This is a genomic window from Faecousia sp., assembly GCF_048519415.1.
GTDB lineage: Bacteria > Bacillota > Clostridia > Oscillospirales > Oscillospiraceae > JAZOXB01.
Genome location: NZ_DBFZUT010000079.1, coordinates 1 through 57,671 on the forward strand (window position 1 = coordinate 1; position 57,671 = coordinate 57,671).

Sequence of the window (57,671 nt, forward strand, 5' to 3'; positions counted from 1 at the left end):
CCGGGTGGGGGCCTTTTTTCCCCATCACGAAGGCTTGCGCATTGCGCCGAAAACAGGTATAATTGGAGGAAAAGACAAGAGAACAGACTGTCAAAAAACTGCCAAGCCAAAAGTATCGGAGGGAAGAAAAGAGTGAAAGGAAACCGTCAGGGTTTCCTTTCGCGTCCAATAACCCGCCGCAGCGGCAGAATTGCAAAATAGGATATATACAAAAATTTATTTTGCAATTCTGAAAGCAGCTTGGCGAAAAAGCCCGATGGGACTTTTTTGACAAGCTGAGAGAGGAAGAGCATCACATCATGGCAGTCCCGTTTTTGAAGATGTTTTTGGAATATGAACCGGATGAGCCGCAGCGCGCCGCACTGGAGCAGGCTAGCATCGTCCATGCCGAGATCGACCGCGAGGCGCGGGCCGTTCTGCTCCGGCTGGAGCTGCCGCGCTATGTCCCGGGATCCGTGCTGAACACGGCGGCTTCGGAGCTGAGTAAGCTCTACGGCATGCGCCGCGTCCGCTTTGAGCCGCATTATCCGCCGGAGGCGCTGGCCGAGTTCGACGGGCAGGAGCTGACGCGCGCGCTCATCGACGCCTATTCTCCCGCGGCGGCCATTCTGGCCGGTTGCAAATGGTCGTTTGCGGGGGAGCGGGCCGAGCTTCGCCTGCGCGCCAACGGCCGCGACCAGCTCACGCCGCATCTTCCGGCTGCAGAGCGGCTCCTGACTGAGCGCTTCGGCGTCCGCATGGGCATCGACGTGATCTCGAACCACGAGCCGGTGGGGGAGGAGCTGTTTGCCGAGACGGAGAAAATGCGCCTTGCCGCGCTGCGCGATGTGCCGGTCCCCTCTGTTCCGGCGGGAAAGCCGCAGGGCGGAAAGGACGCGAAGCCTGCCGCACCGTCGCAGACGATCTATGGCAAGCCGTTCCACGGGAACGTCACGCCCATGCGCGAGCTGTCGCAGGACAGCGACGTCGGCCGCGTCATTGTCGAGGGCCGCGTGTTCGCCGTGAACCACAAGGAACTCAAGAAGCGCAATGCATGGGTCGTGAATTTCGATATGACGGACTACACCGGCTCCATCCGCGTGAACCGCTTTATGGAGGCCGATCAGGCCAAGCCACTCATCGACGCCATCCAGAAGCCCGGCAAGTGGCTGCGCGTGCAGGGCTTCATCAGCTTCAGCCGGTTTGAAAATGACATCGTGCTCGAGCCGCTGGCCGTGCAGGCCGCGGAGGCGCCCGTCCGTGTGGATACCGCGCCGGAGAAGCGCGTGGAGCTGCACCTTCACACGACAATGTCCATGATGGACGCCCTGACAAAGACGGGCGAGGCCGTCGCCACGGCTGCCCGCTGGGGCCACCGCGCCATTGCCATCACGGACCACGGCGTTGCCTCGTCGTTCCCGGCTGCCCTGAATGCCTCGAAGAACAAGGTGGCGGGGACGGATCAGAACATCAAGATCCTCTATGGCTGCGAGGGCTATTATGTCAATGACGTGGACGACCGCATCGCCGTCCACGGGACGGCAAGCCTGCCGCTGGACGGCGAGTTCGTCGCCTTCGACCTTGAGACCACGGGCCTTTCGGCTCAGCACGACGAGATCACGGAGATCGGCGCCGTTATCCTGCGCGACGGGCAGGTCGTCGATACGTTCCAGGCCTTCGTGAACCCCGGCCGCTCCATCCCGCAGAAGATCGTCGACCTTACCGGCATCACGGACGCCATGGTGGCGGACGCACCGCCCATTTCTCAGGTGCTGCCGGAATTTCTGGCCTTCTGCGGCGGGCGCGTGCTGTGTGCGCATAATGCCGATTTCGATGTCGGCTTCCTGACGGCGGCGGCCGAGCGGCTCGGTCTGCCGTTCGATCCGACGTATCTCGATACGCTCATCTTTGCACAGAATCTGATGCCGCAGCTGACGAATCACAAGCTCGATACCGTGGCCAATGCGCTCAGCCTGCCGGATTTCAACCATCACCGTGCCTCGGACGATGCGCTGACGTGCGGCTACCTCTACCTGCGCTTTGCCAAAATGCTGCAGGAGCGCGGCCTGCACGACATTCAGGATATCAATGCGGACATGCTCTCCCTGCGTGCCGGAAGCCGCATCACGAACCGCCACGCCCGCCACATCCTGCTGTTTGCCAAGAATCAGATGGGCCTGCGTAATCTGTATCGCCTGATCTCGGATTCCAACCTGAAATATTTCAAGCGCACGCCGCGCATCCCAAAGTCAGAGCTTATCCGATTCCGTGAGGGTCTCATTATCGGCTCGGCCTGCGAGGCAGGCGAGCTGTTCCAGGCCATCGTGGCCCACAAGAGCCACGCGGAGCTCAAACGCATCGCTTCGTTCTACGATTTCCTTGAGATCCAGCCCCTGAGCAACAACCGCTTCATGCTGGCCAAGGGCATCGCGGAGAGCGACGAGGAGCTGCGCGAGTTCAACCGCACCGTTGTCCGGCTGGGCGAGGAGCTGGGAAAGCCCGTCTGCGCGACGGGAGACGTCCACTTCCTGAACCCGGAGGACGAGATCTATCGCCGCATCCTGCTGGCCACGAAGGGCTTTGAGGACTGCGACCGCGAAAATCCGCTCTATTTCCGCACGACGGACGAGATGCTCGAGGAATTCTCCTACCTGGGCCCGGAAAAGGCCTATGAGGTCGTTGTGAAGAACCCGAACCACATCGCCGACATGTGCGAAACCGTCCGCCCCGTACCGCATAACCTGTTTGCGCCGAAGATCAAGAACTCCGTCGAGGACCTGAAATCGCTGGTCTACGGCAAGCTGCACCGCCTGTACGGCGATAATCCGCCCGAGATCGTTACGAAACGTGTTGAGACCGAGCTGGGAGACATTATCAACTGCCATTACGACGTCATTTACATGTCTGCGCAGAAGCTCGTGCAGAATTCCCTGGAGCACGGCTACCTCGTCGGATCCCGCGGCTCCGTCGGCTCGTCGCTCGTGGCCTTCATGTCCGGCATCACCGAGGTCAACTCGCTGCCGCCGCATTATCGCTGCCCCGAATGCAAATACTGCACCTTCGACGTTCCGGATGGCATCAATTGCGGGGCCGACTTGCCGGATGCCGTCTGCCCGCAGTGCGGCGCGAAGCTCGATAAGGACGGCTTCAACATCCCGTTTGAGACGTTCCTTGGCTTCGGCGGTGATAAGGTCCCGGATATCGACCTGAACTTTTCGGGCGAATACCAGTCACGCGCCCATCAGTACTGCATCGAAATGTTCGGCGCGAGCCATGTGTTCCGTGCGGGCACGATCGGTGCGGTCGCAGAGAAAACGGCCTACGGTTATGTGAAAAAATATCTGGCCGAGCGAAACCTGACCGTCAGCCGCGCGGAGGAGAACCGCCTTGCAGCGGGCTGCGTCGATGTGCGCCGCACGACGGGACAGCATCCAGGCGGCCTTGTCGTCATCCCGCAGGAGAATGAGATCTGGGATTTCTGCCCGGTGCAGCACCCTGCGGACGACATCCACACCGATATCATCACGACGCATTTTGAATATCACTCCATGGAGGAAAACCTTCTGAAGCTCGATATGCTCGGCCACGATGACCCGACGATGATCCGCATGATGGAGGATATGACGGGAGTCGACGCCCAGAAGATCCCGCTCGACGACAAGGACACGATGTCCATCTTCGTTTCAAGCAAGGTGCTCGGCTATGAGCATGACAAGATTCTGACGGAGGTCGGCACAGTCGGCATTCCGGAATTCGGCACGATCTTCACCCGCGGGATGCTCATGGACACCAAGCCGACGCAGTTCGACACGCTCATCCGCCTTTCCGGCTTCTCCCACGGCACGGATGTTTGGCTCGGCAACGCGAAGGATCTGATCCTGAGCGGCACGGCCTCTGTCAATCAGGCCATTGGCTGCCGCGACGATATCATGCTCTATCTCATCAAGTGCGGTCTGCCGGAGAAGCGCGCCTTCAAATTCATGGAGTCCGTTCGTAAGGGCGCGATCCACAAGGGCAAGGCGTGGCCGGAGGGCATTGTGGAGGAGATGCGCGAGCATCAGGTGCCGGAATGGTACATCGAATCCTGCAAAAAGATCAAATACCTCTTTCCGAAGGCGCACGCGGCGGCCTACGTCATGATGGCCTTCCGCATCGCGTGGTTCAAGGTACATCACCCGCTGGCGTTTTATGCGGCCTATTTCTACCGCCGCAGTCAGAAGGACGGCTTCGACGCCGTGATGATGACGCATGGCATCGAGACTGTGAAGGAGCACATCAAGCGCATCAACGCCGATCCGGACCATTCTGACAAGGAAGAAGATTTGCTGACGACGCTCGAGGTCTGCTACGAATTCTATCTGCGCGGCTTCACGTTCGACAATATTGACCTTTACGCCTCGCATGCCACAAAATTCCTCATCCGGGACGGCAGGCTCCTCCCGCCGTTCGTCTCTGTTTCCGGCCTCGGCGAGTCCGCCGCCTGGGATATTATGGAGGGCCGCGAGGGCAAGCACTTCGTCTCCATTGAGGAATTCTCTGCCGCCTGCCCGAAGGTGTCCAAGACCCATATCGAGAACCTGAAGCAGGCGGGCGCGTTCGGCGACCTGCCGGATACGAGCCAGATCACCCTTTTTTAAGGAAACTCTGAATCAATCATCTGCGGCGGATGCCAGATCTTTTTCGTCAATCCATCGGTATGAAAAACTTGAAAGATTGCGCAGCCGTTGGCGGCTTTGCCGCCTTACGGATGCGGCATGCCCCTTGCGGGTACACAAAGTATTCCTGCGTTTTCCATACCTCGACTTGCCAAAAAATCTCGCGCCATCCGCTCTTGCTGATTGAATCAGAGCTTCCCTGAGCATGCGTTCGCGATCGGTGAATTGCGTTCGGCAAGCCGCGGAAAGAGGTTGCCATTTTCTCCAAAGCCTGTTATAATAACTCAACACGAAACTACTAAACTGCAGCACCGCTGTGTAGTGCTGCAAAATAAAGAAGGGAGCTTTTTTTCATGCAGAAGCTTGATAAGCAGTTTCATATCCATTGTGTCGAAGGCGATGTTGGCCGCTATTGCCTGCTACCCGGCGATCCGGGCCGCTGCGAGTCCATCGCAAAGCTGTTCGACAATCCTGTGCATGTTGCCCAGAACCGTGAGTATAATATCTACACCGGCACGCTCCTCGGCGAAAAGGTCAGCGTCTGCTCCACCGGCATCGGCGGCCCGTCCGCGTCCATCGCCATGGAGGAGCTGCACAACATCGGTGCGGACACGTTCATCCGCGTCGGTACCTGCGGCGGCATCAACCTGAAGGTTCAGTCCGGCGATATCGTCGTTGCGACGGGAGCCATCCGCTTTGAGCACACGTCTCAGGAATATGCGCCGCTCGAGTATCCGGCCGTTGCCAACCTTGATGTGACCAATGCCCTGCGTCAGGCTTCGCTCGCCATGGGTAAGCAGACGCATGTCGGTGTCGTGCAGTGTAAGGACGCATTCTACGGCCAGCACAGCCCGGCGAAGATGCCCGTCTCCTATGAGCTGCTGCAGAAATGGGAAGCCTGGAAGCGCCTCGGTGTTCTGGCAAGTGAGATGGAGTCCGCCGCGCTGTTCGTCGTGGCAGATGCGCTGGGCTGCCGCTGCGGTTCCTGCTTCCATGTTATCTGGAATCAGGAGCGCGAGACTGCCGGTCTCGACCAGAACATGAGTGAGGACACGAGCGCCGCCGTCCGCGTCGGCGTCGAGGCCATGAAGCTCCTCATCGCGCAGGATCTGGCAAAATAATCGTTCCCGCTGCGGAACAAATGCAGAGAAGACCCGTCTAATGAGCATCAGGGGGTGAAGACCATGGGAAAATACTGGTGGGTGACATGGATCAAGGTCCTTGCACTCACGGCGGTTTTCGCCGTTGTCATCGTGCTGGGCTATCAGCAGGTGAAGAAGAGCGTTGCGGATTATCTGGTCGACGCACCGGCGGATGCCAAGCTGACGGACAAGCTGAATCTGGAGGACATGGTGTTTGACTACGCCGGAGAATTTGTGGACCGCATGATGGAGGAATCCGAGCAGATCCGCAATGCCATCACCGAGCCGCTGGCCTGACATCCTTATAAAAGCTACCTGCTCCGGGGGCGCGACAGCGCTCCCGGAGCTTTTGGACTGTCGAAAAAAAGCCTCGCAGAGTTTGCGCTCGCAAGCGCAAAGAAAATGGAAATCATTTTCTCCGGCGGCGTGTACGTCGGAGAAAATACCGCTCGGCTCGCAAACGTGCGAAGGGTGCGCCGCAGGCGTGCCCTTCGTGCGATGCAGCGAGCCGCAGCCTTTTCAAACGAGAGCCCAGTGAAACGGGTCTCGTTTGAGAGCTTGTCAAAAACACTTTTTTGACAAGCTACGCTCCGGGGGCGCGACAGCGCTCCCGGTGCTTTGTATTCTGCGGCAAAATTTCGTGCGGTTCTGCGCCGGATCGCCCGGACCGGCATATGCTGGGGCAGGGAGGGAAGCAGAATGAGCCAGATCTGTGTGACATTTCGTTCAATCACGGCTGCGCAGAATGCGGCGCGGGCGCTGGAGCAGGCGGGGCTCCCCGCGCAGGTGCTCCGCACGCCGCGGGCGCTGCAGGAGCAGGGCTGCGGCTACTGCGTGCGTGCGCCTGCCGAGCCGGAGACCATCCGGCGGCTGCTGACGGCCGAGCGCATCGCGTTCCGGCGGCTGTATCGCCGCGGCGCGGACGGGGCATGGCAGGAGGCGGAGCCATGATCTATTTTGACAGCGCCGCAACGACGCTGCAGAAGCCGGAGTCCGTCTATGCGGCCGTGCAGCGCTCGATGCGCGCCTGCGCCAGCGTCGGGCGCGGCGGCCATGCGGCGGCAGACGCGGCGGCGCGGGTCGTCTATGCCTGCCGCACCGAGGCGGCGGAGCTGTTCGACGCCGCGCCGGAGCAGGTTGTTTTCACCATGAACGCGACGCACGGCCTGAATATTGCTCTGCGCAGCCTTGTCCGGCCGGGCGGGCGCGTTGTGCTGTCCGGCATGGAGCACAATGCCGTCACGCGGCCGCTTGCTGCGCTCGGGGCGCAGATTGAAACGGCCGATGCACCGCCGTTTGCGCCGGAGCGGCTGCTCGAGGGCTTTGCGCGCGCCCTGCGGCAGGGAGCGGATGCGGCGGTGTGCACGCATGTTTCAAATGTCTACGGCAATGTGCTGCCCGTGTCAGCCGTTGCCGCGCTGTGCCGGGAACGCGGCGTCCCGCTCGTCATCGACGCTTCGCAGTCCGCGGGAACGCTGCCGGTCAGCCTGCGCGGGACGGGTGCGGCCTTCATTGCCATGCCGGGGCACAAGGGGCTGTATGGCCCGCAGGGGACGGGCCTGCTGCTGTGCGGTGCGGCGGGGGAGCCGCTGCTGCTGGGCGGCACGGGGAGCAATTCGCTCGATCAGAGCATGCCGGATTTCCTGCCGGACCGCCACGAGGCGGGCACGCACAACGTCTGCGGCATCGGCGGCCTGCTGGCTGGCCTGCGCTTCGTGCGGGAGCGGCGGCCGGAAGAGCTGCTGGCGGGAGAGCGCGCACTCACGGCCCTTGCGGCGCGCGGCCTTCGGCAGCTGCCGGGCGTGGAGGTGTTCACGGGGCCGGGGCAGAGCGGCGTTCTGTCGTTCCGCTGCCGGGACCTCGACTGCGAGGAGGCCGCCGCCTGTCTGGCGGAGGCCGGGATCGCCGTGCGGGCCGGGCTGCACTGTGCGCCGATGGCCCACTGCAGCGGCGGAACGCTCGAGACCGGAACGGTCCGGGTGAGCTTCTCTGCTTTTAACACGTCTGCGGAGGTCCGGCAGTTCCTGCAGGTGTGCAGAACGGCATTTTTGCCGGGATGAAGGAAAAACGCGCGTTTTCCACTTGCTATTGCGGCGAAAATCGGATATAATGAATAGAATCTAAAAATAGGGCCCATATCGGGTCCTGTAAGGTAATTGCAGTAACTTGGAATTTGCGGAGTTTTGCTCATGGATGCAGTGATCAATTTCTTTAAGGAGTTCAGCTCGATGCTCCCGACCATCAAGGTCATGGACATCGTGGATATCCTCGTCGTAGCCTTCCTCATCTATAAGGTCATCATGATGGTCCGGTCGACCAGTGCGGCGCGGATCGCCAAGAGCGTGCTCATCATCCTGATCCTTGCCGGTGTGACGCAGCTGCTCAACATGTATCTGCTGAACTATATCCTCGACAAGATCCTGGAGATCGGCCTTGTGGCCCTGATCGTTGTGTTCCAGCCGGAGCTGCGGCGTATGCTCGAAAAGCTCGGCAGCAAAAATGTCCGCGAGATCCTTTCCGTCAAGGAAGAGCAGCGCGAGATCGACCGCGTCATCGAGCAGACCGTGCAGGCCTGCGAGATCATGGCCAAGGAGCGCACGGGCGTGCTCATCGTCTTCGAGCGCTCCATCCCGCTGCTGGAATACCAGAAGAGCGGCACCGTCGTGGATGCCTGCGTCTCCTCGGAGCTGCTGCGCAACCTGTTTTTCACCAAGGCGTCGCTCCATGACGGCGCGGTCATCATCCGCAATGACCGCATTGCGGCGGCGGGCTGCGTCTTGCCGCTGACGGAGAACCACAATATCAGCAGCGACCTCGGCACGCGCCATCGCGCGGGCATCGGCATCAGCGAGGTCTCCGATGCCGTCGTCGTCATCGTCTCCGAGGAGACGGGCACGATCTCTGTGGCGATCTCCGGCATGCTCAAGCGCCATCTCGCCCCACAGACGCTCGAAAAGCTCCTGCTCAACGAGCTGGCCCCCCAGCGCGAGGAGAAGACACGCAACCCGCTCAAGCTCCTCCGCCGGAAGCAAAAGGAGAACAAAGATGCAAAAAAGTAAGATCCTTGCCTTTCTTCTGGCGCTCGTCGTCTCCATCGTGCTCTGGTTCTATGCCGTCACGGTCGTGAATCCCGACGACACCATTACCATCAGCGGCATCAGCGTCCAGTTCGAGGGCACGGAGGCCCTGACGTCCCAGGGCCTGATGCTCACGGGCGGCGATTCCACGAAGGTCAGCATCAAGGTCTCCGGCCGCCGCTCCGACCTCAAGGAGCTGAACAACGAGACGGTCACCGCCATTGCGGACGTCACGCGCATTGCCGCCAGCGGCAGCTATCAGCTCAGCTGGAGCGTCGTCTGGCCCAGCACCGTGGCAACGGGCGATATCAGCGAAACGAGCCGCGCACCGTCACGCATCTCCGTCACGGTCAGCGACATTAAGGAGAACCCCGAGGTCCCCATCGAGCTCGAATACACCGGCGAGCCGATGACGGGCTATATGATCGATAAATCCAACCTGACCCTCGGCACACAGTCCATCTCCGTCCGCGGCCCTGCGGAGGAGGTCAACAAGATCGCCCGCGCCGTCGTGCGCGTCGATGTGACGGATGCCGATGCACTCATCGACACGGATTGCCCCGTTGTCCTGCTGGACAAGGACGGCAACGAGCTGTCGCTGAGCCAGTATGTGACAAGCTCTGCGGATTCCGTTCGTGTAACGATCCCTATCCTGCAGTATAAAGATATTAAGCTCAATGCAACACTTGTTTCCGGCGGCGGCGCGACGTCCGAGGATGCGGATGTAACGATCGAGCCGTCCACCCTGCGCGTCACGGGCAATACGGCCGTTCTGGATGCCATGGCGGACGAGCTGCCCATCCGCACGATCGATCTGGCGCAGATCACCGGGACCGAGACGTTCGAGGTCACGCCGGAGCTGCCGAGCGGCGTTACGAGCCGCGCCGACAGCCAGACCGTGAAGATCACGGTCACGCTCAAGGGCCTCGTGACGAAGGAATTCACCGTTCCCACGGCGAACATCCTCCGCAAGGAGGCACCGGCCGGCATGACGTTTGCCGACCAGAATGTCAAGATCACCGTCCGCGGCCGCGCGAGCGTCATGAGTGCGCTCCGCATGGAGGACCTGACCGTTACGGCCGACTTCAGCCGCCACTATGACGCGGCGGCCAAGCAGGTCGAGCTGGAGGTCGCGCTGCCTGCGAATGTCTCCGCCGGTGTCATCGGCGGGCCATACACCGTGCAGGTCTCGCTGAGCGAGACGGACGGCGGCAATACGGAGTCCTGACGATGCGGCAGCGTGCAACGGTCGGGTCCCTGCTCCCGGACGGGAGCGTCAGCCTGCTGGTGCAGCGTGTGAGCGCCTGCACGGGCGACTGCGGCCACTGCGGCGGCTGCGGAGCCGTCGGCCAGAGCGTACAGGTGACGGCGCGCGCGCCGTTTCCGGTCGAGCCGGGCGAGCGCGTGTGGGTCGAATCCCGCAGCGGCGCGGTCCTCGGCGCGGCGGCGCTGGTGTATCTGCTGCCGCTCGGGCTGCTGCTTGCGGTCTGCCTTGCGGCGCAGTCCCTCGGCGGTGTTTGGATGGCTGTGCTCGGTGCGGCGGCCTTTGCCGCCGGTCTGATCCCGGCCCTGCTCTGGAACCGCCATCTGCGCCGCAGACCGATGGAGTACCGCATCACGGGCAGGGTGGACTAGCGTGTTCGGCTATGTGCTGCCGCGGCGCGACCGCCTCTCCGAAGAGGCGCAGGTGCGCTACCATGCGGCCTACTGCGGCCTGTGCCGCGCGCTGAAGCTGGAATACGGCTTTGCGGCGCGGTTTCTGGTCAACTATGATATGACATTTCTCTACTTCCTCCTGCGGGAGGGAGATCCGGCATGCCCGGAGCGCTGCTTCTGCCCGGCCCGGCCGTGGTGCCGCAAGGCCTGCCTGCCGGAGGACGGCGCCATGCGCTATGCAGCCGACCTGAGCGTGCTGCTTTCGTGGTGGAAGCTGCTCGACGCCCGGCGCGACAGCCGCGGCCCGCGCCGTCTGGCTGCCAAAGCGGCCCTGCTGCTCTATCGCCGGAGCTATCGCCGCGCCTCGGCCCGGCATCCGGCGCTCGATGCCGCATTCGGCACGGAGCTTGCCCGGCTGCAGGCGCTCGAGGACGAAAAAAGCCCCAGCATCGACCGCACGGCGGACGCCTTTGCCTCGCTGCTGCGCGACTGCGCCGCCCACTATGACGGCCGGGAGCGTCGGCCGGAGCAGCTGCTATTGTACCACGTCGGCCGGTATCTGTATCTGGCCGATGCGCTCGAGGACCTGCCGCGCGATGTGCGGGCAGGTGCGTATAACCCGCTTCGCTACCGCTACGGCGCGGACGGCGGGACGCTCGATCCGGCGGACCGGGCGCAGCTGCTCGAAACGATCGACGCCTCCATCAGCATGGCCTGCTCGGCCATGGAGCTGCTGGACGGGCGGCGCGACCGGGAGCTGCTTTCCAACATCTTATATTTCGGACTGCCCGCCGTGCTCCATGCAGTCGCGGAGGGAACGTTCCGCAAGGCGGGAAACAGGAGGAAAACATGAAGGACCCCTATGAAGTGCTCGGTGTGCCGCACGGCGCCTCGGAGGATGAGATCAAAAAGGCCTACCGGGAGCTTGCGCGGAAATACCATCCCGATAATTACGCCAACAATCCGCTTGCGGATCTGGCACAGGAAAAAATGAAGGAGATCAACGAGGCCTATGCCACGCTCATGAAGGGCGGGCGGCAGCAGGCCGACGCCGGGAGCACCGGTGGCCAGCGCAGCAGTGCGGGAAGCACGTCGTCGCCGCTCTATGAGATCCGCCGACGCATCCAGCTCGGTGACCTCGACGGCGCGGAGGCCGGGCTCAATGCGGTATCCGCGCGCACGGCCGAGTGGTATTATCTGCGCGGTGTCATTGCGCAGCGCCGCGGCTGGATGGACGAGGCTGCGCAGAACTTCCGCATCGCAGTCAATATGGAGCCGCAGAATCTGGAATACCGAAATGCACTCAGCAGCGTTGGCAGCGGCGCATACACCTACCGGCAGACGCAGTACAGCGACGGCTCGGACGAGCTCTGCGGCCTTTGCAGCTCACTCATGTGCCTGAACTGCCTTTGCGGCGGCTGCCGCTGATCTGATCGAAAGGGGACGAATCATTTGATCCGCAGTATGACTGGCTATGGCCGTGCCTGCAAGACCCTGCATGGGCGGGAGATCACGGTGGAGCTACGCTCCGTCAACAATCGCTTCCTCGATTGCTCCGTGCGCCTGCCCCGCGCGTTCTCCTACGCGGAGGATGCGATCAAACAGCTTGTAAAGGACGCCGTCCAGCGCGGCAAGGTGGACGTGTTTGTCAGTGTGAACGCGGCGGGCGCGGAGGAGGCCACCGTTTCGTTGAACCGCCCCGTGCTCGAGGGGTATCTGCGCGCCATGCGCACCATGGTCGCAGATTACGGCGTGCAGGACGATATCAGCGCTTCCGCGCTCTCCGCGCTGCCCGACATCTTCGTGGTGGAGAAGCCGGAGGAGGACGAAAAGCAGAATCTTGCCGACCTGACCGCCGTTGCGGCGGAGGCCATCGCCGTCTATCAGACCATGCGCGAGACGGAGGGCGCGGCCATGGCTGCCGACCTCAGCTCCCGCGCGGAGACCATCCGCGGCCTTGTCGGCCGCGTCGAGGAGCGCAGCCCCGTCACGCTGGCGGAATACCGCACCCGGCTCGAGAACAAGCTGCGCGAGGTGCTCGCCGGCACGACGATCGACGAGAGCCGCATCCTGACGGAGGCCGCCATCTTTGCCGACCGCATCGCCGTCGATGAGGAGACCGTCCGTCTGCGCAGCCATCTGGCCCAGCTCGACAGCCTGCTTGCAGGCGGCGGGGCCATCGGCCGCAAGCTCGACTTCCTGCTGCAGGAGATGAACCGCGAGGCCAACACCATCGGCTCGAAGGGCAACGATCTTGAGCAGGCCCGCACCGTCGTGGAGATCAAGGCGGAGCTGGAAAAGATCCGCGAGCAGATCCAGAACATCGAGTGAGCGCGATGCGGCTGATCAACATCGGATTTGGGAACCTGGTCTCTTCGGAGCGGCTGCTGACCATTGTCGGCCCGGATTCCGCCCCGATCAAGCGAATGATCCAGGAGGCGCGCGACCGCGCCATGCTCATTGACGCCAGCTATGGCAGAAAGACCCGCGCCGTGCTCCTGATGGATACGGACCATGTGATCCTTTCGGCGATCCCGCCGGAGGCCATTGCCCGCCGTCTGGCCGATCCGTCGGCAGAGCCGGAGCGCGAGGAGGAGGAACAGGCATGAGCCAGGGCAGAATCATCATCGTTTCCGGCCCGTCCGGGGTCGGCAAGGGCACCATCCTTCGGACGGTCATGCAGCAGCACGAGTCGCTGCACTATTCCGTTTCGGCTACTTCCCGCCCCATGCGGCCCGAGGACCGCGAGGGCGTGAGCTATTATTTCGTCTCGCGCGAGCGCTTTGAAGAGATGATCGCGGCAGGGGAGCTTCTGGAGCACGCCTGCTATGCGGGCAACTATTACGGAACGCCCCTGCGCCCCGTAGAGGAAGCGCTGGCGCGCGGCGAAAGCGTCGTTCTCGAGATCGACGTGCAGGGCGCGCTGCAGGTCATGCAGCGCCGGCCGGACGCCATTTCCGTTTTCATCGCTCCGCCGTCCTATGCCGAGCTGAAGCGCCGGCTGGCCGGGCGCGGCGACACGCCGCCGGACATTGCCGCCAGACGCCTGCATATCGCGCTGGAGGAATGCCGTCAGGCAAAGCACTATCAATATACCATCATCAACGATTCCGTCGGGCACGCCGTGCAGGAGCTGGAAGCAGTCCTGACCGCGGAGGCCTGCCGCACATCCTATCGCCCACTCAATCTCAAGGAGGAAGACTAATTATGCTGTATCCCGCTATGGCCGATCTGCTCAAGCACATCGACAGCCGCTATCTTCTCGTCAACGTGATCGCGCGCCGCGCGCGCCAGATCTCCATCGAGGCAGAGACGGAGCACATCCCGCTGGAGGATAAGCCCGTGACCATCGCCATCCACGAGGTCGCGGACGGCAAGCTCGCGGCAGTCGTGAAGGAATGAGCCGGAACAAGGCGCGGGCAGAGGTGACCCTGCCGGCGTCTTTTGCCTTTTTCCGCCGGACTGTCCCGGCGACGGCAGCATGATCGCCCGCATTGCGGTCGCTTCGGCCGTGTTCTCCATGGACAAGCCGTTCGATTACCGCATTCCGGACTCCCTGACGCTGCAGCCGGGCCAGCGTGTGCGCGTACCGTTCGGCGCATCGAACCGCCGCACGGAGGGCATCGTTCTCGCCGTGATGCCGGATGGCGCGGAGCGGCCGGACGGCCCGGCGCTCAAGCCCGTCGAGGCGGCGCTCGACCCGGAGCCGCTGCTCTCGCGTGCTGCGCTGCATCTGGCGGCCTTTGTGCGCGAGCGCTATTTCTGCACATTCTATGACGCCGTGCGGGCCATTTTACCGGCAGGCGTCTGGTTTCAGCCGCGTGACCGCTATACCCTTGCGGAGAACGCCGCATGGGACGACCGCTGGCGCAATCCGGCGGCGCAGGCCGTATTCCAAACGCTGCAGACGCTCGGCGGTGCCGCGGAGGAATCCGCGCTGCGCGCCCAGTTTGAGCCGGAGGCCCTGCAGCGGGCGCTGCAGTACCTGCGGCAGAAAAAGCTCGTCACCTGCGAGACGTCCCATCGCCGCCGCGTGAACGATAAAACGGAGCGCATTGCCGTTCTGGCCGTCCCGGCCGAGGAGGCGCGGCGTTTTGCCCAGTCGCATCAGGCGTCCGCTCCTGTGCAGGCGGCGGCCATGGAGCTGCTTGCCACGCTCGGTGAGTGCGCCTGTAAGGAGTTGGGCTATTACGCAGGCGCGACGTCTGCCACGCTCCGCAGGCTGGAAAAGCTGGAGCTGCTGACGCTCCGGGAGCAGGAGGTCCTGCTTCCGCCTCCCCCGGCCGCAGCGGCCGATCCGAAGCCGCTCCTGCTCACGCCGCAGCAGCAGGCAGCCTATGACAGTTTGTCTGCCCGCCTGCAGGATGCCTCTCCCGGCACGGCGCTTCTCTACGGCGTGACGGGCAGCGGCAAAACGGTCGCGTATCTCCGCCTGATCGATGATTGCCTTGCCGCCGGGCGCGGTGCGATCGTCCTTGTGCCGGAGATCGCCCTGACGCCGCAGCTCCTGCGGCAGTTTTCCGTACGCTACGGCGCGCGCGTCGCCGTGCTCCACAGCGCCCTGCGCATCAGCGAGCGCTATGAGACGTGGAAGCGCATCCGCTCCGGCGATGCCGACGTGGTGCTCGGTACCCGCTCAGCTGTGTTCGCGCCGGTGCGGGACCTCGGTCTGCTCATTGTGGACGAGGAGCAGGAGCACACCTACCAATCCGAAAATGCACCGCGCTACCATGCCCGCGAGGTCGCGATCTACCGTGGCGCGCAGGAGCATGCGCTGACGGTGCTCGGCTCCGCCACGCCGACGGTCGAGAGCATGTACCGTGCCGTTACGGGTGCTTTTGGCCTGTGCCGCATGACGGAGCGCTATAACGGCAGACCGCTGCCGCCCGTCGAGATCGTCGACATGAAGCGCGAGCTGCGCGAGGGCAATGCCTCGATCATCAGCGAGCCGCTGCTGCTGGCCCTGCGCGAAAATCTCCGCCTCGGGCAGCAGTCCATCCTGTATCTCAACCGCCGCGGCACGAGCCGGATGCTGGCCTGCGTCGAATGCGGCAGCGTCCCGATGTGTCCGGGCTGCAGCCTGCCGCTGACGTACCACCATGCGAACGGGCGGCTCATGTGCCACATCTGCGGCCACAGCGAGCCTATGCCTGCACGCTGCCCCGTCTGCGGCGGGCATCTGCGCCAGATCGGCTGCGGCACGCAGCGGGTCGAGGAGCAGCTGCAGAATTTGCTGCCCGGCGTCGGCGTGCTGCGCATGGATGCAGACACCGTCTCGGCAGTCAATACCCATGAAAAGCTGTTCCGGCGCTTCCGCGAGGAGCGCATCCCCATCCTGCTTGGCACGCAGATGGTGGCAAAGGGACTGGATTTTGAGAATGTCACGCTCTCGGCCGTGCTGGACGCCGACCTCTCGCTCTATGCGTCCGACTATCGCGCCGCGGAGACGACGTTCAGCCTGATCGCGCAGGTCGCGGGCCGGGCCGGACGCGGAAAATTGGGCGGCAGGGCGATCCTGCAGACCATGACGCCGCAGAACCAGACCATCCGCTTTGCTGCGGAGCAGAACTATGACGCCTTTTTCGAGGCAGAGCTGCCGCTGCGCCAGCTGCGCGGCTGCCCGCCCTATCGCGACCTGCTCACCGTGACGTTCCACGGCTGGGAGGAGGAGCGCGTCTGGCAGGCGGCGCTGGCATTCCGTGCGCGGCTGGACGGCCTGCTGCATTCCGAATTCTACCGCGGGGAAACCGCTGCCGTGCTTGGCCCGGCCCCGGCCTCCGTTGCGCGGATCAATTATCATTATCGCTGCCGCCTGACGCTTAGCTGCGTCAATACGCGACGGCTGCGGGAGCTTCTGGCGTTCCTTGTGCGCGAATTCGCAAAGGATCGCAGCTTCCGGGGCGTCGGCGCGTTTGTGGATGTCAACGGCAGAGAATAAAGGGGAATCACGATGGCACTGAGGAATATTTTGACCGTAGAGGAGCCTGTGCTGCACAAGACGGCACGGCCCGTGACGCGCTTTGACGCCCACCTCGGCGAGCTGCTTGACGATATGAGGCAGACGCTGACCAATGCGGGAGGCGTCGGCCTTGCCGCGCCGCAGATCGGCATCCTGCGCCGCGTCGTCGTAGTCGATGACGACGGCGAGCTGATCGAGCTCGTCAATCCGGAGATTTTGGAGACCTCCGGCGAGCAGGACGGCATGGAGGGCTGCCTGAGCGTCCCCGGCCGCTACGGTATGGTCAAGCGTCCGGAATTTGTGCGTCTGCGCGCGCAGGACCGCGACGGCAACTGGTTCGAGGCGGAGGGCGAGGGCCTGACGGCGCGCTGCTTCGCCCATGAATGCGACCACCTCGACGGGCATATCTATACGGAAAGAGCCTATCACATGCTCACGGATGAGGAAATGGCCGAGCTGGAGGAGGAAGCATGAGAGTCGTCTTCATGGGCACGCCGCAGATCGCGGCGGACTGCCTGTCCCGCCTGATCGCGGACGGCTTTGACCTCGTCGGCGTCTACACGAAGCCGGATATGCCGAAGAACCGCGGCATGAAGCTCGCCATGTCCGAGGTCAAGGAGGTCGCGCTGGCCGCCAGCCTGCCGGTCTATCAGCCCGCGACGTTCCGCGATGATGCCGCCGTGGAGGAGCTTCGCGCCCTGCGCCCGGACGTCATTGCCGTCGTGGCCTATGGCAAAATTCTGCCGCAGCGCGTGCTGGACATCCCGACGCTCGGCTGCATCAACATCCACACGAGCATCCTGCCTGCGCTGCGCGGCTCGGCCCCGGCGCAGTGGGCCATTCTGAACGGTCTGGACGAGACCGGCGTGACGGCGATGTACCTCTCGGCCGGAATGGACGAGGGCGACATTATCGAAATCCGCAAAACGCCCATCGAGCCGCTGGAAAATTCCACGGCCCTGCTGGCGCGGCTGGCCGCCGTCGGTGCGCCGCTGCTGTCCGATACACTGCATGCCATCGAGGCGGGTACGGCAACCCGCACGCCGCAGGATCCGTCCAAAGCAACGTTGGCTCCGATGCTCTCGAAGGAGCTTTCGCCCATCGACTGGACGAAGCCTGTCCGGCACATCGTCGATCAGGTGCGCGGCCTTGATCCGTGGCCCGTCGCCACGGCGGACCTGAACGGCACGCATTTCAAGATTTACGGGGCGCAGCCCGCGCCCGGTCATACGGACAAGGCCCCCGGCACACCGGTCTCCCTCACAAAGCAGGGCCTGACCGTCGCCTGCGGGAACGGCGAGCTCGTGCTGCTGACACAGCTGCAGGCCCCCGGCGGGAAGCGCATGGCTGCGCCAGATTATTTCCGCGGCCACCCCATCGAACTCTGAGATGGCGGGCGCAAGAGACGCGGCGCTGCGGGCGCTCATCGCCTTCCGCCGCGACGGTGCATGGCCGGAGAGCGCCCTGAAGGACGCGCTGCGCGGGATGGACCGCCGCGAGGCGGCGCTGGCTACCCGGCTGTGCAACGGCGTGCTGCAGAACCGCATGCTGCTCGACCACTGGCTGAGCGGCTTCGTGCGCGGCAAGCTGCAGCCCGTCGTGCGCGATATCCTGCGGCTGGCCGCCTATCAGCTCTGTTTCATGGACCGCATCCCGCCCTCGGCGGCGGTGAACGAGGCCGTGGAGCAGACGCGCCGTCTGGCCAACCAGCAGGCGGCCCGTCTGGTCAACGGCGTGCTGCGCAATCTGCTGCGGGCCATGCCGCTGGCGCTGCCGGACGACCTGAGCCTGCGCTACAGCCACCCGGAGCCTATCGTGCGCCTGTTTCTGGCGCAGTTCGGCCGGGAGGAGACGGAGCGCATTCTGAAGACCGACAACGAAGCACCGCAGACCGTGCTGCAGGTCAATCCACTGCGCGGCAATGCCGCTGCGCTGCTGGAGGAGCTGCCCGGTGCGCAGCCGCATCCGTGGCTGCCGGGCTGCCTGACGGTCTCCGGCCCTGTGGAGCAGACGGCTGCCTTCCATGAGGGGCGCGTGTATGTGCAGGACGCGGCGGCCCATCTTGCCGTGGCTGTTTCCGGCATCGAGCCGGGCATGCGCGTGCTTGACTGCTGCGCGGCGCCGGGCGGCAAGAGCTTTGCCGCCGCGCTGCAGATGCAGGACCGCGGTACGCTGTATTCCTGCGATATCCACCCGCACCGTCTCGAACTCATCGAGCGCGGCGCGGAGCGGCTCGGCATTTCTATTCTGGAGACGCATCTGCAGGATGCCTCGCAGCCCGTGCCCGCGTGGCGCGGCGCGATGGACGTCGTGCTGGCCGATGTGCCGTGCTCCGGACTCGGCGTCATCCGGAAAAAACCGGATATTCGCTATCACGAGCCCTCGGCGGAGCTGCCCGCCCTGCAGCGCGCCATTCTTGCGCAGCAGGCGGAATATGTCCGCCCCGGCGGTGTGCTGCTCTACAGCACCTGCACGATCCTGCGCCGGGAAAACGAGGCTGTGGCGGAGGACTTCCTGCGCACGCATCCGGACTTCGTCCCGGAAAACGCGCCGTGGCCAGAGGGCTCCGGCATCGCGCCGGGAGCGATGGTCACGCTGCTTCCGGGGCAGCATGAGACAGACGGCTTCTTTATCTGCAAATTCAGGAGGAAACCTTGAAAGACATCAAATCCATGACGCTGGCGGAGCTGGGGACCGAGCTGAAAGTGCTCGGCGAGCCTGCCTTCCGCGCCAAACAGATCTATCGCTGGATGCACCGCGGCGTGCACGATTTTTCGGAGATGACGGATATCTCCCGCAGCCTGCGCGAGCGGCTCGCGGCGGAATATACGCTCGTCTCGCCGACGGTCGCGCGGCGGCTGCAGTCGCAGAAGGACGGAACCATCAAATACCTCTGGCGCCTAATGGACGGAAACTGCGTGGAAAGCGTGCTCATGCGCTACCATTACGGCAATACGATCTGCATTTCCTCCGAGGTCGGCTGCCGCATGGGCTGCGCCTTCTGCGCCTCGACGCGCGGCGGACTGGTCCGCCGCCTCGAGCCGTCGGAAATGCTGGATCAGGTGCTGTTTTCGCAGCTGGATTCCGGCCTGCCCATCTCGCACATCGTGCTCATGGGCATCGGCGAGCCGCTGGATAATTATGACAATGTGCGCCGCTTCCTCGAGCTCGTCAATTCGCCCGAGGGGCTGAACATCGGCATGCGGCACATCAGCCTTTCCACCTGCGGACTGGTCGATCAGATCGACCGGCTGGCCGAGGAGGACCTGCAGCTGACGCTCTCCGTGTCGCTGCACGCGCCGGTGGACGAGGTCCGCAGCAGCATCATGCCCGTGAACCGGCGCTGGCCGGTGCAGGAGCTCCTCGATGCCTGCCGCCGTTACTTCGAAAAGACCGGGAGAAGGATCTCCTTTGAATATGCCATGATCCGTGATGTCAACGACACGCCGGAGATGGCAAAGCAGCTCATCCGCCGTCTGCGCGGGATCGCGGCGCATGTGAACCTCATCCCGCTGAATGACGTGGCGGAAAGCCCGCTGAAGCCGAGCCTGCCGGAGACGGTGCTGCGCTTCCAGAAAACGCTGGAGGCCAGCGGCATCCCCGCCACGGTGCGGCGGACGCTCGGCAGCGACATCAACGCCTCCTGCGGCCAGCTCCGCAGAAATTACGAGGCGGAAAAACCAAAAGAAGGGAGCGGAATGGATGGAAGCATGGGGACTGACGGACACGGGAAACGTGCGTGAGGAAAATCAGGACTTTTACCGCATGGAGCGCCTTGGCCCGGAGACGCTGCTCGCCGTCGTGTGCGACGGCATGGGCGGCGCGCGTGCCGGGAATGTGGCCAGCCGCCTTGCCTGCGAGGTCTTCTGCGGCGAGGTCTGCCGCTCCCTGCGCGACGGGATGACCGAGGCAGAGGAGCAGGACGTGCTGTGCACGGCGGCGAAGCTGGCCAATATTTCTGTCTATGAGCATGCGCAGCTCAGTGAGGAGTTCCGCGGCATGGGCACGACGCTCGTGGCTGCCCTCGTCCGCGGCCTGCGCGTGGAGATCGTGAACATCGGCGACAGCCGGGCCTATCATCTCGGGGCAGACGGCATCCGCTGCGTCACCGTGGATCACTCCCTTGTGGAGCTGATGGTGCAGCGCGGCGAGCTGACGCACGAACAGGCCAAGAACCACCCGAGCAAGAATCTCATCACCCGCGCGGTCGGCACGGAAAAGCAGGTCGCCGCCGATGTGTTCTCCCTCACGGCGGAGCCGGGCGACTGCCTGCTGCTGTGCTCGGACGGCCTTTCGAACCAGATGGCCGATCAGGAGATCTTATTTGAAGTCGTGCACGGCGCACAGAAGGCAGACTGCTGCCAGCGCCTGCTGGATATCGCAAAAAGCCGGGGCGCGCCTGATAACGTGACCTCTGTGCTCATTGCACTGTAACAAAAAAGGCCGCTCTGCGGTATCTGAGATTGAATCCGGCTTCCGTTCGCCGCTGAGAACGGGCCGCGCACGCGGAAGGAGTTGCCATGGAAAATTACTTAGGAAGGCTGCTGGATAACCGCTATGAGATCCTCGAGGTCATCGGGACAGGCGGGATGGCAGTTGTATATAAAGCACTGGATCACCGTCTGAACCGCTTGGTCGCCGTGAAGATCCTCAAGGATGAGTTCTCGCGCAATCAGGAGTTCCGCCGCCGCTTCCATGCGGAGTCGCAGGCCGTCGCCATGCTGTCGCACCCGAATATCGTCAGCGTTTATGACGTGTCCCGCTCCGGCGACGTGGACTATATCGTCATGGAGCTGATCGAGGGCATCACGCTCAAGCAGTATCTGGAGAAGAAGGGCTGCCTCAACTGGCGCGAGACGCTGCATTTCGCCATGCAGATCGCCAAGGCGCTCGAGCACGCCCACAGCCGCGGCATTGTCCATCGCGATATCAAGCCGCACAATATCATGATCCTGAAGGACGGCAGCATCAAGGTCGCCGACTTCGGCATCGCGCGCATCGCCTCGGCACAGAGCACGCTGACGCGCGAGGCGCTCGGCTCCGTGCACTATATCTCGCCGGAGCAGGCCAAGGGCGCGTGGGTGGACGACCGGTCCGATCTCTATTCCCTCGGCGTCGTCATGTATGAGATGCTCACGGGCCGCACGCCCTATGACGGCGAGACGCCCGTCTCCGTCGCCATCCAGCACATCAACGGCGGCGCGCCGCTGCCCAGCACGCTCGTCACCGGTATCCCGCGCGGCCTCGAGCAGATCACGATGCACGCCATGGCCTCCAATGCCGACGAGCGCTATTCCTCCGCGACGGAGATGCTGCGCGATATGGAGGAATTCCGCAAGAATCCGAGCCTGACGTTCGTGTACGGGCCCGGTGGTCAGACGCTGCGGCAGGCGCCGCAGGCCCCGCAGCAGTCCCAGCAGCCGCAGCACGGCGGCATGACCCGCTCCGAGGCGGAGCGCTATGCCGCTGCCCGCGCCGCGAACCGTGCTGCGCGCCAGCCGGATGAGCGCCGCGCAGCCGAGCGCGCCCGCCGCGAGCAGGAGAAGAAGCGCCGCACCGTCATCGGCATCGTCTGCGCTGCAGCGGCAGCCGTTGTGCTGCTCGTTGTGCTCGGCGTTGTGCTGCTCCGCGGCTCCGGCACGAATGACAAGCCCGATACGCCTGAGGTCGAGGTGCCGAAGCTCGTCGGCATGAAGCTCGAGGACATCAACCCCGACGACTATCCCGAGCTGAAGATCGACCTGAACGGCGTGACCTACGACTATAACGACGAATACGAAAAGGGCTATGTCTATGAGCAGACCCCCAAGGCAGGCGAAATGGTCAAGGGCGGCCGCGTGCGCACGATCTCGCTGAAGGTCAGCCTCGGCAAGGAGAACAACCTCATGCCGGATCTGGCCGGTCAGTCGGAGGCAAACGCCATGTCCCAGCTCAAGGCCATGAATCTCGGACTGAATGTCCGCCGCGAGGAAGAATCGAGCGACACTGTGCCCGCGGGCAGCGTGACGCGCACGGATCCCGCAGCCGAGACCGAGCTGCAGGAGGGCCAGAGCGTGACGGTGTATGTCAGCCTCGGCTCGGGCAAGATGCCGGAGCTCAAGAATCAGTCCAAGGAAAATGCCAAGAGCATCCTCGATGCCATGAACCTGAATCTGCGCATCACCTATCTCGAGGAGGAGAGCGACGATATCGCATCCGGCAATGTCACGCGCACCGTCCCTGCCTCGGACAGCCAGCTCAGCCGCGGCCAGCAGGTCACGGTCTATGTGAGCAAGGGCAGCGGCAAGGTCACGGTCCCGCCCGTCACCGGCCTGAGCGTCCGCGACGCCATCGACCTGCTGACGGAAAACAACCTGAAATATGAGATCAAGCGCGTCTACAGTGACACGGACGAGAAGGACCGCGTCGTGCGTCAGAGCGAGGCGGCAAATTCCAAGGTCGCCAAGGACACGATCGTGACGCTCGAGGTCTCGGACGGCCCCGCGCCGACGGAGGCCCCGACGGAAGCGCCGACCACCGCGCCGACGGAGCCGGAGCCGACGACGGAATCCTCTGAATCGGGAGACTGAGCATGGAGCGTGGACGCATCGTCAAGGCGCTTAGCGGATTTTACTATGTAGACAGCGGGAACGGCACGCTCACGCAGTGCCGCGCCCGCGGCCGCTTCCGCAAGGAGCGGATGTCGCCGCTCGTCGGTGACTGGGTCCGCTTTTCCGGCTCCGGCGCACAGGGCATGGTCGAGGAGATCGAGCCGCGCCGCAACAGCTTCATCCGCCCGGCCGTCAGCAACCTCGACGCCCTCGTCGTGCTGGCGTCCGGCGCGAATCCCGTGACGGACCCGTTTCTCATCGACCGCGTCGCGGCCATTGCGGGAAACCAGAATGTGCCGGTCGTGCTGTGCGTCAACAAGACGGACCTCGAGAGCGGGGAGTCGCTCACGCACATCTACCGCCATGCCGGGTTCCCGGTCTTTCCGACGAGCGCGGCCAGCGGCGAGGGCGTTGCCGCCCTGCACGAGGCCGTGCGCGGCAAGACCGTCGCCTTCACGGGCAATTCCGGCGTCGGCAAGAGCAGCATCCTGAACTGCCTCGGCTTCTCCGTGGAGACGGGCGAGGTCTCGGAAAAGCTCGGCCGCGGCCGCCATACGACGCGCCATGTGGAGCTGTTCCCGCTGGCGGACGGCACCTGCGTCATCGACACGCCGGGCTTCTCCTCATTTGACACGGAGCAGATGGAGCTGATCCTGAAGGAGAACCTCCAGTATGCCTTTCCGGACTTTGCCCCGTATCTCGGCCGGTGTCGTTACCATGACTGCGCGCATCTGTCCGAGCCGGGCTGTGCCGTGCTCGAGGCGCTTGCGGCAGGCGAGCTGGAGCCGACCCGTCATACCAGCTATGCAAGGCTCTATGAAGCAGCAAAGGAGATCCGGCTTTGGGAACACAAACAGCCCTGATTTTTGGCGCGATGCCCTGCCGCAGCTGGGGGCATCTCGATGCGCTGCGCGCGGAGAAACCGCTTGTGATCTGCGCGGACGGCGGCGTGCACTGCGCCGCGGCGGCCGGTTTTGCCCCGGACTGCTATGTCGGGGACGGAGATTCCGGCGGCACGGCTGTGGCCGGAGCGGAAAATATCCTGCTCCGCCCGGAGAAGGACGAGTCCGACCTGCAGGCGGCCTATACGATGGCGCGGGCGCATGGCTGTACGCGCCTGTACCTCACGGCCTGCACCGGCGGGCGGCTGGATCATGCCCTTGCCAATCTGCAGCTGCTGGAAACGGCGCGAGCCGATGGCGTGGAGGCGATCCTGCTCGACCCCGATAATCGCGTGACGTGCATCGGACCGGGGGAGTATGTCCTGCCGCGCACGGATTATTTCTATTTTTCCCTGCTTCCCATCGACGCTGTTCTGCGCGGTGTGACGATCGAGGGCGCGAAATACCCGCTCTGCGACGCAGAAGCGCGCCGGGGCGACTCGCTGACCATCAGCAATGAGTGGATCGAACCGACGGTCAGGCTGCGCATCCGCGAGGGCCTGTGCTGGCTGATCTGTTCCGGAGCAGCTGCACGGTAACAATGGCTGCTTCGTGCATCCGGTTGGGCTTGCTGCGCGGAAAGAGAGGCTGCTATATGAAACGCTTGTTTCGCTGTCAGAGCAATGTATTGATGCTGGACGAACCGAAGCTGTGTATTTCTTCCCGTATGAAGCCTCTTCTGCGGCAGCTGCTTGCTGCTGAAGTGCATTATCATATGGCAGCACCCGGATATCTTGTGTTTCCGGGAAAAGCGTTTCATTGTGATATTCTGCTGAATATCGGCGTCCATTTTAAGGATGGCCGCATCCAATTTCTGGAGTTTTTTCGGGTCATTCCGCCGGAGCAGCGGAAGGGCTATGACGCTGCCGTTTCTTATGCGGAGCTGTCAGCTGCTTTGAGAAGGACTTACGGATCGCCTGCCGAAGCAGAAGCGCGAGAGGACTGCCGGTGGGAGCAGTGGCCTCTTGGAAAATTGACGCTGCTGCACTCCTTGTGGGATCGCTTCGGCCCAGAGGAGCATCTGCATGTTTCCTTTTCTGCTCCGAAGCGTTGACATGCCAATCAAGCAAACAGGAGGGATAGATCGATTTCTTGCGGTGCGGAACACGCTGCTGCCCGATCTTCCTGCATAAAACCGCCCTCTGCGCATAGGCTGGCAGGGGGCGGTTTTTTATGTGCAGAAAAATGGAGCTTCTGGGCTCGGTGATGATGGCGCTCGGCGCGGGGCTGCTGCTCTCGCTGCTGTTCAGCTCGGAATTTGTGCTGGTCGTGCTCGGCATCGCGCTTCTGGTCGCAGGGCTTTGCCTTGCGCGGCGGCGATAATCGGCAGATATTGCGCGCGCGGCCCGCATATGATTTTCCCAGAACAAGAAGGAGGGAAGACGATGGAGCTTGTCTTTCAGGAAAAGCAGCTGGACTATCTCGGACGCGTGCTCGATCAGACGGTCACGCAGGAGCTGACAGCCGAGGTCATCGTACCGGACAGCTGCGCGGACGCGGACCGCGTCGTCGATGCGTTCGGCACGCTGCTCGTCCGCGCGGAGGAGTGTACCGCGGGAAGCGCGTCGGTCAGCGGGGAGGTGCAGGCGGGTATTTTGTTCGTCACAGAGGACGGACGGCTCGAGCGGCTGGAGACCGTGATCCCGTTCAGCGCCCGGCGCGGCTGGGAGGGGGAGCAGAGCGACTGCCGCCTGCAATGCGTCTGCCGCCTGTGCAGCGTGGATGCACGGCTCGTGCACTCGCGCAAGCTGCTCGTGCGCGTCGGCGTCTCCTGCACGCTGACGGTCTATGCCGCGTTCACGCGGACGCTGCACGACTTTCCGGAGCCGGCGCCGACGCTGCAGCTCCGGCGCAAGCACCTGCCGCTGCGACTGCCGCGCGGCCTCGGCGAAAAGAGCTTTTCGCTCAATGAGGAGATCGAGATCCCGGAGTCGAAGCCGCCGGTCGAGCGGCTGCTCAAATGCGTCTATGCGCTGGATACGGCTGAGCGGAAGACGATCGGGAACAAGGCGGTGTTCAAGGGGCGGCTGACGGTCCATATCCTCTATGAGTCCCCGGACGGCAGCCTGCAGCGGCAGGAGACGGAGCTACCGTTTTCGCAGTTTGCGGAGCTGGAGCAGGACCTGGATGAGGGAGACCTGACGGTATTCCTCGCCCTGACCTCGGCCGAGACGGAGCCAGACGGCCAGCTCGACTGCCGCCGCCTGCTGCTGAGCGCGGGCATTCTGGCGCAGTGCACGGTCTGCGGCGAGCAGCCGGTGGAGCTGATCGAGGATGCCTACTGCCTCGATGCCGAGCTGAAGCCGCAGTGGGAGACGTGGGAGATGGAGGGCATCCTCGATGTCCAGACGTTCCGCGAGACGGCGCAGGCGGCCGGGCGGGAACCCGCCTCCGCCATCGCGGACGGCTGGGTACTGGCAGGGGAGCCGGTGCGGCGGCAGGAGAACGGCATGGCAAAAATCGAACTGCCGCTTGCTGCGAACGTCCTTTTCACCGACCCGGCAGGGAAACTGCAGGGCCAGACGCTGCGGACGAACGTGCTGCTGGAAACGGCGCTCGCGCCGCAGGCGGATTGCCGCGTCACGGAGATCACGCCGGGCGAGCTGTTCTGTGCGGCAGGGGCGGACGGCGTGACGCTGCGCTGCCCGGTGCAGGTGACGCTTGCCAGCACGGCGCGGCATGCGCTCAAGGCCGTGTGCGGCGGTACGACGGAGCCGGAGCCGGAAGATGCGCGGCGTCCGGGCGTCATCCTGCGGCGCACGGAGCAGCCGGAGCAGGTCTGGGATATCGCAAAGGCCTGCCGCACTGCGCCGGAGACGGTCACGGCGGCAAATGACCTGCAGGCAGACGAGGTCCCGGCCGGAACGCTGCTGCTGATTCCAATGTAACATAGAATAAATCCCTCTGCGCGTCTAGCAGAGGGATTTATTCTAGGCTTCTTCATCATAGCGGTCGAGAAAGCTGTATTTTTTTCCGCCGGTCTTCCAGCCGATGACGGTGTCGAGATTCACATTCTCCACAGAGCGGAAGATGTGCGCCTCCACATCCGGATTGCGCTGCTTCAGCGTGCGGATCAGTTCCTTGATCTCCTGCCGCTTCGAGCGCGTCTCCTGATTGGAGCAGGTCGTGCAGGTGTCGGTAAAGTGGCAGGCACACTGAATGAAGTGCAGCTCATTTGCGTCCCGCCAGGCCTTGATATCGTCCTCACGGATCAGGTACAGCGGCCGGATCAGCTCCATGCCGGGGAAATTCGTGCTGTGGAGCTTCGGCATCATGGTCTGGACCTGCGCGCCGTAGAGCATGCCCATGAGGATCGTCTCAATGACGTCGTCATAGTGGTGCCCGAGCGCGATCTTGTTGCAGCCGAGCCGGCGGGCATAGTCATACAGGTGCCCGCGGCGCATGCGCGCGCAGAGGTAGCAGGGAGATTTGTCCACATTGTAGACATAGTCAAAGATGTTCGACTCGAAAATGTGGATGGGAATATTCAGCTTTCGTGCATTTTCTTCAATAACGCGGCGGTTCTCCGGGCTGTAGCCGGGGTCCATAACGAGGTATTCCACCGAGAAGGGAAACTTCGTATAACGCTGCAGCTCCTGAAAAAGCTTTGCCATGAGCATGGAGTCCTTTCCGCCGGACATGCACACGGCGATACGGTCGTTCGGCTTGACAAGCTCATACTGCCGGATGGCCTTGGTAAAGTTGCACCACAGCTTCAGGCGGAAGCGCTTGCGCAGACTGTTTTCCACGCGGCTGCACAGCTCCTCTGCCTCCTGCCGCTGCATCTGCCGCATGAGCCAGGCAAGATAGCCGCCCTTGAGGCTGCAGGCATCGAAGCCTTCGTCGCGCAGGCGTTCAGCCGTTTCAAGGCTGAGCTTGCCGCGTGTGCAGAACAGCACGATGCGGCCGGGCTCTGCCGGAAGCCCCTCCGGCAGGGCGGCGGCGTTGGCCGGAACGGAGCCGGGAATGGTGCCGTAGGCGGTCTCCTGCTCCGAGCGGAGGTCGAGCAGGGTATAGCTGCCAGGCTCCAGCGCCTCCAATTCTTCGAGCGTCAGTTCCATGTGCCCTCCTGTCTGACGGAAGCCGTCAGGTCCTTGATGACCTCGCCTGCCATCAGAAGGCCGACGATCGGCGGCACAAAGGCCGTGCTGCCGGGGATATCGCGGCGATCCGTGCACTTATGTGCGGCGCCCGGCGGACAGATGCAGTGGTAGCGGCAGCTGTTGGCCATGTCCTCGAGCGGCCGGGTCGGCTGCTCGTCAGACCAGACAACCTTCAGGCGGCGCACGCCGCGCTTTTTGAGCTCGCGGCGCATCACACGTGCCAGCGGGCATACACGCGTCTCGGAGATATCGGAGATGCGGAAGCGGCTGCCGTCGAGCTTGTTGCCCGCCCCCATGGCGCTGATGATCGGTACACCGGCTGCCTGCGCCTGCACGGCAAGCGAGAGCTTGGCGCTGACGGTGTCGACGGCGTCGAGAATATAATCATATTCCGAAAACGGGAACTCTGCGGCGTTTTCCGGCAGGAAGAAGCAGCGGTGTACGCGGATATCGGCCTGCGGATTGATGTCGAGCATGCGGTCGCGCATGACGTCGGCCTTATACTGGCCGACGGTCCTCCGCGTGGCGATGATCTGGCGGTTGATGTTCGTCAGGCAGACCTTGTCGTCGTCAATGAGGTCAAAGGCGCCGACGCCGCTGCGGACAAGGGCCTCGCAGGCATAGCCGCCGACGCCGCCAATGCCGAAGACCGCCACGCGCGCGTGCTTCAGGGCCTCCATGGCCGGGTGGCCGAGCAGCAGTTCGGTTCGGGAGAAAGAATTGAGCATGGTGAGATGTTCCTCCGCACTGTGGATTCACGGCGCAGGGCCGTTCAGATTATGATACAACGAATTGCCTACCGTGTCAATCGGTTTTTGCGGCATTTCCGCCGGGTTCCTGCCGCAGGCTGAGAAGCCCGTTTGGAACGGCGGCGGCCAGCGAAAACACCCGCTCGCTGCCGCTGGAAAAGCGGATGCGGACACGGTCGCCCTCCCGCGCCAGAATGCGCCCCGCGCCATAGGCGCTGTGCTGCACCGGCGTGCCGGGGAGAAAGCTGTCTGCCGCAGTCTTTTTCTTTGACTTGCGCGGGATGCGGCGCTTCGGTCGGAACAGGAACTGCGAAAAGGCCGAGGACGTTTTCTCCGGCGGGAAGGTGAAGACGGCAAGCTCGTTGCGGGCGCGGGTCATGGCGACGTAGAACAGCCGCCGCTCTTCGTCACGGTCGACGTCCTCGCCCTCCTTTGGAAACACGCCGTCGATGACGTCGAGCAGAAAGACCCGGTCATACTCCAGGCCCTTGCTCGAGTGCACCGTGGAGAGGATCAGGCCGCGCGCCTCGGACTTCGGCTGCCGCAGCAGGGCCTGCAGCTCGTCCAGACGCTCCAGCAGGCGCAGAGGATCCGGCTCCTGCGCGCCGAGCGCCTCCAGAATTTCCGCGCGGCTCTTGTCGGCCCCGCATTGGTCCAGGTAGTCGCCGTAGCCCATGAAGGCGACGATGCGGTAGACGGCGCGGTTGGCCTTCTCCGTCCGGAGGTTCTGCAGATGGGTCTGAAGCATGCGGCACTGCCGCCGCGTATACGGGGAGACGTCGTCGTCCGCCACGGCCAGCAGAAGCGGCTCGGCCGTGGGATTGTGGGCCGCAGCCCGCTCGGCCACGGCCTTCGGGATCCCGGCACAGAATTTATAATAAATGCGGCGGAACAGCGCGCCGTCCCACGGGGACTGCGCAAAGCGGATGATATCCGTGATGTCCCGCACGATCCGGCTGGAGAAAAACGTGCCGTCCGTCTGCTTCGCCCGGTAGGGAACGCCGTTTCTCTCCAGCAGATCGATGAGCGGCAGGGCGGAGTCGTGGTCGCGGTACAGCACGGCGGTATTCTCCGGCAGATCGCGCGCGACCTCGAGCAGGTAGGTGTACTGCCGCTCGCGGCGGTTCAGCGGGATCTGGCGGATGGCCGCGCCGCCGGAGCGGACGGGCTGCATGTGCTTGTCCCGGCGGGAGACGTTCTGGCGGATGAAGCGGTCGGCCGCCTCGACGATCTGCGGCGTGGAGCGGTAGTTCTGTTCGAGGAACAGGACCTTTGCGCCGGGGTGGTCCGCCTCAAAGTGCAGCAGCATATCCGGGCAGGCGGCGCGGAAGCCGTAGATGCTCTGGTCCTCGTCGCCGACGAGAAACAGGTTCCCGCCTGCACCGGCCAGCAGCGAGACGATCGCATGCTGGATGCGCGAGGTATCCTGTGCCTCGTCTACGCAGAAATAGTGGTAGCGTGCCTGGAATTCGTGCAGGATATCCGGGACCTGCCGCAGGATGCGCAGGGCATAGACCATCTGGTCGTCATAGTCCATCTGCCTGGCATTGCGCAGCGCCTGCTGATAGGCGCGGTAAAGCGCAGGGAAGCAGTCCAGCTCCTTCCACAACAGGTCCAGCTCCTCCTTGCCCAGCATCTGATTTTTTGCATAGGCGATGAGCGTGCGGGCCTGCTTGAGCTCGGCGTCCGTCGGGTATTCGCCCTTGCACCGGAAATACAGCACGCGCAGCAGGGCGGTCTGCTCGGCCTCGCTCGAGAGCAGGGAAAAGGCGGTCCGTCCCATCCGCTGCTCATAGGCGCGGATGATGCGCGCGGAGACGCCGTTGATGGTGCGAAACTCCATCCGGCTGCCGAGCTCCTCACCGAACAGGGAAGAGAAGCGGCTTCGCATGTCGCGGGTGGCAGCGACGGTATAGGTCATGGTGAGGATCTCCTCCGGGCGGACGCCGCAGCACTGCACGAGATAGCCCAGCCGCGTCACGAGCACGGTCGTCTTGCCGCTGCCGGGGACGGCCAGCAGCAGGACAGGCCCCTCGACTGCACCGGCGGCTGCCTGCTGCTGCGCATTGAGCTGCAGACCGTGCGCGCGGAGGAAGCCCGCCAGCACTTCAGCAGAAGGCATGGACACGAAGGCGCTCCATGGCTTCAACGAGCCTGCTGTGCGGCAGGGCCAGATTCATCCGGATGGAGTCCGGCCACGCAAACGCCGCGCCGTCCTGCCAGATGACACCGGCACGCGCTCCGCGCTCCTCCAGTTCCCGCAGCGTCATATGGTGCTCCTGCAGCCATGCGGCACAGTCCAGAAACAGCATATAGGTTCCCTGCGGCTGCATGACCTGCACACCGGGGAAGTGAGCGGCGATGAAATCGCAGGCATAGCGGATGTTGTCCGCCAGCACGGGGCGCAGCTCGTCGAGCCACTGTGCGCCCTCGCCCGAATAGGCTCCGAGCAGGGCATGCAGCGAGAGCACGTTGCAGGAATTGTAATGGCTGAGGTCGCCCTGCCGCGTCACGCGGTCGCGCAGCCATGGATCAGGGATGATGTGATACGAGCCGATGAGACCCGCCAGCGAGAACGTCTTGCTCGGGGCATAAAATGCGGCCGTGCGGCGGCGCGCATCGTCCGAGACGGAAAGCGTGGGGATGTGATGATAGCCCGGCAGGATGAGATCGGACCAGATCTCGTCTGAGAGGACAAAGCAGTCGTTTGCGGCATAGACCTCCATGGCCTTTTCCAGCTCCCAGCGCTCCCAGACGCGGCCCGTCGGGTTATGCGGCGAGCAGAGGATGGCTAGGCGGATGGAATGCTCCTTCAGGCGGCGGTCCATGTCCTCGTAATCCATGCGCCAGACACCGTTTTCATCGCGGCGCAGGGGAGAAAGCTCCGCTTTGCGGCCGAGATTATCCAGAACATGGGTAAAGCCGATGTAGGCCGGGGCGTGCAGCAGCACGGCCTCGCCGGGGACGGTCAGGGCCTGCACGGCCGAGCTGACGCCGCCAAGCACGCCGTTTTCATAGCCGATGTCCGCGCGCTTCAGGCCGGTCAGGCCGTTGCGCGTCTCCTGCCAGCGGAGAATGCAGTCAAAATATTCATCCGGCATGGAAAAATAACCGAAGTTCGGAAAAGCGAGACGCTTATGCATCGCCTCGAGGATCGGCGGCGCGGTCGGGAAGCTCATGTCCGCGATCCACATGGGGATGCGCTGCGCCGGAGCAGGGCTCACGCCCCAGGGATCGATGTTTGCGGCAATGGAATCCGCGCCGGTGCGGTCGAGCACCGTGATAAAATCATATTTCATAGTCCCTCCTGCGGCAGCTTCGTTTTTCGGATATGCCGTTTGGTTTATCATACCGGAAAGGCAGAAATTTGTCAACTCCGGCAGGGGAGCGCTTTGTGACAATGACAGGAACGACCGATTTTTATGCGGCAGATTCCAGCAAAATATACAAGTTTTTTCCGAAACGGGTGTTGACAAATTGCGCGGGCGTATACTACAATAGCCGCAAAGGAGTGATCTTGTGAAGGTTCGTGTGATCGATAAACCCTGCCTTTTTGCGGAAACCGTCTATCTTTTATACTATTATATAAATGGAATAGCATATACAAGAGACTATGAGCGTGTAAACCGAAAATTCGGCCGCTACTTGCTCGAGAAGGAGGATCAGGGCCTGCAGCTGGCGCAGGAGCTGGATCGTATCTCCGCAGCCGTCACGCAGACGCTCGACCCGCATCAGGCACGGCTGCGCTATTTTTTTGAAAAGCTGCCGGGAACGGATGAGAAGACCTGCTGCTGTCTTGCGCACACCATGCTCGTGGCCACGCCGCTCAACTGCACCGATATTGACTCGTTTGCCGCTGAGCTGCTGCGCATGTTCCGGTATATGTCGGGCATTGGCTTCAAGATCAACGACATGAACACCATGGGCCTCGTTCTGGAGCCGCTTGATCCGCAGGAGGAGCCGGAGCCGCTGCAGGTGCAGCTGGAACGGCTGCCATGCTCCATGGAGGCACGATGGGAGATCCTGCGCGTGCTGACGGAGTTCGAGACCTATCTGCGCGAGCTGACGGAGCTGCTCCGCCCGGTCGCCGAGCAGCTGGCGGCCGAAATGCAGGCGTTGACCGAGCGGAATCGCGCGCAGCTGGCCATCTGGGAAAAGTACTTTCAGACGCACTCCGTCGACACGTTCCAGCAGGAGATGTTCCGCGCGTCGTATCTCTTCACGCAGGAGATGCAGCCGGATGAGGTCTGGATCGCGCTGTGGAACTTCAACATGGTCGGCTTCTGGACGGAGTGGTTCGAGAGCGGCGGCAAGACCGTGCGTATTGCCTATCTCGGCGCGAACCTCAGCTTTGAATTTGCGGCGGCACATCAGGTCCGGCCGGATGCCGAGACACTGTGCGCCATGATGCGCGCCTTGACCGGTAAGGACAAGCTGGAGATCCTGTGGCGCTGTGCCGCAGAGCCGTTTTCGGCGACACAGCTTGCGGCCTCGATGAACCTGAACTCCGGCACGGTCTCCCGGAACGTCTACGGGCTTTACAAGCTCGGCTATCTGGAGACGCGCGGCGACGGTGAGCGCGTGAATTACATCACGCGGCCCGATGCGCTCGAACGCCTGTTCCGCTGGGTACTGGAATACGTCAGCGAACAGAAGTAAGATATGGCCCGTTCGGTACCTGACCGGTGCCGGACGGGTATTTTTTACCAAATTTTTACGCCGTCAGGACTATACGACTATTTATGAGACAAATATTAAAAATAAATGCTTGCGTTTTTCCTGTGTTTATGGTAACATTGGGTATGAGCTGCAAAAATTGCAGCTTGCCGCTGCAATACTGCCGACTCGGCAGGAACGGCGGGCCCGTGTACCCGGCTCGGGTGCATCAAAAAGAAGGAGGAACAGAGATTATGAGAAGTAACGTTCGTCGGCTCTTTTCGCTGCTGCTGGCAGTCGCCCTGGTGCTCGGCCTGGGTCTGACCAGCGTCGCTGCGATCGAGAGCTCTCTCCTCACGCTTCAGGTCACATCCCAGCATGTGATCCGCGGCGATGAGGTCTGCGTCGCCGTGAACACGGAGGCAGACGGCGTCGTGGCAGACGGAAAGATGACCTTTGCCTACGACAGCAAGAGCCTGAAGTTCGTCGGCGCAGAGGCAGGCGAGGCCTGGCCCGCAGGCACGGAGCTCAGCCTGAAGGTCAACTCCGGCAAGAAGGACGCCGTCGTTGCGGCATTTGCCGGTGCGAAGGCTGCCAAGGCCGGCACCGTCCTGACCCTCAAGTTTGAGGCTCTGCAGGAATGCAGAACGCAGGTCGTCCTGCAGGGCGGCTACATCAGCGGCGCGAAGGATGCAAAGCTGCAGTCCACCGCTACGCTGCTCGTCGAGTGCCCGGCTTCCCGCTTCACGGACGTCGATCGGAACGAGTATTATCACGAGGGCATCGACTTCGTCGTCAGCCGCGGTTACATGATCGGCATGGGCGGCGCGAAGTTCCAGCCCGATACCGAGATGAGCCGCGCCATGCTCGTCACCGTGCTGTACCGCATCGCAGGGGAGCCCTCCGTCAAGGGCACTGCACCGTTCCGCGATGTCGAGAAGAACAGCTGGTACACGAACGCTGTCATCTGGGCTTATCAGAACAACGTCACCAACGGCGTGAGTGCAACGGAGTTTGCTCCGGAGGAAAATGTCACCCGCGAGCAGATGGTCGCGTTCTTTGCGCGCTATGCCAAGCTTGCCGGTGTCGACACCACGGCAAAGGGCGATCTGAAGGCCTTTGCAGATGCCTCCAGCGTCAGCGCCTATGCCGTTCCCGCGATGACGTGGGCCGTTGAGGCCGGCCTCATCAAGGGCGTGGGCGAGAATAAGCTCGATCCCACCGGTAATTCCACCCGCGGTCAGGTGGCCACCGTCATCGTGCGGTATGCCACGCTGGTGCAGCACTGAGAAAGGGAGGAGCCGCAATGAAGAAAAGGATCCTGTCTCTGCTCCTTGCGCTGGCACTTGTTCTGACGGGCGCTCCCATGGCCTTTGCCACGGAGAGCGGCTTTGCAGACGGCAACGTCCCGGAGATCTCCACGGACGGCCCGGTGCAGCTCCCGAGCAGCAATATCGCTGAAGAACCGACTGTCGAGACCGACGCGCAGCAGCCCGTTGAGGCTGGTGAGCCGAAGCTCGTGCAGAACGGCGAAGACCGCTTCTCCGCACAGCTTGCCGAGAGCGAGCCCAAGGCGGACGAGGTTGTCACGTTCATCGTCGTCATGCAGAAGAGCCCGCTGCTCGTGGCAGGCTTCACGAAGGACGACATCGCCACCCGCGCGCCGAAGGCTGTTGCCTATGAGGCCGCGCTCCGTCTCGAGCTCAATGCGCTCAAGGCAAACCTCACGCAGAAGTTCCGCAATGACGCACAGTTCGAGCTGGGTTACACCTACACCATCGCTACGACCGGCGTGGCCGTAAAGACGGAGTACGGCAATAAGGAAGCCCTCGAGGCGCTTCCCGGTGTGGATCATGTCTACGTCGCCCCGACGTTCTCCCTGCCCGAGGAGGAGTCCGCCCTGACGTCTGACGGTGAGCTGCAGCCCATGACCAGCAATGCCACCACCATGATCGGCGCCGATCAGCTCAATGCAACGGGCTTCACCGGCAAGGGCATGAAGGTCGCCATTCTGGACACCGGCATCGTGGTCGATCATCCGAACTTCGGCGCTCTGTCCGAGGATAAGCTCACCGAGAGCTCCCTGACGAAGGAAGGCGTCGATGCCATCTGGAACACGCTGAATGCGGGCCAGATGACGAGCCTGCGCAATCGCTCCTATTATAATAGCAAGCTTCCGTTCATCTTCAACTACTACACGCATGATTTCGATGTATCGCACGCAACGGCAAAGCATGACCACGGCACGCATGTCGCCGGTATCACGGCTGCTAATAAGATCGAAGGCAGCAGTGTCATCGGTGTTGCGCCGGATGCCCAGATCATCGTCATGCAGGTCTTCTCCGCGGGCGGCGGCGCCGGCTGGGACACCATCATGGCCGGTCTTGAGGACTGCGTCCGTCTGGATGTCGATGCCTGCAACCTCTCCCTTGGTGCAGCCGGCGGCTTTACGACCGGCGACATGAGCAAAACGCTTGAGCTGTTCGAAAGCACCGATATCGAGGTCCTGATCGCTGCGGGCAACGAAACGAACGCTGCATATCAGAACCGCACCGGATGGAATCTCTCCCGTTCCGGCAACCCCGATGACGGCGTCGTCGGTACTCCGAGTACGCTTTCTGCCGCTCTGTCCATTGCCTCCATCGACAACGACGGTGCAGAATCCCTGTACTTCACCGTGAACGGCCGCACCATCGGCTACAACGACACCGCAACGACGAACGCCACGAAGTTCCTGAGCAACTTCAAGGGCCAGTCTGTGGAATTCGTTCCGATCGGCGGTTACGGCGAGGCGAGCGACTATGAGAATGTGGATGTCAGCGGTAAGATCGCCCTGGTTTCCCGCGGCTCCAGCTCCTTCCCCGACAAGCAGGCCGCTGCACAGGCTGCAGGTGCGATCGGCATCGTGGTCTACAACAATGCCTCCGGCATGCTCAACATGCAGATCAATGACGGCGGCGATAACATCCCCGCAGTCTTTGTCTCCAAGGCAGACGGCGAGTACATGAAGGCGCAGTTCGCCGAGGGCGTCAAGACCCTGACATGCTGCAACGGCAACCTCGTGCAGGTCAAGCGCGACCGCACCCTCAGCGACTTCTCCTCCTGGGGCGTCACCCCGGACCTGAAGCTGAAGCCGGAGATCGCCGGTGTCGGCGGCAACATCTATTCCACCCGTGATCCGAGCATCGCAGGCTCCAACTACGGCCTTATGAGCGGTACGTCCATGGCGACCCCGCAGATCGCCGGTGCGATGGCTGTTCTCATGCAGTATCTGCGCCAGAACTATCCGCAGTATCAGGAAGCAGAGCTCCGTCAGGTTGCTGCGAACCTCATGATGAGCACGGCGGATCCCATCCTCGATTCCAACGGCCTCGAGGTCTCCCCGAGAGGCCAGGGCGCCGGTCTTGCCAACCTTGTCAAGGCAACAAGCTCCCTTGCCTATCTGTCCAACGCGCAGGCTTATGAGAACCGCGCCAAGGCGGAGCTGGGCGACGACGACGCCAAAAACGGTGTCTACACGTTCCCGTTCACTATCAACAACATGTCCGGTGAGAAGGATCTGACCTATACGTTCAATGCCTCCATTCTCACCGAAACCGTCGTGACCTACACCAACGGCACGTTCATCGGCCACGCTCCCTATGCGCTGGGCGCTTCCCTGACCGTGGCCGGTGCGACCGAGTCGAACATCATGAAGTATGACTTCAATGACGACGGCGAGATCACGACGGCCGACGCCCGCGTCCTGCTGCTGCACGTCACCGACGATGCTCCCATCGCTGAGGACAATGTGCATTATGCCTATCTGGACGTCAATGGCGACGGCACCGTCAACAAGGATGATGTCGATGTCATCACGGCCTACTGCGCAGAGCTTGAGGTCAGCACCGATCTGACGGAGAATGCCGTCATTTCCGGCACGGAAGCGCTCGAGAGCGTCACCGTTCCGGCTGGCGAGTCCGTCACCCTGACTGCCACCATCACGCTGACCGCGGAAGACAAGGCCTATCTCGACGCATCCTTCGAGAACGGCATGTATGTCGAAGGCTTCCTCTATGTGAAGTCCGCCACGGATGACACGACCGACCTCGAGATGCCGTTCCTCGGCTTCTACGGCGATTGGTCTCAGGCTCCTGCGTTCGACTCTGCTGACGAAGACGAAGCCAGCCTGTATCCGCTCAGCATTTTCACGAACAATGCCGCCATCGGCACGAACCCGTACATCCGTACCGGCGCTTCCGGCGACGAGTACAATGCCTTCTCCTATGCCAACCCGCTTGCCGAGATCGACGTCGGCCTGCTCCGCAACCTGAAGAAGATCAACTTCCAGGTTAAGGATAAGGTCACGAACGAGGTCTACTTCGACCTGACCGGCGAGTATATGGCAAAGTCCTACTATAACTCCGGCTACGGCCAGATCATCCCGCTGTATGTTCTGGCAGAGGAAGGCGAGGTCTGGAACGGCCTTGACAAGAACGACAACAAGCTGACCGACGGCACGACCGTCACCTACACTGCCAGTGCATGGCTTGATGACGGCGACGACGTGATGGACGATTCCTTCTCCTTTGATGTCACGCTGGACGACAAGGCTCCCGTTGTGGAGAATGAGGCGACCCTCCAGCAGGATCTCAAGATCGAGAACGGCAAGGTCCTTCTTCCGCTGAAGCTCAACGACAACCAGCACATCGCGGCCCTGATCTTCGTCAACAACGACGGCATCATTATGGGCAAGTACGAAGTCAAGAATGAGCCGGGCAAGACCTTTACCCAGGACTACGACATCACCGGCTTCGGCCCCGACTTCACCATCGTTGTGGCGGACTACGCCTGCAATGAGACGGAAATCGATGTCTCCCTCGACCTCGGCGCAATGGCCGATCAGAAGCCTGCCATGCAGAAGCTGAGCTCCGACCGCCTGTATGGCTGCGAGACGTTTGACCGCGCTGCCGTTGAAGGCGGCTGGTTCAGCGCCAACAAGGCAGACATGAGCGACTACCGCAACGAGACGTTCGACAGCTCGAACCGCTATTATTCTGCAGAGTACGTCAACGGCTACCTCGTGGCCCAGCGCGCAACGGACGGCGCGGTCGTGCTTCTTACCCCGTACAACACCTACTGGGGTTCTCAGACCCTCGTCACTCAGTCCGGCAAGGTCGGCGACAGCGGCTTCAAGGTCCTGTACGACATGGCACTCGACTATTCTGACAAGGGCAAGAGCGATTCGGATACGGTCAGCAACCACCTCTACGCTGTCGGCTGGAACTATGAAGGCGACCGCGACGGCGACGGCAAGGATGACGGAAGCAACGCTCTCTTCCAGATCAGCTTCTACTCCAACGGCTCCATCTCCCTTGAGAAGATCGCCGACATCACCGGCTCCGACGGTGAGATCCTGACCCTCGGCTGCACGACGGAAGGCCAGCTTTACGGCATTTCTACCGCCGGTAAGCTCTACAGCCTCGAGCGCGACGGCGTGTGCACCTACATCGGCACGACCGATTTCGTAAACTACGCCAACTACTCCGGCTGCAATGTCATCCAGTCCATGGGCTATGATCACAACACCGACACGATGTACTGGTATGCACACAGCCAGACGGCTGCAGGCAACACCTACATCAATGTCTGCATGACCTACAAGGTCGACCTTGCCACCGGCAAGTGCACAGAGGTCGGCACCTACGGCCCCGGCGGCCAGACGTCCCTGTTCGTTCCGACCGACAAGACGTCCGATCTGTTCACCATCGGCGTGGATCCGCAAGAGCGCTTCCAGCTTTCCCCGTATCAGCTTACCATGACGCAGGGCCAGCGCAAGCGCTTTGAGGTCGAGTGGAATCCGTGGAACGCTAAGGCAAGCGAACTGACCTGGGCCTCCGCGGACGAGACCATCGCCACCGTCACACAGCAGGGCTTCGTCACCGCCGTAGGCGAGGGCGAGACCGAGATCACCGCGACTGGCAAGGTCTGGGATCCTTGGCACTGGGATGAAGAAACCAGCTCCACCGTCCCGCAGTGGGTCGATTACACCGCGACCGCTACGGTCCGCGTCGTTGGCTCCGCAGATGCCATCTACACCTATATTGTGGCGGACTACAAGAACGCCGCCAATGGCTTTACCTGGGTTACGTTCTCCGACAAAACGCCCACGCAGCTCACGCAGATCGCGAAGCAGAAGCTTACGGTCGTCGGCATCGACGGCGAGGAGAGCACGACCGATGCCATGTGGCAGGGTGCAGCCTACTACAACGGCTATGTCTACGCAGTTGTGAAGGAAGACCGCGCTATGGATGACAGCACGTTCGGCGTCGGCACGTCCCTCTACCGCTTCAAGGTCAACAAGGGAGAGACCCCGGATAAGACCACGTTCGGCGATATCGAGTTCATCGGCTTCACCGCAGGCGTCGAGCTCGGCAACATGGGCTTCGATTACAACACCGGTCGTATGTATGCGGTCGATCTTACGAACGGCGGCCTCGCCATTGTCGACCTCGACACCGGCGCGATCGACCTGCTCGGCACCTACTCCGGCGAGATCGGCGGCCCGGCGATCACCCCCGCCATGACCGTCACTGCAGAAGGCTACATCATCGTCTCGGATATGTCCGGCAACCTCTACATGGTCGATTCCGACACCCTGAGCACGACGAAGCTCGGCTCCCTCGGTCAGGATACCTGGTACTATGCTTCTATGATGTATGACTACAACACTGGAAACATCTACTGGAACCCCTGCATGAATGCCGGTTCTTCTCCGCTGTGCCTCGTCCGCATCGACCCGCAGGAATGGGATCCCGACAAGCTCGAAGCGACGATCGTGAAGATCGGCAACGTCTCCACGAAGTCTGGCGTTGAGTCCACCGCAATGTTCACCATTCCGGAGAATGAGCCGGAGACGAAGCACATCCCCGTTGAGGGCATCGAGATTACGAACGGCGACAGTGTCACCGGCCTTGTCGGCGGCACGCTGCAGCTCGATACCGTCACGACCCCGGTCCGCCCGACTGTCCGTACTCGCACCTGGACCAGCAGCAACCCCGATGTCGTCACCGTTGACCGCTTTGGTGTTGCCACGTTCCACGGCGTCGGCACGGCGACCGTCACGGTCTCCATCACGAACAAGAATCCCGAGGTCGAGGGCGGCCCGTTCACGGACAGCATCGACGTCACGGTCTACGCCTCCGCAGGCACGTTCCTCTCGTTCCTGAACGACGACCAGAACGGCGGCAGCGGCTACTATGACTTCTGGCTGCAGGTCCCGGACAACAACCTGAGAACCTGCCCGGTGACGACCTCTGCCATCGGTACTTACTCCCTGCGCACCGGCGCTTACTACGACGGCTGTGTCTACGCCTACAACTCCAAGGGCGACTTCTACCGCTTCGATGCTTCGGACGTTTCGTCCTACACGAACCTTGGCAGCGTCAACCTCGACGTGGAGACCGATCAGGTCACCGGCATGGCCATGGACTACACGACCGGCACCATGTACGGCCTGACGCTCAGCGGCAAGCTTGTGACGATCGACCTTGATAACGGCGCCGTCACCGAGATCGCGGCGACCTCCGAGAAGGTCACGGCTCTTGCAATCGACAAGAGAGGCGTCCTCTACGCAGCCGGAAGCACTGCCATCGGCGTGGAGGCGAAGCTCTACACCGTCGATCCGAAGACAGCTGCCTGCACCTTCGTCATGGATATCCCGGGCGCTCAGGTTGGCACCGGCAGCACCTACTACGGCAGCATGTCCTACAACGCACAGATGACCTATGACTTTGGCACGGATCGTCTGTACCTGCATGCAACGTATCACACGAAGCTGCTGGCTATGAGCAGCGGCATGTACATGTTCATGCTGGGCGAGGGCACGCCTGAGCTCGTGAACCTCGGCAAGATCTCCGTCCAGACCGCTCCCGGCCGTACGACGAAGCAGGGCGATGCCTATCTCGGCCTCCTGTGCTCCATCCCCACGGCGGAGCAGACGCCTGTCGGCAAGGTCAACGGCATCCTGCTGAACAAGACTGTCGGCCGTCTGGCCCTTGGCGAGTCCTTCCAGCTTACCGGCAAGGTCCGCCCGTCCAACGCGGCGAACCAGGCCATCACCTGGAGCTCCTCCGATGAGAACGTCGCGAAGGTCGATACAAACGGTCTGGTCACGTCCGTTGCCGCAGGCAACGTCGTCATCACCGCCACGAGCGTTGAGACCGGCGTTACTGCCACCTGCACGCTGACTGTGGTCGACATGACCGGCAAGCCTGTTTCCACGGCTTACACGGTCTCCGCCAAGCACGATGCTCTCTACAGCTTCAACCCCGAGCTGCCGGACTCCACGGCGACTGAGGTCGCGACCTTCAGCGGCGGCACGAACATCACGGGTCTTGCCTATGACTACGAAGGCGGCCTGTACTATGTCGTCAACGAAGGCGGCCTGCCCTACATCTACTACTACGACCTCACGTCGAAGCAGACCACGCTGAAGGGCCAGGTCTACACCTTCAGCGATGCCAACGATCTCGCGTATGATCCGGTAAACAAGGTGCTGTATGTTGTCGCGGGCTTCTACCTGTTCCAGTTCAATCCGTCCCGTATGGATCCCACGCAGCTGAACTACTGGACGGCCTACCGCGATATGTCTGGCATGACGAACATCCCGTCTCCGCGTACCGTTGCCTGCAAGGACGGCAATGTCTATGTCCTCGCCAGAGGCTATGGCAATACCGAGCTCATCCGCGCGGATGTGGATCTCACCACATTCACGAAGCTTGCAGAGGTCGACCTCATGGTCGAAAACCGCCTCAACGAAATGGACTACGATCCGACGACCGGCCTGTTCTATGTGACCGACTCGGCGCATCGCCTCTACTCCTTCGATGAGACCGGCGCGATCACGCTGATCGACACCGTCGGCGGCGGTCTGGACCTCAACGGTCTGACTATCGCCCCCGCTGGAAAATAAGCAAATACCGGCCGCCCTGTCCTCCGGGACAGGGCGGCAAGACTATCAGAAAAGCCGAAAGGCTTTTCTGATAAAAGATTGCAGTCCATTGCGCGCACGAATCGCCCGCCTTTGACGGGCGATTCGCACACTTACGGACTGAGCTGTATTTTCTCCGACGTGCACGCCGCCGGAGAAAATGATCCCATTTTATTCGCCGCCTGCGGGCGGCGAACTCTGCGAGGCTATTTGATATGTTGCTGCCCGGTTGTCCCAATTTGCTCCCTTGCATTTTCGCCTCCGGCGCGATAAAATGAAAGAAAAAACGGAGGCTAAATCGATGGAACCTGTTTCGCTGTTTTATGAAAAGCGCGCGCAGATCCTGCTGAAGAATCTGCGCGCCCGGCATTTTGATGCATGCTACTGCCCGAACCGGACCTCTGCGCTGGCTGCTGCACTGCGGATGATTCCGCACGATGCCCTCGTCGGCTGGGGCGGCGCGCGCTCTGCTGACCAGATCGGCCTGCAGCAGGCCCTGCGGGACGGACCATGGCGTGTGATCGACCGCGAGAGCATGCAGACGGATGCGGAGCGCGAGCAGGCCGCGCACGACTGCCTTTCCGCCGATTATTTCCTGACCGGGGCCAATGCCATCAGCCTTACGGGAGAACTGGTGAATATCGACGGCAAGGGAAACCGCGTTGCTGCCATTGTGTTCGGTCCGCGCGAGATCATCGTGATCGCCGGGATGAACAAGGTCGTCGATACGCTCGACGAGGCCGTGCACCGTGCCCGAACGATCGCCGCGCCGAAAAATGAGCAGCGCTTCCTCGGCAAAACGCCGTGCGCGCAGACCGGCTGCTGCGCCGACTGCCACGGTGAGGAATGCATCTGCAATCAGATCCTCATCACGCGAAATTGCCGCCCCGCCGGGCGCATCCATGTCATCCTCGTCGGCGAGGAGCTTGGCTTCTGAACAAAATTGGCGCAAAAAATCGGAGCCTCCGCTTTCAGAGCGGGGGCTCCGTGTTTTCGGTCAGGGTCAGCCGTTTGCTACGTTGAACAGGGAATAGAACTGCTCACGGCGGGCCATCAGGGCGTCAAAGCTGCCGCGTTCGCAGATCTCGCCGTTTTTCAGAACGAGAATTTCATCATATTTCCGCAGCAGCGGCTCCTCGAGCCGGTGTGTAACGACAATACGCGTCAGACCCTCAATGGCCAGAATGGCGGCGCTGACAGAATAGGCCGTGGCAGCGTCCAGCGCTGCCGTGGCCTCGTCGATGAGCAGGACGGGCGTCTGCCGCAGCAGGCAGCGCGCGATGGAGATGCGCTGCCGCTCGCCGCCGGAGAGGCCGGAGCCGTTCTCACCGCAGATATAGTCCTCGCCGCGCTCGGCCAAAAGGGGAGTCAGACCGGCCTTCTCCGTGGCCTGCTGCACAAGATTCTCGTCAAAGTGGCGGAACATCGTGATATTGTTGCGGATGGTATCGTCGAAGATAAACACATTCTGCTGCACGACGGAAACAAGGCCGTAGAGTGATTCCGTTGCAATGCTGCGCAGTTCGCGCTGATCGAAGCGGATGCTGCCCTGATAGTCGTTGCTGCTGCCCATGAGCAGGTTCACGAGCGTGGACTTGCCGCTGCCGGATGTGCCGACGATGGCATAGCTTTTTCCGGCCTCAAAGCGGACGGAAACGTCATTCAGGACGGGCGCGTCTTCGTGATAGCCGTAGGTCAGGTGATCGATGGTGATGCCGTCGCGCAGGACCGGGTCCATCTGTTCGCCGCTCTCGCGGACGTTTTTGCCCACGGCGTCGGCCAGCTTGTCGATGAGGGCAACGGCGGCACGGCGGTTGGCCAGGATGGGCGGCACGGAGCCGATGGGATCGACCACGAAGCTCATGAGCGGCAGGAATACGATGACAACGCCGGGCGTAACGCCCTGCTTCGTCACGGCAAGATAGGCGCCGAACAGGAACACGCCGAGCTGGGCTACGATTCCGGCGCCGGTACCGAGCATGGTGATGACCTCCTCCATGCGGCGGCGATGGCCCTTCGTCTCCTCCAGTTCCTCGTTACGGCGGCAGAAGCGGGCAACGACCTCGGCCTCTGCCTTGAAGCTCTTGACAACGGAGAAGCCGGACAGCAGGTCCTTCGTCATGGCGACGAACGACTCGTTCTGCCGCGAGACCTCCGTCTCCATCCGCGCCAGCCTGTTGCCGCACAGGACGGAAACAGCCAGCGGCACGAGCGACAGCAGCAGGGCAAAGCCGGTGAGCAGGGGACTGTAGAGCAGCATCATGACCAGGCCGCCCACAAAGGAGACGCTCTTTGTCAGAAGTGTAAAGATCTTCGCAAGGTAATTTGTCTCGATGCAGACGGCATCATTCGTCAGGGCGGAGATATAGCGGCTCGTATTCTCGTCCGAGAACGTGCTGATGCTTTTCTTCGTCAGCTCCGTGAAGGCGTATTCTTTATACTGCTTCATGGCGCGGCGCAGAAAGGCGGGGTAGGTATAGCATTGCACCACATAGATCGTTGTCACGCTTACCAGAACGCCGAGACACAGCCAGCACATGCGCACGAGCGGGGCAACGCTGTCGCCGGAGGCAATGTCGATGATCTGCTGCAGGATCCAGGCAACGGCCAGCAGCGCGCCGCCGAGCAGGAGCATTGCTCCTGCTGTGACAAAGAATGTGGCTTTATTTTTTCGATAGAACGTCGCGGTCAGCTGCCTGCGCAGCGACCGGGCGCGGGACGGTTCAGATTTCATAACAGCGGTTCCTCCATGACAGGTCCGCATGCACGATAACGGTATGCACGCGGGCCGGCGGGGCAAAAGGGGGAAAAATGCAAAATGCCCGCTGCAGGGATGCAGCGAGCGAATTTGCATCAGTCCACAATGTCAACGGTGACGCGCTTGCCGTCACGCTGGGAGACGGCCTTGATGATGGTCCGGATCTCTTTTGCGATGCGTCCCTGGCGGCCGATGACCTTGCCCATATCCTCCGGCGCAACGTGAAGCTCCAGAACGGTGCTCTCGCCGTCCTCGCGCTCCGTGACCGTCACGGCCTCGGGATCGTCAACAAGCTGCTTTGCCACATAGAGCAAGAGTTCCTTCATCGTGCAGTCCCTCTCGATCAAAGGACGTTAGCCTTTTTCAAAAGCGCCTTCACGGTGTCGGTCGGCTGAGCGCCGTTCTTGATCCACTGCTGGGCCTTCTCGGCGTCGACAGCGATGGTGGCCGGCTCGGTCAGGGGATCATAGGTGCCGATCTCTTCGATGCAGCGGCCGTCGCGCGGGCTGCGGGAATCAGCAACGATGATGCGGTAGTAAGGAGCCTTCTTCGCACCCATTCTTCTCAGTCTGATTTTAACCATGGGGTTTCACCTCCAAATAGAATTCAAAATATATCGTCAGACCTGGTTGCGGTCCAATGATCACATACCGGGGAAGCCGGGGAAGCCTCCCATTTTGCCGGGCAGCTTGCGCTTTTTACCCTTGCCGTTCATCTGCTTCATAAGCTGCTGCATCTGGTCAAACTGCTTGAGCAGACGGTTAACGTCCTCGACCTTCTGGCCGCAGCCAAGCGCGATGCGGCGCTTGCGCGAGGAGTTCAGGCACGCGGGATTCTCACGCTCATAGGGCGTCATGGAGAGAATGATGGCTTCGACGCGGCCGAGGGCCGATTCGTCGACCTGCACATTCTTCATGCTGCCCATGCCGGGGATCATGCCGAGCAGGTCCTGCATGGGACCCATCTTGCGGATCTGCAGGAGCTGATCGTAGAAATCGGCGAGCGTGAACTTGTTGGCCCGCATCTTCTGCTCGAGCTCGGCGGCCTTCTTCTGGTCGAGGGCCTGCTCGGCCTTTTCGATCAGCGTGAGCACGTCGCCCATGCCGAGGATCCGCGAAGCCATGCGCTCCGGGTGGAACGGCTCGATCATGTCGAGCTTTTCGCCGGTGCCGATGAACTTGATGGGCTTGCCGGTGACGGCCTTGACGGACAGCGCAGCGCCGCCGCGGGCATCGCCGTCGAGCTTCGTGAGCATCACGCCGTCGATGTCCAGCCATTCGTTGAACGACTGGGCGGCGTTCACGGCGTCCTGACCGGTCATGGCGTCCACGACGAGCAGAATTTCATTCGGCTGGACCTCAGCCTTGATGGACTTCAGCTCGTTCATCAGGGCCTCGTCCACATGCAGGCGGCCGGCCGTGTCGAGGAAGACCATGTCGTTGCCGTGCTGCTGCGCATGGCGGATGGCGGCCTTGGCGATCTTCACGGGGTTTTCCTGCCCCATCTGGAACACCGGGATGCCGAGCTGACCGCCGACGACCTCCAGCTGCTTGATGGCGGCGGGGCGGTAAATATCGCAGGCGACGAGCAGCGGGCGCTTGCCCTGCTTTTTGAACAGACCGGCGAGCTTTGCGCCGTTCGTGGTTTTGCCTGCGCCCTGCAGGCCGACGAGCATAACGACCGTCGGCGGCTTGGGGGAGATGGAAATACGCTGATTTTCGCTGCCCATCAGACGGATGAGCTCTTCGTTGACGATCTTGACGATCGTCTGTGCAGGGGTCAGGCTCTCCATCACGTCCTGCCCGGAGCAGCGCTCCGAAACGGACTTGACGAAGTCCTTGACGACTTTATAGCTGACGTCCGCCTCCAGAAGCGCAAGACGGATCTCACGCATGGCCTCCTTGATATCGGATTCGGACAGGCGGCCCTTGCCGCGCAGCTTTTTGAACGCGGCGTTCAGTTTTGCGGTCAGACCTTCAAATGCCATGGCTACTCCTTCAGGGAATCAACGGCGGCAAGGATGCGCTGGGCGCCCTGCCGGGTGGCGGGATCCCCGGCCTGCAGCAGGGGCTGGGCCTCGGCGGTGATCGCGGCGAGGGCATGGCGGAGCTTTTGCTCCCGGGCGACGCAGCCGGTCACGCGCTCGAACGAAGCGAGCAGCGCCTCGCTGCGGGAGATGGCGTCGTGAACGCCTTGACGGGAAATGCCCTCCTGCTCGGCGATCTCTGCCAGCGAGAGATCCTGATTGTAATAGAGGTCAAAATAGGTTTGCTGCTTTTCGGTCAGCAGCGCGCCGTAGGTGTCGAAGAGCAGGGACATGGTAAAGGCTTCCTGTTTCATGATACTGCCCCCCTTGACCTTGGGTATTATAGCAGACGGATGTGCGCTTGTCAAGAGAAAAAACTTGACAGCCGGGAAATTCGCGCCCTGCATATTTCCCGGCAGCGGCGGCATAAGCTGAGGCGAGGTGATGGACATGCGAAACTTTTACCGGCGGAATCTGCCCGTCCTGCTCGTGCTGGGCATCATTCTGGCCCTTGCGGGCGCGGGCGCGGCCAAGCAGGCAGCGGCGCTCCCGGCAGGCTCGTGGGGCCTGAGCTTCCAGCAGGAGGGCCAGCCGCCCGTGGGAAACACCACGGCGGAGCGGCTGCGGCAGTATGATGCGGCCTTCCTTGGCGATACGGCGCAGAAGCGCATCTATCTCACGTTCGACGCGGGCTATGAGAACGGCTGCACGGCGCAGATCCTCGATGCGCTGCAGAAGCACCATGCTCCGGCGGCATTCTTCCTGGTCGGCAACTACATCGAGCGAAATCCAGACCTCGTCCGGCGCATGGCGCAGGAGGGGCATACGGTCGGCAATCACACCTACCACCACTGGGACATGTCGAAGATCGGGGAGATGGAGCAGTTCCGGCAGGAGCTCGAGTCCCTCGAGACGCTCTACCGTGACACGACCGGGCAGGAGCTTGCAAAATTCTACCGCCCGCCGCAGGGCATCTATTCCGAGAAAAATCTCGAAATGGCGCAGCAGCTCGGCTATCACACCGTGTTCTGGAGCCTTGCCTATGTGGACTGGCTGCAGGACGATCAGCCGACGTCGGAGCAGGCCTATGCCAAGCTCATCCCGCGCATCCACAACGGAGCCGTTGTGCTGCTGCACAGCACGTCCCAGACAAACGCGGCCATCCTCGACAGTCTGCTCACGCGCTGGGAGGAGATGGGCTATTCGTTCGGCGAAATTTCCGAGCTGTTCCCGGCGGGCTGACACAGGGAGCGCTGCATGGCAGCGGCAAAGGCGTCCAGCCGCCCGGCGATGCCCGGCAGAGCCTGCGCCGTTGGCAGGTCGTTCGCCGTTTCCAGCAGGCAGAAGCGCGGCGGCAGCGAGACGGTCTTGTTCAGGCACATCGCACCGAGCAGCTGGCGCGCGACGAGATCGCCGCCGGAGTAGCCGGAGACGATGACGCTGTAGAGCTGCTTTTCCGACAGGTCGCACTGCAGCAGCAGGCTCGTCAGGCGGTTGAACAGGGCCGTGAAATTTGCGCCGACGGCGTCGTTGTAGTTCGGGCAGAGGAACAGCATGGCGTCGCACTCGCGGATCGCGGGCAGGACGGTCTCGGAGATGGCTCCGCCGTAAAAGCAGCTGCCGCTGCGCGCAAAATGCAGGCACGCGCTGTAGGAGCAGCCGCGGCAGTCGTGGATCGTGCCGTTGCGCAGTGAAATTTCCGCAATGCTGCAGCAGCCGCTCAGGCGGCGGCTCAGCTCGCGGCCCATCCAGAGCGTGCTCGAGCGGCCGCTTTCGGAGGCATGCAGCACGAGCAGCTTCGGCCGCCCGACGCGCTTCGGGGAAAAGGCGAGCAGGCGTTCCCCCAGCTCCCTCGTGCGTGCACGGTATGTCTCCTTCCAACTCATGCCGCGCCGCGCGGCGAGAATGTGCTGGTTATAGAGGGAGCCTGTGCCCTCCACGAGCGGCTTGCCGGGCAGGGCCGCTCCGGCGAGATTCGCGGCGAGCGCCAGATCCTGCGCCAGCGCCTTCGTGTAAAGCTCCGTCTCTCCGTCGACAACGAAGCCGCAGACGGAGCCCTCCAGACAGCCCGGCTCGCTCCGCAGCCGCCGGAGCAGACGGAGCGTCGGCTCATCCATCCCGGCGGAGCCTGCATCGAGCGCAAACAGAATGCGCGCGCCGCGCAGATCATCCTGTGCATTGCGGACTGGAAGGTCGCACAGCGCCGTCTCGATCACGTCTCTCAGGCGCGGCCCGGCCGACGGGCAGACGAGGGTCAGCGGCTCAGGCATCATGGCAGAAGGCCTCCAGCTCCAGCCGCGCGGCCTCGATGCGGGCAAGCAGCGCGGGGTGGAGCGGCTCACGGCGCTGCAGCGGTCCGAGCGGCGTCATGCGCCGCTGTGCGCCGAGCCACACGCCGCCGAGCGGCAGAGCGGCATCATACGGCTGCCCGCGCACAAGAGACAGAATGCTCACGGCGGCAGAGGAGAGGGCGGGGGCGAGATACGGCTTGAAGCCGAGCGCCCGCACCTCGAGATTGGCATGCACGGCCCGCTCCGTCAGCCGGGCGGAGACCGCTTTGTCGTAGGCTGCGGGATCGTTTGCCGCGACAAGGCCGCCGCCGTGCGGGCCGTAGACGCGGCCGTTCGAAAAGTCGATGCCGTCCTCCTGCGCGCACCAGCGGGCGCGCGCCTCCATCACGCCGAGGCCGAAGCCCTGCACCTGCTCCGGCAGCAGGCCGCAGCCGTCAAATTCCCCGGCGGCGTTGCGGTTGCTTTCGCGGAAAACGGCGCAGGCCAGCGGATCGACGGGGTCGGAGATCTGGCAGAACAGACCGGTAAAGTGCGTTTTGCGCGCCATGGCTGCATAGCTGCGCAGCATGGCGCGGTTTTTTTCGTATTGCGCCAGCCGCACGTCCGCCACACCGGAGCCGACGGGCGGCACGCCGCGCGAGGCCGTGAACAGCAGCAGGTCGCAGTCGAACAGCGTGTCCTCCGTGCAGACGGTGACGGGCGGCAGCGGGTGGTCCAGCGGAAGGACCTGATTCAGCTCCAGCTCGTAGCGCCGGCACTGCGCGGCGTTCGGGTCATAGATGCGCAGCTCGCCCAGCTCCCGGCCGAGCAGCTTCAGCGCCAGCAGCAGCGTGCCGCCGACGTCGCCGAGCCCGACGAGCGTGACGCGCAGCGGCTGTGTGCGCTTCCGGTGCCAGCGCTCCAGAACGGAGAATGCGGCGGAAAACGCCGAGTTCAGCACGCAGGCTCCATTTGCCGCCACAAATTCGCGCAGCGGCTCGGCAGGCGTCGTCCCCTGCACCGGCGGCAGCAGCACACCGGCCGTCTCGGCCTCGAAGACCTCGTCCAGCACGGTAACGGCAAACAGGCCGCGGGAGCGCAGCGGATCGCGCCGGACAAGGAACACCAGCGGGGAAAACGGCGCGTCTGCGGGCACGGCATCCGGCGGACAGGCTCCGCCCAGCGGGCACAGGCAGAAGCCGTGCCATTGTTTAAGCTCCATGGATCATTCCTCCTCGCATACGGATGCGGTCAAGCCGCAGCAGATCGTCCTCCAGACAGGCGGAGGCGGGAAGCGACAGGTCATAGCGCAGGGACCGGCCGCGGTCCGGCAGGCGCGGGCGGTAGAGGGCCTCGCCGAGGCGGCGCAGCGTCAGCGCCGTGCTGAACTGCGCCTGATGCGCCTGTTCGAGCGCGTGCAGGATGGAGAGCGTGTTCTCCAGCGCAGTGCGGCTGAGGTCGCGGATGGCGGCGTCCGTCGTTCCGACATAGTGGCGCGGGTAGTAATAGGGCAGGATCAGGTTGATGGAGGGCAGCATCCGCCCCGGCGCAGGCGTGCCGACGCTGTCGCCGCCGAGGAAGGGATACAGCAGGCTCTCCGTGACCCAGTAGTGCAGATTCGGGATGAAGTATTCGCATTCGACCTGCCGCCCCTGCACCTCCATGAGGTCGCGGCCGCGCGCCGAGAGAATGCCGACGACGACGGTGCGGATCTCCAGCTCCTCCGCGGCAAAAACCGGGCTGAGCTTGTCGAGGCGGTAACCGTTGTGCAGCAGATCGTCCACGAGGATGACCGGGCGGCGGAACGCCTTGATGGTGCGGACCTGATTGCGCACGGTGTCGTAGCCGGGGTAGGCCGGGACGGAGAACGAGCTGCCGTCCGGCGCGAATGTTTTGTCCACATGCAGCGTCTTTGTGACGGTGTTCGGCACGATCTCGTCGGAGAGAATCTTGCCGTAGGGCACGCACATGGCCCGGCCGAGCTGCCCGGCCGGTGCGCCGAGTACACCGCCGAGCTTCTGCACGCGGTACATGAGCGACTGGTTGAGCAGTTCCGCGTCGAAGCTCAGCACGAGCCTGCCGGGATACAGCGCGCACAGCGCGCGGCGCAGCCGGGGCCGGGCGGACTCTACGGCGGCGCGCACCTGCGGCTCATCGTGGTGCGGCTTTTTGATGCACAGCAGCACGTCCTGAATGAGGACAATGGGGGCGCGCATGTCGACGCACAGCAGTCCCTCGGCATCCTCGACGGGGGAGAAGCCGAGCTCCTCCAGCCATTCGCCCTCGCAGCGGGCCAGCGCAAACGTGTGGTCGGACGCCAGACTGCGGGCGAGCAGCTCATTGACAAGCATGCGCCGCGTCTGCGCGTCGTCCGCCTCCACATGGTCGAGCTTCAGCAGCTTGCCGGAGGTCAGGCGGCGGACGGCCGAGGCGGCCTCGACGGAGCCGAGCTCCGCAAACAGGCTCGCCGGGCGCACGGTATGGCCGCAGCACCAGCCGACGGCCGCATGGCGCCTACGGCTGCGCAGCAGGATGGCCAGCGGCTCCGGCGTGCTGCGCAGCCGCTCGAACAGGGCAGGTGGGAGGTCGGCCTCCGTCCCCGTCACGATGCGGAATTCCAGCTCCTGCGCCTGCAGCACGTTCTTGTGCTGCGGGGAACGGAGATAGAGGTCGTATTCATAGATATAGGACTGGACGATCGGGTCGACAAGCATGGAGATATCGACGTCCTGATCGATGGATTCGCGGATGCGCGTGGAGCTGATGCCCTCGAGCTGGGGCGGGAGCTCCAGAAACGTCACGCGGCCCTGCAGACGGGTGCGGATGTCCGTTTCGTCCGTCTCTCCGCGGCGGATGAGCAGGTGATCCAGCTCCTGTACACCGCCGGGGCGGAGCGAGCGGTAGGCCGAGGCTCCGCACACGACGTCACAGCCCGCCACGAGCGTCACGCTCCGGCCGGGAAAGCAGGATCGCAGGCGCGCGATGTCCTCCGGCATGGCGATGTTGATGGGGATGGCGTTCGGGAAGACATAGGTGTCCCACTGGTCGGCCACGGACATGTTGACGATCCGGCGGCGCAGCAGCCGCGCGAGTGTACGCTTGCTCCAGGAGAATTCGTCCACGGCGAGATAGACCTCATAGCCGAGCGCACGAATTTCCTGCACGATGCGCTTGTGTCCGGCGGAAAACGGGTCAAACGTGCCGGGAAAGAATGCGGCCGGCAGCGGCGCGGGAAAGCGCAGCCCGCCCTGCACGACCTCCGCCTGCACAAGGAAGCGGTACAGGTGATTCAGCATGGCAGCCCGGTTGAAGAACGTCAGCTTGCCCGGTGCAGGCTCGGCCAGCAGGCACAGGAGCTTTTTGCTCACGCGGGCAAAACAGTGCGCCCGCAGGGAGAACGGCAGGCGTTCGCTGCCGATGACATCGTGGCACAGAACGGTCATGGCGCTGCGGTGCACGGACTCGTCATAGTGCGACACACCCGTCAGCAGCAGGCCGAGGCAGTGCTCCGTCAGCACGCTGTTTTCCGGCAGGGCGGAGATCAGACTGCCGAGCGTCCGGAGCGACGTCGAGGCGGCGCGGGCGCTGCCGCTGCGCAGCAGGCCGTCGAGGAAGTCGATGCTTTCGCGGATCTCCTTTTCCGGCATGGTGCTCAGCAGCCGCCCGAGATAACGGGGAATAAAGCGTGCGATCTGCTCCTGCCCGTTTTCCAGCTCGCGCATGAGGTCGACGATGATCTCATTGCGCTGGTCGACGCTCAGGCGCGTGCTGATGGTCAGAAGCGCGCGCCCGGCGTGCTCGCGCACGGGAAGGTGCTCGCTGACGGACAGCAGATTGGAAAGATGCGTCGCCGTGTGGAATGTGTTGCCCGTGTGCTGCAGCGCATCGGCCTGCAGCAGGTCGATCTGGGCGTTTTTCACGACCCACGGCACGGCAGTCTTCAGATTGCTGAGGTAGAGCAGCGAGGCCTCGGATTCCGAGAGCGGCGCGGGCGTTTTGCCGGTCAGGCGGCCGCGCAGGGCACGCACGGCGGGAAGATCATCCGCAAGCGGCACAGCGGCCTCCTGCAGCAGGTCCTCCGGCGCGGCGGCACGGAAGCGCCGCAGGCAGCGCAGGGCCGCAATGCGGCGGCTCTGGTCCGGACCGCACAGCAGGGCGCGCAGCCGGTCCGCCGCCGGGGCGAGCGTGGAGACGGCATGCGGCGGGGTGTGGTAGAGGGCGTCGAGCAGCACGAAGCTGTCCTCGTCCGTGGCATCCGGCAGGCGCGAGAGCAGCGGCTGCGCCAACCGCGCCGCGTCCTCCGTCTCGGCCAGAAGCGTTTCGGCAACGGCCTTCAGCGAGTTGGAGATGCGCTGGGCGTGCTTCGGGGAGATTTTGTGGTCGGGGTGCAGGCACTGCGCTACGGTCTGCTCCCACAGGCCGAGCGATTCCTCCAGCACGGAGAGCATCGCGGGCGCGGCTGCGTCCTGCGGCGCGGCGGAGGGCAGCTCCTTGCGGTATTTCGGCCCGCTGTTGGCCAGCACGCTGCCCATGAGCTGCCCGGCCAGACGGCGAACGTCGCCCTCGGGATACAGCAGCAGCTCGTAGAGGAAGGCGAGCAGCTTGCGCTTGTTCCCGCCGGACATATAGGTGTGGTATTCCTGAAACAGCTCGAGGTAGGTGCGGATGCGCAGCGTGTTCTTCTCGCCGCGGGCCTGCTCGAGCAGCTGATCGAACGACGCGTCCGTGCTGACGGTATGCATCAGGCGGATGGCGTGGTCGAACGTCAGCGCGCGCAGGGCGTCCAGCGCCTCCTGCTGCGTGAGCAGAGCGGGGTCACGCGATTCTCGCTGCGGCGCGGGGCCGGGCTCCGTGGCCGCGCCGCGGCTGTGCAAATAAGATTCAAAATCGCGCAGCTTCGTATAGACCGTGCGGTAACGGCGCTCCTTTTCCGGCGTGACGTCCGCCAGCTTTGAAAGGATCATCGCATAGGCCTCTGCCAGTGAATAAATGCGCACGGTCTCGCGTCCGCCCTCGCGCGTGCCGCGCACGCGGAAGTCCGCATAGATGAGCAGCAGGGACTCCACGGGCAGATTCTCAAATTCGAGGTCCCAGGTGGAGTGGTTCGCAGAGATATGCGCGATGTGCTCCATGCCGTGGCCGGACAGCCACTGCCAGGTATAATAATAGTGCAGATAGGGGATGCGCTTTGCATCCGCGCCGCGGCAGCCGAACTTGCCGATATCGTGGCACAGGGCGGCCGCGCTGACGAGCGGGACGTCGACAGGAAGACCGGCTTCCTTCGCGCACTGGGCGGTCAGCGTGGCGATGTTGTGCACGCCGATGGTGTGCGAAGCGGCGTCAAACGGCAGAAGCTCCCGGCCGATGCGCAGCATGGTCACAAAATGCGAGGCGTGCAGTGCGGCGTGGAAGGCGGGCAGCTCATCGGCGACACGGCTTCCGTCCTCCGGGCCGTGCGCAGCCAGATCGGTCAGCATATCGAACGGCGCATCCTCGCAGGCGAGCACGCCGTCCAGCAGCTCGGCCAGCGCGGCGAGCACCGGCACCTCGGGCGGGGCCTGATAGGCGGGATCGGGGAACAGACCGTTGTCCAGCCACGCATACAGCGCGGGCAGCCATCCGGCCTCCGGCTCCGGCGCAAGGCGCGCCAGCAGCGGGCGCAGGGCGGTCACGACGGCGGAGCATACGCTGCTCCGATCATACTCCAGTCCGTTCAGCAGCTCGGCCGCGCCCTCCAGCCCGGCGGGCGGCACGAGCGCATTCAGTTTTTCCCGGGAAAAATACACGGCAGTCATCCTCTCCGTACAGGTGTTTCCAAAACATACCCTTATTATAATAGAATCTTTCGGTTAAAACAAGGGCAGTGCCGCATAATTCAGCGAGAGCATTCGGTGAAGGCCGAAGCTGCAATTGTGCGGTGCTGCCCAGAAAAAAGAAACGCAAAATAAGCGGAACGGATGCGCAGAAATCGCGTCTGAATAGATAGAACGGTTTTGAGCAAATACACTCGCTGACATATTTTACGATTTTTGACGAAAGGATGATGGAGATGAAAAAGCTGATCTCCGCGCTGTGCGCGCTGATGCTGGCCGTTTCGCTTGCCGCCTGTTCCCGAGGCCCGGCGGAGCACGGCGGGCTGCTGCCGCTTGACCCGACGGACCCGCCCGCAACGGAAGAGCCGACCGCCGCACCGACCAACCCCACGCAGCCGCCCGAGCCGGTCGAGCTGCCCAATGCCGGGACGCTGGCCGCTCTGGCAGGCGACGGCGCGGCCCTGTGCCTGTGCCAGTGGTCGCGCAGCGGGGAGCTGGAGCACAGCGGCATGCTGGACGCCGCTGCGGTCGCTGCGGTGCTCGATGCCGCCAATGCTGCGCAGTGGGTCGAGCGCAAAGCGCCGGGCGTGCAGGAATTCTCGTTTGACAGCTATGTGACGCTCAGCTCGCCAGCGGGCGGCGGCACGCTGCTCACGCTTTGGAAGGGCGTCTCCGCCCTGTGTCTGGATGCACCCGGCGGCCGTGTCTGGCTGGACCAGCCGGAGGGCGCGGATCTCGCCGCCGCCCTGCAGGGGCTGGAGCAGCGGGATGCCTATCCGCGCAGCCTCTACGCCGTCGGCGTGACCGGGTCCGCTGAGGACGAGACCATTGCTCAGAGTGCTGCCGGAGCCATGGTGCAGAGCCTGAGCGCCCACGAGGCCCGCGACGGTGCGAGCAGCGGCGTCGAATCGCTCTGCGGCAACCGGATGCGCTTCACGTTCCGCTGCAGACTCCGTGTCCCGGAGGACAGCGCTGCAGCATGGGGCGTGACACCCGATGCCGCCGGAGAGGCGGAGTTGACGCGCAGCTGTGTCCTCGTCCGTGATGCCGTCGGCTTCTGGCACCCGGCTGCGGTGGAAAATGTATAAGAAAAGTCCCGCGATCGCACGGAATTCCATGGGATCGCGGGATTTCTTTACCTTTTTGCTGTTGTCAGTCTGTTAATCCAAGATAGACGGAAATGATCTTTGCGAGCTGCGCGCGGGTAGCAAGACCCGACGGCTCCAGAACATCAACAGTCACGGGATAATAGTTGTTTGCAAGCAGAGTGTCGAGCGGGGAGTATACTACCCGAACACAATTTCGCTCGGCTAGATACCGTTCTATTTCCTCATCAAATTGAATGAGTTTATCACCCGCGTCACTTTCGTCCCAATTTGGAATGAAGTCCATAATGGTTTCTCGCCTAAGCGCTTTTTCGCCGGGCCGATCCCCTTCAACCCCATAAATTCGAACAAGACTATATCCACCATAGTTTCCAGAGGCGCAGTAAACTTCTCCACAGCCATTTGAATATAAGAGCGGGCCCCTCATATTCGCGATACAACCGTATGCTTCAGCAGTATTGGACTGTATTGCATTAAGATAAAAGCCGTAATACTCAAAGCCTCCCCAGTCTGCCTGAGTGGAGACTAATTCACAGATTCCATCTCCGTCAAAGTCGATGAGCGCGTAGAATTGCGTATCGTTAGAATAGGTAATTTTGTTTTCCTTCCAGATATCAGTTTGATAAATCTGATAATAGTTTTCGTATAGATTTTTGGTTGCCTTACTTCCGCAAATGATACCGGCGTTGCAGGTCCATGCGAACGCATGCTTGGCATAGTCGCTGACGTTTGCAGCGTCGTCAAACTTCTCCAGCGAGGTCTCACCCTGCGGGAGACCCTTCTGCATGGCATAACGATAGATCATTGTGACGAGCTGCTCCCGCGTGATCTCGCGTTCCGGCGCAAAGTGCATATCATCCATTCCGTTCACAACGCCGCTGTTTTCTGCCCAAGCGACGGCATCGGAATACCAAGTGCCCTGTGGGACGTCGACAAAGCGGCTCGGCGCCGAAATGGAGGGGCTGCCTTCCATGCGATAAAGAACGGTCGTAACCATTGCGCGGGTCAGGTGTCCATCCGGATCAAACTGATCGGCAGATACGCCATTCATGTATCCATTTTTCTGCATCTGCATGACATAGGAATAGTACCATGCAGTTTGCGGCACATCAGCGAAACCGGTAGAAGATTCGGCTCCGGCAGTTGAGCATAAAAGAGTCAGAAAAGAGGAAACGGCAAGGAATAACGAAATGATACGCTTCATCTGGGCACGTCCTTTC

General features: G+C 62.7%; 45 protein-coding genes. 32 read left to right on the forward strand and 13 right to left on the reverse strand.

Features of this window, described 5'->3' with window-relative positions; translation table 11 throughout:
- Nucleotides 1–299: 299 nt before the first annotated feature.
- The 26 genes from ACMKFF_RS08180 (at nt 300) to ACMKFF_RS08305 (ending at nt 26,887) form a co-directional block, all read left to right on the forward strand.
- Nucleotides 300–4,616, forward strand: coding sequence for a PolC-type DNA polymerase III (locus tag ACMKFF_RS08180; RefSeq protein ID WP_419496619.1), 4,317 nt, complete (start codon nt 300–302; stop codon nt 4,614–4,616).
- Nucleotides 4,617–4,987: 371 nt separating this feature from the next.
- Nucleotides 4,988–5,755 (forward strand): uridine phosphorylase, encoded by a 768-nt coding sequence (gene udp, locus ACMKFF_RS08185; RefSeq protein WP_419496620.1) that lies wholly within the window; start codon nt 4,988–4,990, stop codon nt 5,753–5,755.
- Between the two features lie 63 nt (nt 5,756–5,818).
- On the forward strand, nt 5,819–6,073 hold the full coding sequence (locus tag ACMKFF_RS08190) for a hypothetical protein (protein ID WP_367926602.1): 255 nt from the start codon (nt 5,819–5,821) through the stop codon (nt 6,071–6,073).
- A gap of 402 nt (nt 6,074–6,475) precedes the next feature.
- Entirely contained in the window at nt 6,476–6,727 is a 252-nt protein-coding gene (locus ACMKFF_RS08195) for a DUF3343 domain-containing protein (RefSeq protein WP_419496621.1), read from the forward strand.
- Complete coding sequence (locus ACMKFF_RS08200; RefSeq protein WP_419496622.1) at nt 6,724–7,836, forward strand: aminotransferase class V-fold PLP-dependent enzyme; 1,113 nt, start codon at nt 6,724–6,726, stop codon at nt 7,834–7,836. The genes ACMKFF_RS08195 and ACMKFF_RS08200 overlap by 4 nt, the downstream gene beginning before the upstream one ends.
- A gap of 129 nt (nt 7,837–7,965) precedes the next feature.
- Nucleotides 7,966–8,835, forward strand: coding sequence for a diadenylate cyclase CdaA (cdaA, locus tag ACMKFF_RS08205; RefSeq protein WP_367926605.1), 870 nt, complete (start codon nt 7,966–7,968; stop codon nt 8,833–8,835).
- A complete protein-coding gene (locus tag ACMKFF_RS08210; protein ID WP_419496623.1) occupies nt 8,822–10,081 on the forward strand; it encodes a YbbR-like domain-containing protein in 1,260 nt (419 codons plus the stop codon). The genes cdaA and ACMKFF_RS08210 overlap by 14 nt, the downstream gene beginning before the upstream one ends.
- Before the next feature lie 2 nt (nt 10,082–10,083).
- A complete protein-coding gene (locus ACMKFF_RS08215) occupies nt 10,084–10,488 on the forward strand; it encodes a SoxR reducing system RseC family protein (protein ID WP_419496624.1) in 405 nt (134 codons plus the stop codon).
- Between the two features lies 1 nt (nt 10,489).
- Nucleotides 10,490–11,362 (forward strand): DUF5685 family protein, encoded by an 873-nt coding sequence (locus ACMKFF_RS08220; protein WP_419496625.1) that lies wholly within the window; start codon nt 10,490–10,492, stop codon nt 11,360–11,362.
- Complete coding sequence (locus tag ACMKFF_RS08225; RefSeq protein ID WP_349135056.1) at nt 11,359–11,937, forward strand: J domain-containing protein; 579 nt, start codon at nt 11,359–11,361, stop codon at nt 11,935–11,937. Before ACMKFF_RS08220 ends, ACMKFF_RS08225 begins: the two co-directional genes overlap by 4 nt.
- Nucleotides 11,938–11,961: 24 nt before the next feature.
- Nucleotides 11,962–12,840 (forward strand): YicC/YloC family endoribonuclease, encoded by an 879-nt coding sequence (locus ACMKFF_RS08230; RefSeq protein ID WP_367926609.1) that lies wholly within the window; start codon nt 11,962–11,964, stop codon nt 12,838–12,840.
- A gap of 5 nt (nt 12,841–12,845) precedes the next feature.
- Entirely contained in the window at nt 12,846–13,118 is a 273-nt protein-coding gene (locus tag ACMKFF_RS08235; protein ID WP_367926610.1) for a DUF370 domain-containing protein, read from the forward strand.
- Nucleotides 13,115–13,714: a guanylate kinase gene (gmk, locus tag ACMKFF_RS08240; protein ID WP_417324478.1), complete on the forward strand. Its 600-nt coding sequence runs from the start codon at nt 13,115–13,117 to the stop codon at nt 13,712–13,714. The genes ACMKFF_RS08235 and gmk overlap by 4 nt, the downstream gene beginning before the upstream one ends.
- A gap of 2 nt (nt 13,715–13,716) precedes the next feature.
- Nucleotides 13,717–13,911 carry a DNA-directed RNA polymerase subunit omega gene (rpoZ, locus tag ACMKFF_RS08245; RefSeq protein WP_349135060.1) on the forward strand — a complete coding sequence of 65 codons (195 nt, stop codon included), beginning with the start codon at nt 13,717–13,719 and terminating at the stop codon, nt 13,909–13,911.
- Nucleotides 13,912–13,990: 79 nt separating this feature from the next.
- Nucleotides 13,991–16,447, forward strand: a complete 2,457-nt coding sequence (priA, locus tag ACMKFF_RS08250) for a replication restart helicase PriA (protein WP_419496626.1) — start codon at nt 13,991–13,993, stop codon at nt 16,445–16,447.
- 12 nt (nt 16,448–16,459) lie between these two features.
- Complete coding sequence (def, locus tag ACMKFF_RS08255; protein WP_349135062.1) at nt 16,460–16,942, forward strand: peptide deformylase; 483 nt, start codon at nt 16,460–16,462, stop codon at nt 16,940–16,942.
- Nucleotides 16,939–17,856 carry a methionyl-tRNA formyltransferase gene (gene fmt / locus ACMKFF_RS08260; protein WP_419496627.1) on the forward strand — a complete coding sequence of 306 codons (918 nt, stop codon included), beginning with the start codon at nt 16,939–16,941 and terminating at the stop codon, nt 17,854–17,856. The genes def and fmt overlap by 4 nt, the downstream gene beginning before the upstream one ends.
- 1 nt (nt 17,857) lies before the next feature.
- Nucleotides 17,858–19,126 (forward strand): 16S rRNA (cytosine(967)-C(5))-methyltransferase RsmB, encoded by a 1,269-nt coding sequence (rsmB, locus tag ACMKFF_RS08265; RefSeq protein ID WP_419496628.1) that lies wholly within the window; start codon nt 17,858–17,860, stop codon nt 19,124–19,126.
- Entirely contained in the window at nt 19,123–20,211 is a 1,089-nt protein-coding gene (gene rlmN / locus ACMKFF_RS08270) for a 23S rRNA (adenine(2503)-C(2))-methyltransferase RlmN (RefSeq protein ID WP_419496629.1), read from the forward strand. Before rsmB ends, rlmN begins: the two co-directional genes overlap by 4 nt.
- A complete protein-coding gene (locus ACMKFF_RS08275) occupies nt 20,171–20,902 on the forward strand; it encodes a Stp1/IreP family PP2C-type Ser/Thr phosphatase (RefSeq protein ID WP_367926617.1) in 732 nt (243 codons plus the stop codon). Before rlmN ends, ACMKFF_RS08275 begins: the two co-directional genes overlap by 41 nt.
- A gap of 86 nt (nt 20,903–20,988) precedes the next feature.
- A complete protein-coding gene (gene pknB, locus ACMKFF_RS08280) occupies nt 20,989–23,037 on the forward strand; it encodes a Stk1 family PASTA domain-containing Ser/Thr kinase (protein ID WP_419496630.1) in 2,049 nt (682 codons plus the stop codon).
- Nucleotides 23,038–23,039: 2 nt separating this feature from the next.
- Nucleotides 23,040–23,921, forward strand: a complete 882-nt coding sequence (gene rsgA, locus ACMKFF_RS08285) for a ribosome small subunit-dependent GTPase A (protein WP_419496631.1) — start codon at nt 23,040–23,042, stop codon at nt 23,919–23,921.
- A complete protein-coding gene (locus tag ACMKFF_RS08290) occupies nt 23,900–24,538 on the forward strand; it encodes a thiamine diphosphokinase (protein WP_419496632.1) in 639 nt (212 codons plus the stop codon). The genes rsgA and ACMKFF_RS08290 overlap by 22 nt, the downstream gene beginning before the upstream one ends.
- A 56-nt stretch (nt 24,539–24,594) precedes the next feature.
- Entirely contained in the window at nt 24,595–25,053 is a 459-nt protein-coding gene (locus ACMKFF_RS08295; protein ID WP_419496633.1) for a hypothetical protein, read from the forward strand.
- 119 nt (nt 25,054–25,172) lie between these two features.
- A complete protein-coding gene (locus ACMKFF_RS08300) occupies nt 25,173–25,322 on the forward strand; it encodes a hypothetical protein (protein WP_349135070.1) in 150 nt (49 codons plus the stop codon).
- 62 nt (nt 25,323–25,384) lie between these two features.
- Entirely contained in the window at nt 25,385–26,887 is a 1,503-nt protein-coding gene (locus tag ACMKFF_RS08305; protein WP_419496634.1) for a DUF3794 domain-containing protein, read from the forward strand.
- 42 nt (nt 26,888–26,929) lie between these two features.
- On the opposite strand, the gene ACMKFF_RS08310 is transcribed toward ACMKFF_RS08305, so the two are convergent.
- The 4 genes from ACMKFF_RS08310 to ACMKFF_RS08325 all read right to left on the reverse strand — a co-directional run bounded on the left by ACMKFF_RS08310 (nt 26,930) and on the right by ACMKFF_RS08325 (nt 32,150).
- A complete protein-coding gene (locus tag ACMKFF_RS08310) occupies nt 26,930–28,060 on the reverse strand; it encodes an ATP-binding protein (protein ID WP_419496635.1) in 1,131 nt (376 codons plus the stop codon).
- On the reverse strand, nt 28,051–28,830 hold the full coding sequence (locus ACMKFF_RS08315; RefSeq protein WP_367926624.1) for a tRNA threonylcarbamoyladenosine dehydratase: 780 nt from the start codon (nt 28,828–28,830) through the stop codon (nt 28,051–28,053). The genes ACMKFF_RS08310 and ACMKFF_RS08315 overlap by 10 nt, the downstream gene beginning before the upstream one ends.
- Before the next feature lie 76 nt (nt 28,831–28,906).
- Nucleotides 28,907–30,973 (reverse strand): ATP-dependent helicase, encoded by a 2,067-nt coding sequence (locus tag ACMKFF_RS08320; protein ID WP_419496636.1) that lies wholly within the window; start codon nt 30,971–30,973, stop codon nt 28,907–28,909.
- Nucleotides 30,960–32,150 carry a MalY/PatB family protein gene (locus ACMKFF_RS08325; protein ID WP_419496637.1) on the reverse strand — a complete coding sequence of 397 codons (1,191 nt, stop codon included), beginning with the start codon at nt 32,148–32,150 and terminating at the stop codon, nt 30,960–30,962. The genes ACMKFF_RS08320 and ACMKFF_RS08325 overlap by 14 nt, the downstream gene beginning before the upstream one ends.
- A gap of 346 nt (nt 32,151–32,496) precedes the next feature.
- On the opposite strand from ACMKFF_RS08325, the gene ACMKFF_RS08330 reads away from it, so the two are divergent.
- The 4 genes from ACMKFF_RS08330 to ACMKFF_RS08345 all read left to right on the forward strand — a co-directional run bounded on the left by ACMKFF_RS08330 (nt 32,497) and on the right by ACMKFF_RS08345 (nt 43,415).
- Nucleotides 32,497–33,510: a helix-turn-helix domain-containing protein gene (locus ACMKFF_RS08330; protein ID WP_419496638.1), complete on the forward strand. Its 1,014-nt coding sequence runs from the start codon at nt 32,497–32,499 to the stop codon at nt 33,508–33,510.
- Between the two features lie 251 nt (nt 33,511–33,761).
- Nucleotides 33,762–34,796 carry an S-layer homology domain-containing protein gene (locus ACMKFF_RS08335; RefSeq protein WP_419496639.1) on the forward strand — a complete coding sequence of 345 codons (1,035 nt, stop codon included), beginning with the start codon at nt 33,762–33,764 and terminating at the stop codon, nt 34,794–34,796.
- Between the two features lie 17 nt (nt 34,797–34,813).
- Entirely contained in the window at nt 34,814–42,460 is a 7,647-nt protein-coding gene (locus ACMKFF_RS08340; RefSeq protein ID WP_419496640.1) for a S8 family serine peptidase, read from the forward strand.
- A 319-nt stretch (nt 42,461–42,779) separates the two neighbouring features.
- Nucleotides 42,780–43,415: a lactate utilization protein gene (locus ACMKFF_RS08345; RefSeq protein ID WP_419496641.1), complete on the forward strand. Its 636-nt coding sequence runs from the start codon at nt 42,780–42,782 to the stop codon at nt 43,413–43,415.
- A gap of 66 nt (nt 43,416–43,481) precedes the next feature.
- Here ACMKFF_RS08345 and ACMKFF_RS08350 read toward each other — a convergent pair whose 3' ends face one another.
- The 5 genes from ACMKFF_RS08350 to ylxM form a co-directional block, all read right to left on the reverse strand.
- Nucleotides 43,482–45,212, reverse strand: a complete 1,731-nt coding sequence (locus tag ACMKFF_RS08350) for an ABC transporter ATP-binding protein (protein ID WP_419496642.1) — start codon at nt 45,210–45,212, stop codon at nt 43,482–43,484.
- A gap of 119 nt (nt 45,213–45,331) precedes the next feature.
- Complete coding sequence (locus ACMKFF_RS08355) at nt 45,332–45,562, reverse strand: KH domain-containing protein (protein ID WP_349136803.1); 231 nt, start codon at nt 45,560–45,562, stop codon at nt 45,332–45,334.
- Between the two features lie 17 nt (nt 45,563–45,579).
- Nucleotides 45,580–45,819: a 30S ribosomal protein S16 gene (gene rpsP, locus ACMKFF_RS08360; protein ID WP_417324514.1), complete on the reverse strand. Its 240-nt coding sequence runs from the start codon at nt 45,817–45,819 to the stop codon at nt 45,580–45,582.
- A 60-nt stretch (nt 45,820–45,879) separates the two neighbouring features.
- The gene (gene ffh / locus ACMKFF_RS08365) at nt 45,880–47,223 is read right to left on the reverse strand and encodes a signal recognition particle protein (RefSeq protein WP_349136805.1); all 1,344 of its coding nucleotides are present in this window, start codon (nt 47,221–47,223) and stop codon (nt 45,880–45,882) included.
- A gap of 2 nt (nt 47,224–47,225) precedes the next feature.
- Complete coding sequence (gene ylxM / locus ACMKFF_RS08370) at nt 47,226–47,576, reverse strand: YlxM family DNA-binding protein (protein WP_349136806.1); 351 nt, start codon at nt 47,574–47,576, stop codon at nt 47,226–47,228.
- A gap of 130 nt (nt 47,577–47,706) precedes the next feature.
- On the opposite strand from ylxM, the gene ACMKFF_RS08375 reads away from it, so the two are divergent.
- Nucleotides 47,707–48,504, forward strand: a complete 798-nt coding sequence (locus tag ACMKFF_RS08375; RefSeq protein ID WP_419496643.1) for a polysaccharide deacetylase family protein — start codon at nt 47,707–47,709, stop codon at nt 48,502–48,504.
- Here ACMKFF_RS08375 and ACMKFF_RS08380 read toward each other — a convergent pair.
- From ACMKFF_RS08380 to ACMKFF_RS08390, 3 genes are read right to left on the reverse strand one after another with little or no spacing between them, the layout of a single operon-like run.
- A complete protein-coding gene (locus ACMKFF_RS08380) occupies nt 48,462–49,535 on the reverse strand; it encodes a flavodoxin family protein (RefSeq protein ID WP_419496644.1) in 1,074 nt (357 codons plus the stop codon). The genes ACMKFF_RS08375 and ACMKFF_RS08380 overlap by 43 nt on opposite strands.
- Nucleotides 49,525–50,754: a lactate dehydrogenase gene (locus ACMKFF_RS08385; RefSeq protein ID WP_419496645.1), complete on the reverse strand. Its 1,230-nt coding sequence runs from the start codon at nt 50,752–50,754 to the stop codon at nt 49,525–49,527. The genes ACMKFF_RS08380 and ACMKFF_RS08385 overlap by 11 nt, the downstream gene beginning before the upstream one ends.
- Nucleotides 50,744–55,318 (reverse strand): cytidyltransferase-related domain protein, encoded by a 4,575-nt coding sequence (locus ACMKFF_RS08390; RefSeq protein WP_419496646.1) that lies wholly within the window; start codon nt 55,316–55,318, stop codon nt 50,744–50,746. Before ACMKFF_RS08390 ends, ACMKFF_RS08385 begins: the two co-directional genes overlap by 11 nt.
- Nucleotides 55,319–55,581: 263 nt before the next feature.
- Here ACMKFF_RS08390 and ACMKFF_RS08395 point away from each other — a divergent pair, with 263 nt between their 5' ends.
- On the forward strand, nt 55,582–56,433 hold the full coding sequence (locus tag ACMKFF_RS08395; RefSeq protein WP_419496647.1) for a lipoprotein: 852 nt from the start codon (nt 55,582–55,584) through the stop codon (nt 56,431–56,433).
- A gap of 64 nt (nt 56,434–56,497) precedes the next feature.
- On the opposite strand, the gene ACMKFF_RS08400 is transcribed toward ACMKFF_RS08395, so the two are convergent.
- A complete protein-coding gene (locus ACMKFF_RS08400) occupies nt 56,498–57,655 on the reverse strand; it encodes an S-layer homology domain-containing protein (RefSeq protein ID WP_419496648.1) in 1,158 nt (385 codons plus the stop codon).
- Between the last annotated feature and the right edge of the window lie 16 nt (nt 57,656–57,671).

What these genes read in the sequence shown, in the direction of transcription:
- ACMKFF_RS08180 (WP_419496619.1), top strand. Translation starts at nt 300, where the DNA reads ATGGCAGTCCCGTTTTTGAAGATGTTTTTGGAATATGAACCGGATGAG.
- udp (WP_419496620.1), top strand. Translation starts at nt 4,988, where the DNA reads ATGCAGAAGCTTGATAAGCAGTTTCATATCCATTGTGTCGAAGGCGAT.
- ACMKFF_RS08190 (WP_367926602.1), top strand. Translation starts at nt 5,819, where the DNA reads ATGGGAAAATACTGGTGGGTGACATGGATCAAGGTCCTTGCACTCACG.
- ACMKFF_RS08195 (WP_419496621.1), top strand. Translation starts at nt 6,476, where the DNA reads ATGAGCCAGATCTGTGTGACATTTCGTTCAATCACGGCTGCGCAGAAT.
- ACMKFF_RS08200 (WP_419496622.1), top strand. Translation starts at nt 6,724, where the DNA reads ATGATCTATTTTGACAGCGCCGCAACGACGCTGCAGAAGCCGGAGTCC.
- cdaA (WP_367926605.1), top strand. Translation starts at nt 7,966, where the DNA reads ATGGATGCAGTGATCAATTTCTTTAAGGAGTTCAGCTCGATGCTCCCG.
- ACMKFF_RS08210 (WP_419496623.1), top strand. Translation starts at nt 8,822, where the DNA reads ATGCAAAAAAGTAAGATCCTTGCCTTTCTTCTGGCGCTCGTCGTCTCC.
- ACMKFF_RS08215 (WP_419496624.1), top strand. Translation starts at nt 10,084, where the DNA reads ATGCGGCAGCGTGCAACGGTCGGGTCCCTGCTCCCGGACGGGAGCGTC.
- ACMKFF_RS08225 (WP_349135056.1), top strand. Translation starts at nt 11,359, where the DNA reads ATGAAGGACCCCTATGAAGTGCTCGGTGTGCCGCACGGCGCCTCGGAG.
- ACMKFF_RS08235 (WP_367926610.1), top strand. Translation starts at nt 12,846, where the DNA reads ATGCGGCTGATCAACATCGGATTTGGGAACCTGGTCTCTTCGGAGCGG.
- gmk (WP_417324478.1), top strand. Translation starts at nt 13,115, where the DNA reads ATGAGCCAGGGCAGAATCATCATCGTTTCCGGCCCGTCCGGGGTCGGC.
- rpoZ (WP_349135060.1), top strand. Translation starts at nt 13,717, where the DNA reads ATGCTGTATCCCGCTATGGCCGATCTGCTCAAGCACATCGACAGCCGC.
- priA (WP_419496626.1), top strand. Translation starts at nt 13,991, where the DNA reads ATGATCGCCCGCATTGCGGTCGCTTCGGCCGTGTTCTCCATGGACAAG.
- def (WP_349135062.1), top strand. Translation starts at nt 16,460, where the DNA reads ATGGCACTGAGGAATATTTTGACCGTAGAGGAGCCTGTGCTGCACAAG.
- fmt (WP_419496627.1), top strand. Translation starts at nt 16,939, where the DNA reads ATGAGAGTCGTCTTCATGGGCACGCCGCAGATCGCGGCGGACTGCCTG.
- rsmB (WP_419496628.1), top strand. Translation starts at nt 17,858, where the DNA reads ATGGCGGGCGCAAGAGACGCGGCGCTGCGGGCGCTCATCGCCTTCCGC.
- ACMKFF_RS08275 (WP_367926617.1), top strand. Translation starts at nt 20,171, where the DNA reads ATGGAAGCATGGGGACTGACGGACACGGGAAACGTGCGTGAGGAAAAT.
- pknB (WP_419496630.1), top strand. Translation starts at nt 20,989, where the DNA reads ATGGAAAATTACTTAGGAAGGCTGCTGGATAACCGCTATGAGATCCTC.
- rsgA (WP_419496631.1), top strand. Translation starts at nt 23,040, where the DNA reads ATGGAGCGTGGACGCATCGTCAAGGCGCTTAGCGGATTTTACTATGTA.
- ACMKFF_RS08295 (WP_419496633.1), top strand. Translation starts at nt 24,595, where the DNA reads ATGAAACGCTTGTTTCGCTGTCAGAGCAATGTATTGATGCTGGACGAA.
- ACMKFF_RS08300 (WP_349135070.1), top strand. Translation starts at nt 25,173, where the DNA reads ATGTGCAGAAAAATGGAGCTTCTGGGCTCGGTGATGATGGCGCTCGGC.
- ACMKFF_RS08305 (WP_419496634.1), top strand. Translation starts at nt 25,385, where the DNA reads ATGGAGCTTGTCTTTCAGGAAAAGCAGCTGGACTATCTCGGACGCGTG.
- ACMKFF_RS08310 (WP_419496635.1), bottom strand. Translation starts at nt 28,060, where the DNA reads ATGGAACTGACGCTCGAAGAATTGGAGGCGCTGGAGCCTGGCAGCTAT.
- ACMKFF_RS08315 (WP_367926624.1), bottom strand. Translation starts at nt 28,830, where the DNA reads ATGCTCAATTCTTTCTCCCGAACCGAACTGCTGCTCGGCCACCCGGCC.
- ACMKFF_RS08320 (WP_419496636.1), bottom strand. Translation starts at nt 30,973, where the DNA reads ATGCCTTCTGCTGAAGTGCTGGCGGGCTTCCTCCGCGCGCACGGTCTG.
- ACMKFF_RS08325 (WP_419496637.1), bottom strand. Translation starts at nt 32,150, where the DNA reads ATGAAATATGATTTTATCACGGTGCTCGACCGCACCGGCGCGGATTCC.
- ACMKFF_RS08335 (WP_419496639.1), top strand. Translation starts at nt 33,762, where the DNA reads ATGAGAAGTAACGTTCGTCGGCTCTTTTCGCTGCTGCTGGCAGTCGCC.
- ACMKFF_RS08340 (WP_419496640.1), top strand. Translation starts at nt 34,814, where the DNA reads ATGAAGAAAAGGATCCTGTCTCTGCTCCTTGCGCTGGCACTTGTTCTG.
- ACMKFF_RS08345 (WP_419496641.1), top strand. Translation starts at nt 42,780, where the DNA reads ATGGAACCTGTTTCGCTGTTTTATGAAAAGCGCGCGCAGATCCTGCTG.
- ACMKFF_RS08350 (WP_419496642.1), bottom strand. Translation starts at nt 45,212, where the DNA reads ATGAAATCTGAACCGTCCCGCGCCCGGTCGCTGCGCAGGCAGCTGACC.
- ACMKFF_RS08355 (WP_349136803.1), bottom strand. Translation starts at nt 45,562, where the DNA reads ATGAAGGAACTCTTGCTCTATGTGGCAAAGCAGCTTGTTGACGATCCC.
- rpsP (WP_417324514.1), bottom strand. Translation starts at nt 45,819, where the DNA reads ATGGTTAAAATCAGACTGAGAAGAATGGGTGCGAAGAAGGCTCCTTAC.
- ffh (WP_349136805.1), bottom strand. Translation starts at nt 47,223, where the DNA reads ATGGCATTTGAAGGTCTGACCGCAAAACTGAACGCCGCGTTCAAAAAG.
- ylxM (WP_349136806.1), bottom strand. Translation starts at nt 47,576, where the DNA reads ATGAAACAGGAAGCCTTTACCATGTCCCTGCTCTTCGACACCTACGGC.
- ACMKFF_RS08375 (WP_419496643.1), top strand. Translation starts at nt 47,707, where the DNA reads ATGGACATGCGAAACTTTTACCGGCGGAATCTGCCCGTCCTGCTCGTG.
- ACMKFF_RS08380 (WP_419496644.1), bottom strand. Translation starts at nt 49,535, where the DNA reads ATGATGCCTGAGCCGCTGACCCTCGTCTGCCCGTCGGCCGGGCCGCGC.
- ACMKFF_RS08385 (WP_419496645.1), bottom strand. Translation starts at nt 50,754, where the DNA reads ATGGAGCTTAAACAATGGCACGGCTTCTGCCTGTGCCCGCTGGGCGGA.
- ACMKFF_RS08395 (WP_419496647.1), top strand. Translation starts at nt 55,582, where the DNA reads ATGAAAAAGCTGATCTCCGCGCTGTGCGCGCTGATGCTGGCCGTTTCG.
- ACMKFF_RS08400 (WP_419496648.1), bottom strand. Translation starts at nt 57,655, where the DNA reads ATGAAGCGTATCATTTCGTTATTCCTTGCCGTTTCCTCTTTTCTGACT.